This is a genomic window from Pseudomonas sp. KH_046_1, from assembly GCF_057839025.1.
In genome coordinates, this window is the sequence record NZ_CM174481.1 from 5,666,227 (window position 1) to 5,722,750 (window position 56,524).

The 56,524-nt window shown below is 58.0% G+C and carries 59 protein-coding genes and 4 tRNA genes (2 of these 63 running past the window's edge); 8 read left to right on the forward strand and 55 right to left on the reverse strand.

Translation table 11 applies throughout. From position 1 onward, the window contains the following. Window positions 1-495 carry the 5' portion of a sugar nucleotide-binding protein gene (locus AC3IT9_RS25980; RefSeq protein ID WP_489271334.1) on the reverse strand. 390 nt of this gene lie to the left of the window's left edge, so only the first 495 of its 885 coding nucleotides appear in the window; it begins with the start codon at window positions 493-495; its stop codon lies off the left edge, out of view. Window positions 496-820: 325 nt separating this feature from the next. Between AC3IT9_RS25980 and AC3IT9_RS25985 the strand changes: the two genes are divergently transcribed. Continuing rightward, entirely contained in the window at window positions 821-5,128 is a 4,308-nt protein-coding gene (locus AC3IT9_RS25985) for a DNA glycosylase AlkZ-like family protein (protein WP_489271335.1), read from the forward strand. 133 nt (window positions 5,129-5,261) lie between these two features. On the opposite strand, the gene AC3IT9_RS25990 is transcribed toward AC3IT9_RS25985, so the two are convergent. After that, window positions 5,262-7,391: a mechanosensitive ion channel family protein gene (locus AC3IT9_RS25990; protein ID WP_489271336.1), complete on the reverse strand. Its 2,130-nt coding sequence runs from the start codon at window positions 7,389-7,391 to the stop codon at window positions 5,262-5,264. A gap of 204 nt (window positions 7,392-7,595) precedes the next feature. Between AC3IT9_RS25990 and AC3IT9_RS25995 the strand changes: the two genes are divergently transcribed. From AC3IT9_RS25995 to AC3IT9_RS26010, 4 genes are all read left to right on the forward strand, one after another. Continuing rightward, a complete protein-coding gene (locus AC3IT9_RS25995) occupies window positions 7,596-8,807 on the forward strand; it encodes an MFS transporter (RefSeq protein ID WP_489271337.1) in 1,212 nt (403 codons plus the stop codon). Between the two features lie 266 nt (window positions 8,808-9,073). Continuing rightward, entirely contained in the window at window positions 9,074-9,838 is a 765-nt protein-coding gene (locus AC3IT9_RS26000; protein ID WP_489273540.1) for an endonuclease/exonuclease/phosphatase family protein, read from the forward strand. After that, a complete protein-coding gene (clsB, locus tag AC3IT9_RS26005; protein WP_223444978.1) occupies window positions 9,835-11,127 on the forward strand; it encodes a cardiolipin synthase ClsB in 1,293 nt (430 codons plus the stop codon). The genes AC3IT9_RS26000 and clsB overlap by 4 nt, the downstream gene beginning before the upstream one ends. Continuing rightward, window positions 11,114-12,100 carry a lysylphosphatidylglycerol synthase domain-containing protein gene (locus tag AC3IT9_RS26010; RefSeq protein ID WP_489271338.1) on the forward strand — a complete coding sequence of 329 codons (987 nt, stop codon included), beginning with the start codon at window positions 11,114-11,116 and terminating at the stop codon, window positions 12,098-12,100. The genes clsB and AC3IT9_RS26010 overlap by 14 nt, the downstream gene beginning before the upstream one ends. A 153-nt stretch (window positions 12,101-12,253) precedes the next feature. On the opposite strand, the gene AC3IT9_RS26015 is transcribed toward AC3IT9_RS26010, so the two are convergent. From AC3IT9_RS26015 to AC3IT9_RS26025, 3 genes are all read right to left on the reverse strand, one after another. After that, window positions 12,254-13,012, reverse strand: a complete 759-nt coding sequence (locus AC3IT9_RS26015; protein WP_223444989.1) for an alpha/beta hydrolase family protein — start codon at window positions 13,010-13,012, stop codon at window positions 12,254-12,256. Beyond that, complete coding sequence (locus AC3IT9_RS26020) at window positions 13,002-14,111, reverse strand: DUF3182 family protein (RefSeq protein ID WP_489271339.1); 1,110 nt, start codon at window positions 14,109-14,111, stop codon at window positions 13,002-13,004. The genes AC3IT9_RS26015 and AC3IT9_RS26020 overlap by 11 nt, the downstream gene beginning before the upstream one ends. 300 nt (window positions 14,112-14,411) lie before the next feature. Next, window positions 14,412-15,404, reverse strand: a complete 993-nt coding sequence (locus AC3IT9_RS26025; protein ID WP_489271340.1) for a GlxA family transcriptional regulator — start codon at window positions 15,402-15,404, stop codon at window positions 14,412-14,414. A 101-nt stretch (window positions 15,405-15,505) separates the two neighbouring features. Between AC3IT9_RS26025 and AC3IT9_RS26030 the strand changes: the two genes are divergently transcribed. Then, window positions 15,506-16,066 (forward strand): cysteine hydrolase family protein, encoded by a 561-nt coding sequence (locus AC3IT9_RS26030; RefSeq protein ID WP_150726874.1) that lies wholly within the window; start codon window positions 15,506-15,508, stop codon window positions 16,064-16,066. 220 nt (window positions 16,067-16,286) lie between these two features. Next, on the forward strand, window positions 16,287-16,787 hold the full coding sequence (locus AC3IT9_RS26035; protein WP_423504982.1) for a YkgB family protein: 501 nt from the start codon (window positions 16,287-16,289) through the stop codon (window positions 16,785-16,787). A gap of 30 nt (window positions 16,788-16,817) precedes the next feature. Here the strand turns inward: AC3IT9_RS26035 and AC3IT9_RS26040 are convergent, their stop codons facing one another. The 3 genes from AC3IT9_RS26040 to AC3IT9_RS26050 all read right to left on the reverse strand — a co-directional run bounded on the left by AC3IT9_RS26040 (window position 16,818) and on the right by AC3IT9_RS26050 (window position 19,778). After that, a complete protein-coding gene (locus tag AC3IT9_RS26040; protein WP_150755411.1) occupies window positions 16,818-17,690 on the reverse strand; it encodes an AraC family transcriptional regulator in 873 nt (290 codons plus the stop codon). 162 nt (window positions 17,691-17,852) lie between these two features. Further along, window positions 17,853-18,371 carry a single-stranded DNA-binding protein gene (locus AC3IT9_RS26045; RefSeq protein ID WP_007984430.1) on the reverse strand — a complete coding sequence of 173 codons (519 nt, stop codon included), beginning with the start codon at window positions 18,369-18,371 and terminating at the stop codon, window positions 17,853-17,855. Window positions 18,372-18,380: 9 nt separating this feature from the next. Further along, complete coding sequence (locus AC3IT9_RS26050; protein ID WP_489271341.1) at window positions 18,381-19,778, reverse strand: MFS transporter; 1,398 nt, start codon at window positions 19,776-19,778, stop codon at window positions 18,381-18,383. A gap of 191 nt (window positions 19,779-19,969) precedes the next feature. Here AC3IT9_RS26050 and uvrA point away from each other — a divergent pair, with 191 nt between their 5' ends. Then, window positions 19,970-22,804 carry an excinuclease ABC subunit UvrA gene (gene uvrA, locus AC3IT9_RS26055; RefSeq protein ID WP_150726870.1) on the forward strand — a complete coding sequence of 945 codons (2,835 nt, stop codon included), beginning with the start codon at window positions 19,970-19,972 and terminating at the stop codon, window positions 22,802-22,804. Window positions 22,805-22,869: 65 nt separating this feature from the next. Here uvrA and bfr read toward each other — a convergent pair whose 3' ends face one another. The 47 genes from bfr to AC3IT9_RS26290 form a co-directional block, all read right to left on the reverse strand. After that, window positions 22,870-23,334, reverse strand: coding sequence for a bacterioferritin (gene bfr / locus AC3IT9_RS26060; protein WP_150726869.1), 465 nt, complete (start codon window positions 23,332-23,334; stop codon window positions 22,870-22,872). A gap of 148 nt (window positions 23,335-23,482) precedes the next feature. Beyond that, the gene (locus AC3IT9_RS26065; RefSeq protein ID WP_489271342.1) at window positions 23,483-24,937 is read right to left on the reverse strand and encodes a catalase; all 1,455 of its coding nucleotides are present in this window, start codon (window positions 24,935-24,937) and stop codon (window positions 23,483-23,485) included. Between the two features lie 237 nt (window positions 24,938-25,174). Then, the gene (gene rplQ / locus AC3IT9_RS26070) at window positions 25,175-25,561 is read right to left on the reverse strand and encodes a 50S ribosomal protein L17 (RefSeq protein WP_046041617.1); all 387 of its coding nucleotides are present in this window, start codon (window positions 25,559-25,561) and stop codon (window positions 25,175-25,177) included. A gap of 42 nt (window positions 25,562-25,603) precedes the next feature. Next, window positions 25,604-26,605 carry a DNA-directed RNA polymerase subunit alpha gene (locus AC3IT9_RS26075; RefSeq protein WP_007970428.1) on the reverse strand — a complete coding sequence of 334 codons (1,002 nt, stop codon included), beginning with the start codon at window positions 26,603-26,605 and terminating at the stop codon, window positions 25,604-25,606. Window positions 26,606-26,627: 22 nt separating this feature from the next. Continuing rightward, complete coding sequence (rpsD, locus tag AC3IT9_RS26080; protein ID WP_003176404.1) at window positions 26,628-27,248, reverse strand: 30S ribosomal protein S4; 621 nt, start codon at window positions 27,246-27,248, stop codon at window positions 26,628-26,630. A gap of 18 nt (window positions 27,249-27,266) precedes the next feature. Further along, a complete protein-coding gene (gene rpsK / locus AC3IT9_RS26085) occupies window positions 27,267-27,656 on the reverse strand; it encodes a 30S ribosomal protein S11 (protein WP_002555466.1) in 390 nt (129 codons plus the stop codon). Window positions 27,657-27,686: 30 nt separating this feature from the next. Beyond that, window positions 27,687-28,043 (reverse strand): 30S ribosomal protein S13, encoded by a 357-nt coding sequence (gene rpsM, locus AC3IT9_RS26090; RefSeq protein ID WP_009045849.1) that lies wholly within the window; start codon window positions 28,041-28,043, stop codon window positions 27,687-27,689. A gap of 130 nt (window positions 28,044-28,173) precedes the next feature. Next, window positions 28,174-28,290, reverse strand: coding sequence for a 50S ribosomal protein L36 (rpmJ, locus tag AC3IT9_RS26095; protein ID WP_002555468.1), 117 nt, complete (start codon window positions 28,288-28,290; stop codon window positions 28,174-28,176). Between the two features lie 24 nt (window positions 28,291-28,314). Beyond that, window positions 28,315-29,643: a preprotein translocase subunit SecY gene (gene secY, locus AC3IT9_RS26100; RefSeq protein WP_042610655.1), complete on the reverse strand. Its 1,329-nt coding sequence runs from the start codon at window positions 29,641-29,643 to the stop codon at window positions 28,315-28,317. Beyond that, on the reverse strand, window positions 29,644-30,081 hold the full coding sequence (gene rplO / locus AC3IT9_RS26105; protein WP_003228720.1) for a 50S ribosomal protein L15: 438 nt from the start codon (window positions 30,079-30,081) through the stop codon (window positions 29,644-29,646). A gap of 3 nt (window positions 30,082-30,084) precedes the next feature. Beyond that, entirely contained in the window at window positions 30,085-30,261 is a 177-nt protein-coding gene (gene rpmD / locus AC3IT9_RS26110) for a 50S ribosomal protein L30 (RefSeq protein ID WP_003186033.1), read from the reverse strand. Window positions 30,262-30,263: 2 nt separating this feature from the next. After that, window positions 30,264-30,764: a 30S ribosomal protein S5 gene (gene rpsE, locus AC3IT9_RS26115; protein WP_003186035.1), complete on the reverse strand. Its 501-nt coding sequence runs from the start codon at window positions 30,762-30,764 to the stop codon at window positions 30,264-30,266. A 3-nt stretch (window positions 30,765-30,767) separates the two neighbouring features. Then, on the reverse strand, window positions 30,768-31,118 hold the full coding sequence (gene rplR, locus AC3IT9_RS26120; protein WP_003186037.1) for a 50S ribosomal protein L18: 351 nt from the start codon (window positions 31,116-31,118) through the stop codon (window positions 30,768-30,770). Window positions 31,119-31,128: 10 nt separating this feature from the next. Further along, complete coding sequence (rplF, locus tag AC3IT9_RS26125; RefSeq protein ID WP_003176412.1) at window positions 31,129-31,662, reverse strand: 50S ribosomal protein L6; 534 nt, start codon at window positions 31,660-31,662, stop codon at window positions 31,129-31,131. 12 nt (window positions 31,663-31,674) lie between these two features. Further along, entirely contained in the window at window positions 31,675-32,067 is a 393-nt protein-coding gene (gene rpsH / locus AC3IT9_RS26130; protein ID WP_003186040.1) for a 30S ribosomal protein S8, read from the reverse strand. Window positions 32,068-32,276: 209 nt separating this feature from the next. Further along, window positions 32,277-32,582: a 30S ribosomal protein S14 gene (rpsN, locus tag AC3IT9_RS26135; protein ID WP_003176414.1), complete on the reverse strand. Its 306-nt coding sequence runs from the start codon at window positions 32,580-32,582 to the stop codon at window positions 32,277-32,279. Between the two features lie 13 nt (window positions 32,583-32,595). After that, entirely contained in the window at window positions 32,596-33,135 is a 540-nt protein-coding gene (gene rplE, locus AC3IT9_RS26140) for a 50S ribosomal protein L5 (RefSeq protein WP_003210069.1), read from the reverse strand. 22 nt (window positions 33,136-33,157) lie between these two features. Continuing rightward, window positions 33,158-33,472 carry a 50S ribosomal protein L24 gene (gene rplX / locus AC3IT9_RS26145; protein WP_003176416.1) on the reverse strand — a complete coding sequence of 105 codons (315 nt, stop codon included), beginning with the start codon at window positions 33,470-33,472 and terminating at the stop codon, window positions 33,158-33,160. 11 nt (window positions 33,473-33,483) lie between these two features. Continuing rightward, window positions 33,484-33,852: a 50S ribosomal protein L14 gene (gene rplN, locus AC3IT9_RS26150; RefSeq protein WP_002555479.1), complete on the reverse strand. Its 369-nt coding sequence runs from the start codon at window positions 33,850-33,852 to the stop codon at window positions 33,484-33,486. A gap of 23 nt (window positions 33,853-33,875) precedes the next feature. Continuing rightward, a complete protein-coding gene (rpsQ, locus tag AC3IT9_RS26155) occupies window positions 33,876-34,142 on the reverse strand; it encodes a 30S ribosomal protein S17 (RefSeq protein WP_003176419.1) in 267 nt (88 codons plus the stop codon). 2 nt (window positions 34,143-34,144) lie between these two features. Then, window positions 34,145-34,336, reverse strand: coding sequence for a 50S ribosomal protein L29 (gene rpmC / locus AC3IT9_RS26160; RefSeq protein WP_002555481.1), 192 nt, complete (start codon window positions 34,334-34,336; stop codon window positions 34,145-34,147). After that, window positions 34,336-34,749 carry a 50S ribosomal protein L16 gene (gene rplP, locus AC3IT9_RS26165; protein ID WP_003228729.1) on the reverse strand — a complete coding sequence of 138 codons (414 nt, stop codon included), beginning with the start codon at window positions 34,747-34,749 and terminating at the stop codon, window positions 34,336-34,338. The genes rpmC and rplP overlap by 1 nt, the downstream gene beginning before the upstream one ends. A gap of 12 nt (window positions 34,750-34,761) precedes the next feature. After that, complete coding sequence (gene rpsC, locus AC3IT9_RS26170) at window positions 34,762-35,448, reverse strand: 30S ribosomal protein S3 (protein WP_008065719.1); 687 nt, start codon at window positions 35,446-35,448, stop codon at window positions 34,762-34,764. 13 nt (window positions 35,449-35,461) lie between these two features. Beyond that, window positions 35,462-35,794, reverse strand: coding sequence for a 50S ribosomal protein L22 (gene rplV / locus AC3IT9_RS26175; RefSeq protein ID WP_003103908.1), 333 nt, complete (start codon window positions 35,792-35,794; stop codon window positions 35,462-35,464). Between the two features lie 11 nt (window positions 35,795-35,805). Beyond that, on the reverse strand, window positions 35,806-36,081 hold the full coding sequence (rpsS, locus tag AC3IT9_RS26180) for a 30S ribosomal protein S19 (RefSeq protein ID WP_002555486.1): 276 nt from the start codon (window positions 36,079-36,081) through the stop codon (window positions 35,806-35,808). A gap of 16 nt (window positions 36,082-36,097) precedes the next feature. Further along, on the reverse strand, window positions 36,098-36,922 hold the full coding sequence (gene rplB, locus AC3IT9_RS26185) for a 50S ribosomal protein L2 (RefSeq protein WP_003176423.1): 825 nt from the start codon (window positions 36,920-36,922) through the stop codon (window positions 36,098-36,100). 14 nt (window positions 36,923-36,936) lie between these two features. Continuing rightward, window positions 36,937-37,236 carry a 50S ribosomal protein L23 gene (rplW, locus tag AC3IT9_RS26190; protein WP_002555488.1) on the reverse strand — a complete coding sequence of 100 codons (300 nt, stop codon included), beginning with the start codon at window positions 37,234-37,236 and terminating at the stop codon, window positions 36,937-36,939. Further along, window positions 37,233-37,835: a 50S ribosomal protein L4 gene (rplD, locus tag AC3IT9_RS26195; RefSeq protein ID WP_003228735.1), complete on the reverse strand. Its 603-nt coding sequence runs from the start codon at window positions 37,833-37,835 to the stop codon at window positions 37,233-37,235. The genes rplW and rplD overlap by 4 nt, the downstream gene beginning before the upstream one ends. 12 nt (window positions 37,836-37,847) lie before the next feature. Continuing rightward, window positions 37,848-38,483 carry a 50S ribosomal protein L3 gene (rplC, locus tag AC3IT9_RS26200; RefSeq protein ID WP_003186059.1) on the reverse strand — a complete coding sequence of 212 codons (636 nt, stop codon included), beginning with the start codon at window positions 38,481-38,483 and terminating at the stop codon, window positions 37,848-37,850. 80 nt (window positions 38,484-38,563) lie between these two features. Beyond that, on the reverse strand, window positions 38,564-38,875 hold the full coding sequence (gene rpsJ, locus AC3IT9_RS26205) for a 30S ribosomal protein S10 (protein ID WP_003186070.1): 312 nt from the start codon (window positions 38,873-38,875) through the stop codon (window positions 38,564-38,566). A gap of 158 nt (window positions 38,876-39,033) precedes the next feature. Beyond that, window positions 39,034-40,227 (reverse strand): elongation factor Tu, encoded by a 1,194-nt coding sequence (gene tuf / locus AC3IT9_RS26210; protein WP_008053875.1) that lies wholly within the window; start codon window positions 40,225-40,227, stop codon window positions 39,034-39,036. Between the two features lie 30 nt (window positions 40,228-40,257). Then, complete coding sequence (gene fusA / locus AC3IT9_RS26215) at window positions 40,258-42,363, reverse strand: elongation factor G (protein WP_007994652.1); 2,106 nt, start codon at window positions 42,361-42,363, stop codon at window positions 40,258-40,260. A 30-nt stretch (window positions 42,364-42,393) separates the two neighbouring features. Further along, a complete protein-coding gene (rpsG, locus tag AC3IT9_RS26220; RefSeq protein WP_007994653.1) occupies window positions 42,394-42,867 on the reverse strand; it encodes a 30S ribosomal protein S7 in 474 nt (157 codons plus the stop codon). 108 nt (window positions 42,868-42,975) lie between these two features. Beyond that, entirely contained in the window at window positions 42,976-43,347 is a 372-nt protein-coding gene (rpsL, locus tag AC3IT9_RS26225) for a 30S ribosomal protein S12 (protein ID WP_003186084.1), read from the reverse strand. 216 nt (window positions 43,348-43,563) lie between these two features. Further along, window positions 43,564-47,763, reverse strand: a complete 4,200-nt coding sequence (gene rpoC, locus AC3IT9_RS26230; RefSeq protein ID WP_150726866.1) for a DNA-directed RNA polymerase subunit beta' — start codon at window positions 47,761-47,763, stop codon at window positions 43,564-43,566. A gap of 64 nt (window positions 47,764-47,827) precedes the next feature. Further along, the gene (gene rpoB, locus AC3IT9_RS26235; protein WP_108218341.1) at window positions 47,828-51,901 is read right to left on the reverse strand and encodes a DNA-directed RNA polymerase subunit beta; all 4,074 of its coding nucleotides are present in this window, start codon (window positions 51,899-51,901) and stop codon (window positions 47,828-47,830) included. Window positions 51,902-52,121: 220 nt separating this feature from the next. After that, the gene (gene rplL / locus AC3IT9_RS26240; protein WP_108218340.1) at window positions 52,122-52,487 is read right to left on the reverse strand and encodes a 50S ribosomal protein L7/L12; all 366 of its coding nucleotides are present in this window, start codon (window positions 52,485-52,487) and stop codon (window positions 52,122-52,124) included. A gap of 75 nt (window positions 52,488-52,562) precedes the next feature. Further along, the gene (rplJ, locus tag AC3IT9_RS26245) at window positions 52,563-53,063 is read right to left on the reverse strand and encodes a 50S ribosomal protein L10 (RefSeq protein WP_007970413.1); all 501 of its coding nucleotides are present in this window, start codon (window positions 53,061-53,063) and stop codon (window positions 52,563-52,565) included. A 198-nt stretch (window positions 53,064-53,261) separates the two neighbouring features. Further along, a complete protein-coding gene (gene rplA, locus AC3IT9_RS26250) occupies window positions 53,262-53,957 on the reverse strand; it encodes a 50S ribosomal protein L1 (RefSeq protein ID WP_003186095.1) in 696 nt (231 codons plus the stop codon). Next, window positions 53,957-54,388, reverse strand: coding sequence for a 50S ribosomal protein L11 (gene rplK, locus AC3IT9_RS26255; RefSeq protein WP_007933726.1), 432 nt, complete (start codon window positions 54,386-54,388; stop codon window positions 53,957-53,959). Before rplK ends, rplA begins: the two co-directional genes overlap by 1 nt. 117 nt (window positions 54,389-54,505) lie before the next feature. After that, entirely contained in the window at window positions 54,506-55,039 is a 534-nt protein-coding gene (nusG, locus tag AC3IT9_RS26260) for a transcription termination/antitermination protein NusG (RefSeq protein WP_007984405.1), read from the reverse strand. A gap of 9 nt (window positions 55,040-55,048) precedes the next feature. Further along, on the reverse strand, window positions 55,049-55,417 hold the full coding sequence (gene secE / locus AC3IT9_RS26265) for a preprotein translocase subunit SecE (protein WP_007984402.1): 369 nt from the start codon (window positions 55,415-55,417) through the stop codon (window positions 55,049-55,051). Between the two features lie 45 nt (window positions 55,418-55,462). Then, window positions 55,463-55,538, reverse strand: a tRNA-Trp gene (locus AC3IT9_RS26270). 174 nt (window positions 55,539-55,712) lie between these two features. Continuing rightward, window positions 55,713-55,788: transfer RNA gene (locus AC3IT9_RS26275), tRNA-Thr, on the reverse strand. Window positions 55,789-55,814: 26 nt separating this feature from the next. Further along, window positions 55,815-55,888, reverse strand: a tRNA-Gly gene (locus AC3IT9_RS26280). A gap of 23 nt (window positions 55,889-55,911) precedes the next feature. After that, window positions 55,912-55,996 (reverse strand) — tRNA-Tyr (locus AC3IT9_RS26285). A 143-nt stretch (window positions 55,997-56,139) separates the two neighbouring features. Continuing rightward, a protein-coding gene (locus AC3IT9_RS26290) for a hypothetical protein (protein WP_150726864.1) crosses the window boundary here: on the reverse strand, window positions 56,140-56,524 show its 3' portion. Its footprint extends 56 nt past the window's final position; the window shows 385 of its 441 coding nt (coding positions 57-441); the start codon falls outside the window, past its right edge — the gene reads right to left on this strand; its stop codon occupies window positions 56,140-56,142.

A 56,524-nucleotide genomic window follows, 5' to 3' on the forward strand; every position in this document is an offset into this window, starting at 1 on the left:
GAGGAAGCGTCCAAGGGCGCCATCCGGGCTGTCGTCCAGCAGCCAGCCGAAACGCAGCAGCACGTGTTGCGGGCAGGTGGCGCGCACGCTTTGCTCGATCCGCCACAAGGCCTGACCCCGCAGGCCCAGGGGCACCGGTTCGTCTTTTTCGCTGTAGGCGGTGGCGCGGGAGCCGTCGAACACGCGATAGCTGGAAGGTTGCAGCAGGACTATGTTGTGGTGCTGGCACAGTTCCGCCAGACGCTCGATCGCGCGCTCCTGGCCGGCCAGGCGCGATTCGCTCACTGCCTCTGCCTGAAACCAGTCGAAGTAGTAGGCAAGGTTGATCAATGCATCGGGACGGGTGTCGTCGAGCAGTTGAGTCAGGCTCGCGGCATCCCAGCCGTTTTCGGGCGGGCGGGGGGCGAGGAAACCGATGTCTTCCTCCGCACCGAGGCGAATCAGCGCCTGCCCAAGGGCATTTCCGCCGCCCAGTAACATAAGGCGCATTCGCATAGAGTCAGCAGGCCCAGTCTGATTGAAACAATGGCGTTATCGACACCGCGCCCAGGCGATGTCGTTGGTAATTGCCGGAATCGTTGCATTTTGCGGGTTTAGTGCGCAACCGTCACCCGTAAAGTGTAGATGTCCTGGATTTGCGGTGCTGCCACTGGCCTCTTCGCGGGCAAGCCCGCTCCCACAGGGAATTTCTGTGAATATGTAATTTGTGAACGACACGGACACTGTGGGAGCGGGCTTGCCCGCGAAGGGGCCCTGTCAGCCAATAGAGATCCTTGAGTGGTACTTGCATCTTCGGCCCCCCACCCGCATAAATTGCTGCATGAACCTGCCCATCCCCGCAGACAGTGCCCTGAGCGGCTTTCACCCTGCCGTCAGCGCCTGGTTCAGTCACACGTTCCCGTCGGTCACCGCCGCCCAGGCCCGGGCGTGGCCGTTGATCCGCCAGCGCCGCTCGACTTTGGTCGCCGCGCCCACCGGTTCCGGCAAGACCCTCACCGCCTTTCTCGCCGTCATCGACGACCTGGTGCACCGTGGCCTGGAAAACCCCGAAGGCTTGCCCGACGCCACCCTGGTGGTCTACGTCTCGCCCCTCAAGGCGCTGTCCAACGACATCCAGATCAACCTGCAAAACCCGCTGGCCGGCATTACCGAGCAATTGCGCGTGATGGGGCTGCCCGAACTGCAGATCAGCACCGCCGTGCGCACCGGCGATACACCGCAAAAAGTCCGTTCGGCGATGCGCAAAACGGCGCCGCACATTCTGGTGACCACGCCGGAATCCCTGTATGTGCTGCTCGGCTCCGACTCTGGCCGGCAGATGCTCGGCACCGCACAAACGGTGATCGTCGACGAAATCCACGCCATGGCCGCCAGCAAGCGCGGCAGTCACCTGGCCCTGAGCCTTGAACGCCTACAGGCATTGTGTGCACAACCACTGCTGCGCATCGGTCTGTCTGCCACGCAAAAACCCATCGAGGCAGTCTCACGTTTTCTGGTGGGCCGCGATCGCCCGTGCGAGATCGTCGACATCGGCCACGCCCGTCCCCGCGACCTGGACATCGAAGTGCCGCCCGTGCCGCTATCGGCCGTGATGGCCAACGATGTCTGGGAACTGGTGTACGACCGTCTCGCCGCCCTCGCCCGGGAACACCGGACCACGCTGATTTTCGTCAACACCCGGCGCCTGGCCGAACGCCTGAGCCGGCACCTGAGCGAGCGCCTGGGCAAGGATGCCGTGGCGGCCCATCACGGCAGCCTGGCCAAGGAATTTCGCCTCGATGCCGAGCAGCGTCTCAAGCGCGGCGACCTGCAAGTGCTGATCGCCACGGCGTCGCTGGAACTGGGGATCGACATCGGCGACGTCGACCTGGTGTGCCAGATCGCCTCGCCGCGTTCGATTGCCGGGTTTCTGCAACGGGTCGGCCGTTCCGGGCACCAGGTCGGCGGCACGCCCAAGGGCCGTTTGTTCGCCACCACCCGCGACGACCTGATCGAATGCGCCGCGCTGCTCGACTGCGTGCGCCGGGGCGAACTCGATACCTTGTTGATACCGCAAGCGCCGCTGGACGTGCTGGCGCAGCAGATCATCGCCGAGGTCAGTTGTCAGGAGTGGCCGGAGCAAGCGCTGCTGGAAATGCTGCGCCGCGCCTCGCCCTACGCCGCACTCGACGACAAACACTATCAGGCGCTGCTGCACATGCTCGCAGAGGGTTACAACGGGCGTCAGGGTATCCGCAGCGCCTACCTGCATCGCGACGCCGTGAGCCGCACCCTGCGCGGCCGCCGGGGTGCGAAACTGACGGCGGTGACCAGTGGCGGGACCATTCCGGACAACGCCGACTACAGCGTGCTGCTGGAGCCTCAAGGGCTGAACATCGGCACCATCAACGAAGACTTCGCCGTGGAAAGCATTGCCGGGGATATCTTCCAGTTGGGCAACACGTCCTATCGGATCCTGCGGGTGGAAACCGGCAAGGTCCGGGTCGAGGATGCCCAGGGCCAACCGCCGACCATTCCGTTCTGGCTCGGTGAAGCACCGGGGCGCAGCGCCGAATTGTCCTCGGCGGTGGCGCGCTTGCAGGCACAACTCGACGACCTGCTGGGGGCTGCGCCAGGCAACTTGCAGCCAGCGCTCGACTGGCTGACCGGAACCCTGGGCCTGAACCTCGCCAGCGCCGAACAATTGGTGGACTACCTGGCCCGTGCGCGACAAACGCTGGGCGCCCTGCCATCCCAAGACACGCTGCTGATGGAACGTTTTTTCGACGAGTCCGGCGGCACGCAACTGGTCATTCACACGCCGTTTGGCAGCCGTATCAACCGCGCCTGGGGCCTGGCCCTGCGCAAGCGTTTCTGTCGCACCTTCAACTTCGAATTGCAGGCCGCCGCCAGCGAAGACGCCATCGTGCTGTCGCTGTCCACCAGCCACAGTTTTGAACTGGACGACGTCTGGCGCTACCTGCACAGCAACAGTGCCGAACACATCCTGATCCAGGCCGTGCTCGACGCGCCGCTGTTCGGCGTGCGCTGGCGCTGGAATGCCGGCGTGGCCCTGGCGTTGCCGCGCTACAGCGGCGGGCGTAAAGTCCCGCCGCAGATCCAGCGGATGAAAAGCGAAGACCTGATCGCCAGTGTGTTTCCCGATCAGATCGCCTGCGTGGAAAACCTCGCCGGCGAACGGGAGATTCCCGACCATCCGCTGGTAGAGCAGACCCTCGACGATTGCCTGCACGACGCCATGGACAGCCAAGGCTGGCTGGACTTGTTGCGGCGCATGGAGCGCGGCGACATTCGCCTGATCAGCCGCGACTTGCCGGCGCCCTCGCCGCTGGCGGCGGAGATTCTCAGCGGCCGCCCCTACACCTTTCTCGACGATGCGCCGCTGGAGGAACGTAGAACCCAGGCAGTGCTCAATCGGCGCTGGAGCGACCCGCAATCCACCGACGATCTCGGTGCCCTGGACGCCGAAGCGATTGCCGCCGTGCGCGAAGAAGCCTGGCCAGCGCCCTCCGCTGTCGATGAAATGCACGAGGCCTTGATGAGCCTGGCGTGTATCACCGATGCCGAGGCCGGCGCCAATCCGCAGTGGCTCGACTGGCTCACAACCTTGGCCGACAGCGGACACGCGAGCCGTTTGCAGATCAACGCCAGACAATCATTGTGGCTGGCGCTGGAGCGCTTGACCTGCCTGCGGGCGATTTATCCACAGGCCGAATTGACGCCATCGCTGCAAGCGCTGCCGGACTTCGACGAGGTCTGGGAAGCCGACGACGCCATCCTCGAACTGATCCGCGCGCGGCTCAGCGCCTTCGGTCCGCTGGCGCTCGATCGCATTGCCGAACCGCTCGGCTTGCCCGCTGCACAGGTCAACCAGGCCCTGGCCCAACTGGAACGCGAAGGCTACGTGTTGCGCGGTCGCTTCACTCCGGGCACCGCCCAGGAAGAATGGTGCGAGCGGCATTTGCTGGCGCGGATTCACCGCTATACGGTCAAGCGCCTGCGCCGGGAAATCGAACCGGTGGCGTTGCAGGATTTCATGCGATTCCTGTTCGACTGGCAGCATGTGTCGAGCGCAAGTCAGGGTCAGGGCGCGGCGGTTTTGCCGGCCGTTATTGCGCAATTCGAAGGCTACCCCGCCGCCGCTTCAGCCTGGGACAGCGACATCCTGCCGGGACGGATCAAGGACTACTCGGCGACCTGGCTGGATGAGTTGTGTCGCAGTGGCAGACTGGTGTGGACGCGCCTGACTGCGCACAACAAAAGCGCCAGCACCGCGCTGCGCAGTACGCCGATTGTGTTACTGCCGCGCAACCGGGTCGGCCTCTGGAGCGGCTTGACCGAACAGACGCCGGTCAGCGAACTGTCGCCGAAAACGCAAAAGGTCCACGCCGCCCTCAGCCAGCATGGCGCGCTGTTTTTCGACGAGCTGATCCATGAGGCCCACCTGCTGCGTTCGGAGCTGGAAATCGCCCTGCAGGAACTGGTGGGCGCAGGGCTGGTGAATGCCGACAGCTTCGCCGGATTGCGCGCACTGATCACCCCGGCCAGCAAGCGCCAGCCGCGCAACAGTCGGCGTGGACGCGGGGCATTCATCGGTGGCATGGACGACGCCGGGCGCTGGGCCCTATTGCGACGCGCGCCTGCCGCGCCGGTGGAGCAAAACCAGCGGATGCCTGCCGAAACCCTTGAACACATCGCCATGACCTTGCTGCGCCGCTACGGTGTGGTGTTCTGGCGCCTGCTGGAACGTGAGGCGGACTGGTTACCGAGCTGGCGTGAACTGCTGCGCACTTTCCATCGCCTGGAGGCACGCGGCGAGATTCGCGGCGGGCGGTTTGTCAGCGGACTGGCGGGCGAGCAATTCGCCCTGCCCGAGGCGATCCCCTTGTTGCGGGAGGTGCGGCGTCGGCCCCATGACGGCAGCCTGGTCGCAGTGTGCGGGGTCGATCCGCTGAACCTCGCTGGCACGCTATTGCCCGGTGCGAAAGTCCCGGCACTGGCGAGCAATCGGCTGGTGTATCGCGATGGTTTGCCGGTGGCTGCCGAGATTGCTGGCAAGCAGCAGTTCTGGTTGGAGCTGAATGAACAGGCGATGGCTGAAGTGCGCAGTAAGCTTATCCGGCATTAATGTCGTCTGGACCGGCCCCATCGCGAGCAAGCTCGCTCCCACAGGGGATTTTCTGTGAATACAAATTTTGGGCACAAAAGAGATCACTGTGGGAGCGAGCTTGCTCGCGATGGGGCCAGCACGGCCAAAAAAACTATTGAGACCGCGGCCGATCCGGCATCAGCACCGCCGAGTGATCCGGCTCATGCCCTGCCTCGGGTGGTGGTTCGACCGGATGCCTCGGCACCAATGCCTGCTGTGGATAAGTCTGCGCGAAGTTCACCCACGGGCAGTTATCCACAAGCTTTTTCAAACGCTGGTTGAAAGCCCGGCTCACCGCATATTGGCCACCGGACACCGTACGGAATTGCGCGGTCAGCACCACACCGTTGAGGTCCATCTTGTCGACGCCAAACACATCCAGCGGCCCTTGCAGGTTGTAGCGCAGGAAGGGATCGTTGCTGATGGAATGCCCGGCCTCGCGGATCAGTTCGATGGCCTTGTCGACATCGGTGTCGTAGGTGAATTGCACCGAGAAAAACGCATAGGCGAATTGCCGCGATTGGTTGGTCACGGCCTTGATCTGCCCGAACGGCACCGAGTGCACGAAGCCCTTGCCGTCGCGCAGGCGCAAGGTGCGGATGGTCAGGCCTTCGACGGTACCGGCATGCCCTGAATCGAGCACCACCCAGTCACCGATGGACAGGGTGTCTTCGATGATGATGAACAGCCCGGTGATCACGTCCTGCACCAGTTGCTGGGAGCCGAAACCGATTGCCAGGCCGATGACCCCGGCACCTGCCAGGAATGGCGCGACGTTGATCCCCAGGTTAGCCATAGTGGTGATCGCGCAAATCACCACAAGGATGATTTTGATCGCGTTGCGCAAAAGCGGCAGTATGGTTTTCACCCGCGTACTCGGCTGGCGCGCCGAGCGCTTGTTGGTCGGCGGTTTCAGGGCTTCCTGAATCGCCGTGTCGAGCACCACCCAGACCATCCAGGTCACCAGCAGGATCAAACCGATGTGGCCCAGGGAATCACTGATCGCCCGGCCCACGGCATTGCTCACCGCGAATTCGAACAGCGACACGCCCCAGACCCGTCCGAGGATATCGATGAACACGATGGCCATGGCGATGCGTAGCAAGGCATGGGACAGATTGAGAAAGCGCTCCTTGTAGGCGCTGCTGCGGCGCAGGTCCGCTTCGCTGCGGGCCTTGAACAAATGGTGCAGCGTGGTACTGAGAAACACCGTGGCAATCAGCAACACCGTGGTGAACAAGGCGCTGCGCAGCACTCTCTGGTTGTCCGCCCCGGCGCCGATCAGGTTGATGATCGAAACCAGTACCATCAACAGAATCGGCCAATACCAGAGCCCGGAAAATATCCGCAGGGTTTCACGCAGCGCCGGCTGCCTGAGGCGCTGGGCCAGCGGCAGGATGCGGATCACTTGGGCGACCGGGCGACGCATGCGGATCACCAGCAAGCCGAAGGACATCGACGCTGCCAAACCGGTGAACACGGCGATGCTGCTGGTGAGATTGTTGCCCAGTTGATGGGCGATCTGCGGGCTGGTCAGGGCGTCGCTCAATGCCACCAGAAAGCCGATAACGAACAAGGGCCGGGGACTCTTCTCGCGGATGATCTGCACCGCCCGCCGCTTGTGCCCGGTATTGAACACCACCACCAGCGACAGCACCAATGACGCGGCAAATATCCCCGCGCTGGCGGCATAAGCCAGACACAGCGCCAGCGCCCGTCCCGCCGATATCGGCAAAAACTGACTGGCATAAATCGTCAACGGCAGATTGATCAGCGCCGCAAGGGTGTAGGGCAGCACGTAGCCGAGCAACGCCTGGCCCCGCTCACGACTGAGCAGCAGACGATGCTCGCACAGGCGCCTGGCGGCCATCCGCCCAAGCAGCCACAGACAGGCAAACACCACCGCCCACACGCAGGTCAGCAGCAGGAAATCGCTGGCGACGCTCCAGGGCGAACGGGCCGATGGCTGATTGACCAACTGATCCACTTCATCGGCCGCGCGGTCGGCACGCAGGCGCCAGACGTCGACGAGGTTTTCGTTGAGATCGAGTTTGGTCTGGACCTCGTCGATGCTCGAACTGATGGCCCCCAATAACCCGCCTTGCACCAGCGGTTCGGGGTGGGCCGGCGGCGTCGCGGCAGTCGCGGTGGCGGGCAGCCCCGGTATCGCGGCGGCTTCCAGTTGCTCGCTGCCCACAAACAGCAACGCTCCCAGCAGAATCGCGGTCTTGAGCCTGATCAATGCACCCGCTCCTTTGGCTGTGTCGGTAAGGAACTGATCGAGAAATGCCGGGCAAGTTCGGATATAGCTCCCTCGCCACAGACTAACACCCGCGCTCGCGATCTTTGCGCCCAAGGCAAATATCAAATGTCCATCCCTGTATTTTTCTGAACGAGCCAAATCCCGACACTGCGCTCCATCGAATCAATCTCCGGAGTTGCAGCCATGCCCATTGCCCTGCTCGCGCTGACCCTCAGCGCCTTTGCCATCGGGACGACCGAGTTCGTCATCGTTGGCCTGTTACCCACCATTGGCGCCGACCTCGGCGTCAGTCTGCCGTCCGCTGGCCTGCTGGTCAGCCTGTATGCCCTTGGCGTTGCCGTCGGCGCCCCGGTGCTGACCGCCCTCACCGGCAAGGTTCCGCGCAAATTGCTGCTGTTGTCGCTGATGGTGCTGTTCACCCTCGGCAATCTGCTGGCGTGGCAAGCACCGAGCTACGAGTCGTTGATCCTCGCACGGATCGTCACCGGCCTGGCCCACGGGGTGTTTTTCTCGATCGGCTCGACTATCGCCACCAGTCTAGTGCCGAAGGAAAAAGCCGCCAGCGCGATTGCCATCATGTTCACCGGCCTGACCGTGGCGCTGGTCACTGGCGTGCCGCTCGGGACATTCATCGGCCAGCATTTCGGCTGGCGTGAAACCTTCCTTGCCGTTTCGGCCCTGGGCGTGATCGCCTTCATCGGCAGCCTGCTCTACGTGCCGAAAAATATCGCCCACAGCAAACCCGCCTCGTTGTTGCAGCAACTGCAGGTGCTCAAGCAACCGCGCCTGTTACTGGTGTATGCCATGACGGCCGTCGGCTACGGTGGCTCGTTCATTGCCTTCACCTTCCTCGCGCCGATTCTTCAGGACCTCTCCGGCTTCAGCTCCAGCACCGTCAGCCTGGTGTTGCTGGTCTACGGCATCTCCGTGGCCGTCGGCAACATCTGGGGCGGCAAACTGGCGGACAAACGCGGCCCGATCAGCGCCCTGAAAATCATCTTTGCCCTGCTCGCCGCCGTGTTGTTCGTGCTGACTTTCACCGCCGGTAATCCTTGGCTCGCGCTGGCCACCGTGCTGGTCTGGGGCGCCGTGGCATTCGGCAACGTGCCGGGGCTGCAGGTGTATGTGGTGCGTCAGGCTGAGCATCACACCCCGCAGGCGGTGGACGTGGCGTCCGGCCTGAACATCGCGGCGTTCAACCTCGGCATTGCTGGTGGCGCTTGGGGCGGGGGCCTGATCGTCGCCCACATGGGGTTGATTCACACCGCGTGGATCGGTGGTCTGGTGGTGTTGGTGGCGCTGGCATTGACCGCTTGGAGTGGACGTCTTGATCGCCTCGGCCCGGTCTATGCCGAACCGGCTGAGGGCTCTGCCCGCATTATCACGGGCCACTGATAAACCCTGTGGGAGCGGCGGTGCGGCGATCCGACTTGCTCGCGAAGGCGCCAGCACATCCAGCATCGATGTGACTGATACACCGCTTTCGCGAGCAAGCCCGCTCCCACAGTTGTTCGGTGGTGTTCTGCAGAAAATGTACCGTCCGCCACCCCATCGAAACTTTCGCCACCGCTCCAGGGTCATCCAAAGACAGGAGCCGTCAGGCGGGAGACGACATGACAGCGAATCACACCGATATTCCCGCACACTCAAACGCAACCGAAATGCGGGTACAGGGTTCGTCCGTCACTTGTCGTTTCACGGTGCTGACGGTCAACACCCATAAAGGTTTCACCGCGCTCAACCGGCGCTTCATCCTGCCTGAACTGCGTGAAGCGGTGCGCAGTGTGTCTGCCGATGTGGTGTTTTTGCAGGAAGTCCACGGCACCCACGAACAGCATCCCAGGCGCTACACCAACTGGCCGGCGATGCCGCAATACGAATTCCTCGCCGACAGCCTGTGGCCGCAGTTCGCCTATGGCCGCAATGCGGTGTATCCGGCGGGCGATCACGGTAATGCGCTGTTGTCGAAGTTCCAGATCATCCGCCACGACAACCTCGACGTGTCCATCAGCGGCCACGAGAACCGCGGAATTCTGCATTGCGTGTTGCGCTTGCCCGGTGATGGCCAGGAAGTGCATGCGATCTGCGTGCACCTGGGGCTGCGCGAAACCCACCGCACAGCGCAACTGAAGTTGCTCGCCCAACGCCTGGACGCCCTGCCGGGCGATACCCCAGTGATTGTCGCCGGGGACTTCAACGACTGGCGCCAGCGCGCCGATGCGTTGCTCAAGCCCTGCGGCCTGCGCGAAGTCTTCGCCGCGCACCATGGCAAACCGGCGCGCAGTTTCCCCGCGCGCTTGCCGGCTTTGCGCCTGGACCGCATCTACGTACGCAACCTCAAGGCCAGCCATCCGCAAGTGCTGACCTCCCGGCCCTGGTCACACCTTTCCGACCACGTCCCGCTGTCGGTGGAGATCGAGCTATGAGCAGCCACTCGATGGAAAAAACCACGCTGGAACACATCCCCGCTCCGCCCTCCCGCGAGCCGACTGCGGTCGATGTCGAATACGGCTGGCAAGGCAGCAATCGGGTCGAGTTGCTGGAAAACGGCGAGGCGTACTTTCCCCGGGTGTTTGAAGCCCTGCGCCGGGCGCAAAGTGAAATCCTGCTGGAAACCTTCATTCTGTTCGAGGACAAGGTCGGCAACGAGCTGCAACAGATCCTGATCGAAGCCGCTCAACGCGGCGTGCGTACTACCGTCAGCCTCGACGGCTTTGGCTGCGGCGAACTGAGTACCGGGTTCCTCACCGCCCTGACCGCCGCCGGCGTGCACCTGCAAATATTCGACCCGGCTCCGAAGCGCCTGGGCATCCGCACCAACTGGTTCCGGCGCCTGCACCGCAAGATTGTGGTGGTGGATGGCACCGTGGCGTTCGTCGGCGGGATCAACTTTTCCGCCGATCATCTGGCCGACTTCGGCCCCGAGGCCAAACAGGATTATTCCGTAGAAGTTCAGGGTCCGGCCGTTGCCGATATCCATCACTTTGCCCTGCTGCAATGCGGTCGCCCGGCGCACGCCAAATACTGGTGGCGCCGCCGTCGGCAGCGACGTTCGGAACTGGCCTTCAGCGATCACGATGGCCAGGTGCGGCTGGTGTACCGCGACAACGGGGAACACCAGACCGACATCGAGGAGGTTTACCGCCAGGTATTGCGCCAGGCGCAGCGCCGGGTGGTGATCGCCAACGCCTACTTCTTTCCCGGTTTCCGTTTGCTGCGCGAGATCCGTAACGCGGCCCGCCGAGGCGTGGATGTGCGGCTGATCCTGCAGGGCCAGCCAGACATGCGGGTGGCCAGGCTCGCGGCGCGCATGACCTATGACTACCTGCTCAAATCCGGGGTGAAGATCTACGAATATTGCGACCGCCCGCTGCACGGCAAGGTCGCGCTGGTGGATGAGGACTGGAGCACCGTTGGCTCGAGCAACCTCGACCCGTTGAGCCTGTCGATGAATCTGGAAGCCAACGTGCTGATCCGCGACCGAGGCTTCAATCGTCATCTGTTCGATCGCCTGGAAGACCTCAGCGACAACCATTGCAAGGTCATGTCTCCCGACATCGCGCCACGCGGACGTGTCTGGCACATGACCATAGGTTTTCTGGTGTTTCACTTCCTGCGGCATTTCCCGGCGTGGGCCGGTTGGTTGCCGGCGCATAAACCTCGCCTGAAACCCTTCCCCCCTCCGACCGGGAGCGCTGACCATGAACCGCGCTGAGCCCGACACGGCAACTCACGCCAAAAGCCCCGGCAAGTCGCACTGGAGCCGCTGGAAACGACCGCTGACGATGCTGTTTTTCCTGATGCTGATCGTGCTGTTCACGATGCTCGCCCAGCGCCTCGAATGGAGCGAAGTGTTCGATAACCTGGCAGATTTCAAGGTGCGCACACTGATCATTGCGTCGGGGCTGACCCTGGTGAGTTTTCTGGTGTACGCCTGCTTCGACCTGATCGGCCGCACCTACATCCGCCAGAACCTGACCTGGAAGCAGATCCTGCCCGTGGGCGTCATCAGCTACGCCTTCAACCTGAACCTGAGCGCCTGGGTCGGTGGCATCGCCATGCGATACCGGTTGTATTCGCGGCTAGGGGTCAGCAAGAGCAACATCGCGAAAATCCTCGGCCTGAGCCTGGCCACCAACTGGTTCGGCTACATAGTCATTGCCGGCGCCATGTTCAGCAGCGGGCTGGTGCGCATGCCACCGGGCTGGAAGCTCAGCAGTAGCGCGCTGCAAGGCGTGGGGATTTTGCTATTGCTGCTGAGCGCCGGATACCTGGTGGCGTGCCGGTTTGCCAAACGACGGGAGTGGGTGATTCGTGGTGTGGAGATTGACCTGCCGTCGCCGCGCATGGCGGTGCTGCAACTGGCTCTCGGTGCCCTGAACTGGTCGCTGATGGCAGCGGTGATCTTCACCTTGCTGCCGAACAAACTGGACTATCCACTGGTGCTGGGCGTGCTGTTGATCAGCGCCATCGCCGGGGTCATCACTCACATCCCGGCCGGGCTCGGCGTGCTGGAAGCCGTGTTCGTGGCGCTGCTGCAACACGAGGCTTCGCGGGGCAGCCTGGTGGCGGGACTGCTGGCCTATCGAGCGATTTATTTCATCCTGCCGTTGTTGATTGCCCTGGTGATGTATTTGCTGGTGGAGGCCAAGGCCAAGTCGTTGCGGATAGAGAAAAAACCCAAGTGATTTTGTGCTGGTTGTGAAGACGCCTTCGCGAGCAAGCCCGCCCCCACAGGGTCTGTTGGTGGATGCAGACTCTATGTACACCCTCGATCCATGTGGGAGCGGCGGTGCGGCGACCCGACTTGCCCGCGAAGGCGTCCGCAAGCACACCGCAAATCACTGGGATTGAATAATGCTCAACCGCTCCCCCACCACCATCTCGGTAATCCAGCCGACAAGGATCGAGGTGTAGGCCTGCTGCGAAACCGGGTCGCTCAGCGCGTGGTCGGCGCCATCGATGATGCGATGGGTCAGCGAGTGAGTCTGCTGGCACGCCGCGCGGTAACTCATGATTGTCGAATGGGGCACGTAGTCGTCGGTCTCCGACTGCACCAGCAGGACATCCCCGGTGAATTGCGAGCAGGCATGCAAGGCACGATTGCTGTCGGCACGCACCAGGGTGCTTCGGTAATCACGCAGATCCAGCTTGTCCAGGTCGCGTTTCGGCGCGTGCCATTGCTCGTCGCGATACAGCGCCGGCACCCGCAGCGCCAGCCAGCGCACCGGTCTGAGCGAGGTCAGGATCGAGGCCAGATACCCCCCGTAACTGGTGCCGACCACGGCAATCGCCGAGGTATCGAGGGCCGGGTGCGCGAGCAAGCGGTCATAGGCCGCCAGCAGGTCACGCAAATTGTCTTCCCGGGTCACCCGGGTCAATGGGATACCGGTGCCACCGGTGTGACCGCGCAGGTCGAAGGTCAGGCATACACAACCCAACCCGGCGATGCCTTTGGCGCGTTCCAGATCCCGCTCCTGGCTGCCGCCCCAACCGTGCACGAAGAGCACGCCGGGGACTTTCGATTTGGGGCTCAGAAAAGTCCCGCTCATCTGTTCGTCGTCGATGTCGATCTGAATGGATTCGCTTCTAGCCGTCATAGGATTTAACCGTCACGTACTTGAGGAGAAAGTCACTGGACTGCGCCGGCCCGCGGTACACCTCGATGGCGTCCGCCGGCAGCGGCTGATCGATGTAGGTTTCCACTGAAGACACACGAATCGCGCACATCCCCGGATCGTTGATGAAACTCTGCAAGGCCGCCACCTCGGCGCTGCTGGCACCGCCCATGCGCCAGGACTGTTCGAGCACACCGCTGCGTGGCCGGCCGTCGCTGCCGACGCCCTGGGCGATGTCGTAGTTGCGCCGCGAGGCATAGAAACCTGGGTAGGCTTCATCCGCCGCGTTGTCGAACACCTGTGCCTGATGGATCGCCAGGCGCACGTCTTCCGGCAGATCCAGTTTCAACAATTCGTCATAGCCGCCTGGCACCACCAGCAGGTTGGATCCGCCATACACCTGTTCACCCTGAGCGTCCTCGGTCAAGTATTGATCACCGCAGTAACTGAGTACCTTGCCGCCGATACGACTCTGGCCGACGCTGTGGGTGATCACCTGGTCCAGGTCCTGTTCGAGCACCACGCCTTCGGTGAACATCGCCTCAGCCTCGGGTTGGGCAAGCAGCTCATCGAACTCGTCGAGGCTCTTGATCACCTCCTGTCCACGTCCGGCACAGGCATGAATCGGCTTCAGGCGGATCGGCCCGGTGTACAACAGATGCTCCGCCGCCGGGCGCGCATCCCTCAGGGAGAACACGCTGAGACCGTCGAGCACCACGCCGCGCACCCGCTCGGAAAACAACGGCGCCCAGCCTGGCGGCGCATGGGCGTGGCGGTTGAGCAATCCGTGACTGATGGCTTTGGTGCAGATGAAGTCGTGGTCGACATAACCACCCCACAAATCCTCCGGCCCCTTGACCCCCAGTTGCCGGGCAGCCGCTGCGCCCACCAGGGTCTGGGTCGGCAACAGGTAGAGGTCCCGCCCGTCATGCAACTGCGGGTCGTAGCTGCCGCCGTACTTGAGCCCCAGTATCTGCGCCAGCCAGCGGGCCAGTGCACGGTTGGTTTCAACTTCGTGCTCTGGCGCATCGGCGAGCACCGAATGGGCGACCACCAGTTTCCTGCTGTTTGCTGGGGTCATGCATCCCCCTTCAATCGAGGCTTGATGAATGTAGCTGAAGGGGTGCAGAGATCAGGCCAAGGCCTGTTGTGGAAAAAGGGGTTTTAAATCAGCCCATTGCGTGGAAAGTGATGGCATGGGGCCTGTTTTATTCTGCACGACGCCCTTTGATATTCCGGTATTTTGCACGATTCCAGCCCACACAACCGACCCTGTGGGAGCGAGCTTGCTCGCGATAGCGGTGTTCCAGACACATCAATGTTGAATGTCATGCCCTCATCGCGAGCAAGCTCGCTCCCACAGGGAATCGAGGTGATGCGACTACCGTGCAACCGATCCAGGGCTCACCCCAAACCGCGTCCGATAATCACTCGGCGCCAGCCCGGTGATTTTCCTGAACGTCGCACGAAACGCCCCGGGGTCCTGATAACCCACGGTCCAGGCGATGTGGTCAATGGTGCCGTTGGTGAACTCAAGCATTTCCCGGGCCTTGCCGACTCGCAGATGCTGGCAGTATTCCGTGGGTTTGAGCCCAGTGGCGGCGCGAAAGCGTCGCAGGAAGGTGCGTTCTTCCAGCCCTGCCTTTTCGGCCATCGCCGCCAGCGACACATCGGTCGCCCCGGTGCTTTGCAACCAGTGTTGCACCTTGAGGATCGCCGCATCGCCGTGGCTGAGGATCGGCGCAAAATTGCTGCCGCACTCACTGGCGCTGTCGCTGTGTTCCACCACCAGAAAACGCGCGGTGTTGGTGGCGATGCTTGGCCCCAGCAGCCGGTTGACCAGGCGCAGACCCAGTTCCGACCAAGCCATCAGCCCGGCGGTGGTAATCAGGTCGCCGTCATCGACAATAGGCGTATCGGCCTTGAGCCGGATCGCCGGATAACGTTCGGCAAAGGCTTTGGCCGAGGTCCAGTGGGTGGTGGCGCTGCGACCGTCGAGCAGACCACTTTCGGCCAACAGGATAGAACCCACGCAAACCCCGCCCAGTGTCGCGCCGTTGGCATGTTGCTCACGCAACCAGCGGATCAATCCCTGTGGCGCCTGGCCCTCGGAAAAGCCGCCGATCGACGGCGGAATCAACACGGCCACCAGGGCGCGCTCCGGGCCGGGATGGCTGTCGAAGACCCGAACCGGCGGCTGATCACCTTCGACCTGCCAATGGCTGACCCGCAACAGCGGCAACTGCGCAGACTGATGCTCGGCGGCGATCCGGTTGGCCACCCCGAACAAGTCCGTCAGCCCATGCACCGCCGCCATCTGCGCGCCGGGATAGATCAGCACGCCCAGTTCAGCGATTGCCCTTTCTGCGTCCATTGTCAGTTTTCCCCCTTCTATTGTCGGTGCGGCCAATCCTCGGATCGCCTGCCAGAGCCAATACTTCATTCCACACCAACACACACTTCGAGGAATCAGTCATGGCCAAGCAAGCGCTCATCGTAGTCGATATCCAGAACGACTACTTCCCCCAAGGCAAGTGGCCGCTGGTCGGTGCCGACGCCGCCGCAGACAACGCCGTCCGCCTGATCAAGGCCTTCCGTGACGCGGGGGATTCGGTGGTGCATATCCGCCACGAATTCACATCCGAAGAGGCGCCGTTTTTCACTCCGAACTCTGAAGGCGCGAAGTTGCACCCGAAAGTGCTCAACCGTGCGGACGAACCGGTGGTGCTCAAGCACTTCGTCAACTCGTTCCGCGAAACCGAGCTGAAATCGATCCTCGACGAGCAAGGCATCAAGGAACTGGTGGTCGTGGGCAGCATGAGCCACATGTGCGTCGACGGCATCACCCGTGCGGCGGCGGATTTTGGCTATACGGTCACCGTCATCCACGATGCCTGCGCGACCCGTGACCTGGAGTTCAATGGCGTGACGGTCCCGGCGGCGCAGGTTCATGCAGCGTTCATGGCGGCCTTGGCGTTTGCCTATGCCAGCGTGGTGTCGACCAACGAGTTCCTGATAGGAAGCCAGAAGGTGTAAACCTTATTCAGGACGAGACAGCAAAAATGAAAAAGCCCATGGCCTCACATGCCATGGGCTTTTATTGCCAGTGAGTCTGGACGATCTGCATCGAACGCAATACCGCCAGAACCCTGGAAAGTCATGCCAAAGCCAACAATCACTCCACTCCCAACGCCTACGCGGGGGATGTTGCTTTCACCCATGCCACTTTCTGGATAACTCACTGGAAGCCTGAACAATGAACAGCATGAATATCAGCACTGACAGCCTGTCGAAAAAAACATCCCTCGGACTCACCACCATGGCGATCGGGACCTACGGCATTTACTTTGCCCTCGCCGTTATCTACTTCTGGTTCGGCGGAATGAAATTTACCCACTATGAAGCAGAGGGGCTGGTGCCACTGGTGAGCAACAGCCCCTTCCTGGGATGGGTCTATGACCTTTTCAGTGTCGATCTGTTTTCCAGTTTGCTCGGTGTCCTGGAGGTTTCCATCGGCGTACTGATTGCAGGCCGCCTGCTGTCACCAAAGCTTTCCTTGATCGGAGGTGCCTTATCGGCCGGGTTATTTTTCACCACCTTGAGCTTTATGTTCTCGACACCCGGCGTGATTGAGCCCGGCCTTGGCTTCCCGGCCATTTCGGTCGCGCCAGGCCAGTTCCTGCTCAAGGACATCGGCTTGCTTGCCGCCTCCCTGTTCGTGGCGGGCCATTCGCTGACCAGACTGGAAACCCCTTGAGCTGACAACCTCATCCGCCGATGGCCTGAATCAGCTCGATGCATTCAGGTCATCGCCATCCTCAGCAAGTACGCCGCCCTCAGCGGCCAAGGATTTCATCCAGTCCCGTGGACTGCAGCCGGTCTTGCGGCGAAACGCCCGGGCAAGCGCCGACGGACTTTCATAGCCCACCTCATCGGCGATCAACGTAATCGGCCGCCCCTCCCGCAGGCGCTTCTGCGCCAGACTGATGCGCCAGCTCAGAAGATAATCCAACGGTGTTTGTCCCAGGACCGCGCGGAAATGCACCGCATAAGCGGCGCGGGACATGTTCGACTCATTCGCCAGTTCGGCCACAGACCAGGCCCGCTGAGGTTGGTTATGCATCTGTATCAGCGAGCGCGACAGCCGCACATCGGCCAACCCGGCCATCATTCCAGTGCTCAACTGCTGGTGGTCGAGCAAATGCCGGAACAGCAGGATGATCAACAGTTCGAACAAACGATCAAGCACCGCCTCCCTGCCACAATGCCCGGCGCCAGCTTCACCGAACAGCCATCTCAGGGTGTCGGCCAGCAACGGCAGCTCATCCAGGGACAAAACCAGAAGATCGGGGAGCGAAGCAGATATCGGATTACTGGCGCCACCATCGAACAGCATCGACGCACATAACAGCTGGGCACCTTCAGGGTCACTGGCGATGAGCTGATGTCGGCTGGGGCGCGGCAGGAAAATCAGGCTGGGGCGAGTGAGCAACAACTCACTCCTTCCGGGGCCTTTCAAGGTGACAGAGCCGGCCTGCAACAGGTGAATATGACCGCGCTGGTCGGTGCCATCGTAGGACGCCACGCCGCAAAGCATGCCGCTGTAAAACAGGTTCGCGCGCACACCGAACTGTGACAACAACGTAGACAGGCGATCCATAGGGCAACTCTGCACAAGGTCTGGACCCATAGCAGAGTATCACTGCGCGCTGACGGCTGGACGGTCCTCGATCCCGGCGAGGAATGCCCTGGTAAAAATGCAAAAAGCCCGGCATCCATAGGGAGGCCGGGCTTTTTCAGGTTCTATTCTTTGGTGAAAGAATCAGAACGGGATATCGTCATCAAAGCTGTCGAAATCCGGAGCCGGCTGAGGAGCCGCCTGCTGTGGAGCCGGGCGCGACTGTTGCGGCGCCGACTGCTGTGGACGCGGAGCCTGCTGGCGTGGCGCAGATTGCTGGTAGTTGTTACCACCGCCCTGGCCCTGCTGGTCGCCCTGTGGACGGCCGCCCAGCAGTTGCATGGTGCCTTGCATGTCGACCACGATTTCGGTGGTGTAACGCTTGATACCGTCTTTTTCCCACTCACGGGTCTGCAGCTTGCCTTCGATGTAGACCTGCGAACCTTTACGCAGGTATTCGCCAGCGATTTCTGCAACCTTGCCGAACATCGACACACGGTGCCATTCGGTCTTTTCGACTTTCTGACCGGTTTGCTTGTCGGTCCACTGTTCGCTGGTCGCCAGACTCAGGTTGGTCACGGCGTTACCGTTAGGCAAGTAGCGAACTTCGGGATCCTGGCCGCAAGTGCCGACCAATATGACTTTGTTAACCCCACGGGCCATAACGTTCTCCTAGGCTACGCACGCTGCCCCGGCCGGGTTGTTCACCAGGCGCTCAAGGGTGGTGCGATCCAATAGTTCGGTGTCCAGTTTGATGTAAATCGCCGCCTCTTCTGCGACGATGACTGCATCTGTTACCCCTACGACCGCCTTCAGGCGCTCGACCAGACCCGCTTCGCGGATCGCCTCGGGCGACAACGGCAAGCGCAGGCTCGTGACGTAGGGAGGTTCGCGCATGGTAACAGCAAAGGCCAGCCAGAGGGCAGCCAGACCCGCGCATCCGAGGAACACAACCGACAGACCGCCATGCTGGAACAGCCAGCCGCCAAGAATGCCGCCCAATGCCGACCCGAGGAACTGGCTGGTGGAATAAACCCCCATCGCCGTGCCCTTGCCGCCGGCCGGTGAAACCTTGCTGATCAGCGATGGCAACGAAGCTTCCAGCAGATTGAATGCGGTGAAGAACACCACCGTACCGATCACCAGAGCCCGCAAGCTGTCGCCGAACTGCCAGAAGAATAGCTCAGTGAGCATCAGCGTCACGACGGCACCGAGTAAAACTCGTTTCATTTTGCGTTTCTTCTCGCCGTAGATAATGAACGGGATCATGGCGAAGAAAGAAATCAGCAGTGCGGTCAGGTATACCCACCAGTGCTGCTCCTTGGGCAGGCCGGCTTTTTCTACCAAGGCCAGCGGCAAGGCAACGAAGCTCGACATCAACATGGCGTGCAAAACAAAAATTCCCAGGTCCAGGCGCAGCAGGTCTGGGTGCTTGAGCGTCGGCATCAGCGCCTGACGCGCCACACCGGACTCACGATGCTGCAACGGCCCGTTGGACCGCGGCACCATGAACATCACGATCAAGATGCCGAACAACGCCATGCCGCCCGTGGCGAAAAACAACCCGGACAGGCCGAAAGCACGTGTCAGCAACGGTCCTACGACCATGGCGACAGCGAACGACAGACCAATCGTCATGCCGATCATGGCCATCGCCTTCGTCCGGTGCTGCTCACGGGTCAGGTCTGACAGCAAGGCCATGACCGCCGCGGAAATCGCCCCGGCGCCCTGCAGGATTCGCCCGGCGATCACGCCCCAGATCGAATCGGCATTGGCCGCCAGCACGCTGCCGAGGGCAAAGACAATCAGCCCCAGGTAAATCACCGGACGGCGACCGATGCGGTCAGAAATGAAACCGAATGGAATCTGGAACACTGCCTGGGTCAGGCCATAAGCGCCAATCGCCAGACCGATCAAGGCCGGTGTAGCCCCGGCCAGATCCATCCCATAAGTCGCCAGTACCGGCAACACCATGAACATGCCAAGCATACGGAAGGCGAACACCAGGGCCAGACCGCTTGCCGCGCGGGTCTCGCTGCCACTCATGCGCTCGCTGTGGGGATCGTGCATGGAAAAACCTCATGTGAACCGGCGGCGATTCTACCAGTCCCATCGATTGGCAGGGTATATCGCGACGCTTTGACGCGCATTGCTGACACACTCTTCATGCAAGACAGTAGCCCACTCGCTTGATAGTGTGCATCCATCCAGTATTTGGCCGTATACTCCTACGTTTTCGACGCCCGCCGAGCGAGGCCACCTTGGACAAGATCCTGATTCGTGGGGCTCGAACCCACAACCTGAAGAACATCGACCTGACCCTGCCACGGGACAAGCTGATCGTCATCACCGGCCTGTCCGGCTCCGGCAAGTCGTCCCTGGCTTTCGACACCCTGTACGCCGAAGGTCAGCGCCGCTACGTCGAATCGCTGTCGGCCTACGCCCGGCAGTTCCTGTCGATGATGGAAAAACCCGACGTCGACACCATCGAAGGCCTGTCGCCAGCGATCTCCATCGAACAGAAGTCGACCTCGCACAACCCGCGCTCGACGGTCGGCACCATTACTGAAATCTACGACTACCTGCGCCTGCTTTATGCACGCGTGGGCATTCCGCGCTGCCCGGATCACGATATCCCGCTGGAAGCGCAGACCGTCAGCCAGATGGTCGACCTGGTCCTCGCCGAACCGGAGGGCAGCAAGCTGATGCTGTTGGCGCCCGTCATCCGCGAGCGCAAAGGCGAGCACCTGTCGGTTTTCGAAGAGCTGCGCGCACAGGGCTTCGTCCGCGCCCGAATCAACGGCAAGCTCTATGAGCTGGACGAAGCGCCCAAGCTCGACAAGCAGAAAAAACACACCATCGATGTCGTGGTCGACCGCTTCAAGGTTCGCGCCGACCTGCAACAACGCTTGGCCGAATCTTTCGAGACCGCGCTGAAACTGGCGGACGGCATCGCCCTGGTGGCGCCGATGGACGACGAGCCGGGTGAAGAGATGATCTTCTCCGCGCGCTTCGCCTGCCCGATCTGCGGCCACGCGATCAGCGAACTGGAACCCAAGCTGTTCTCCTTCAACAACCCGGCCGGCGCTTGCCCGACCTGTGATGGTTTGGGGGTGAAGCAGTTCTTCGACATCAAGCGCCTGGTCAATGGCGAACTGACCCTGGCCGAAGGGGCGATTCGTGGCTGGGACCGGCGCAACGTCTATTACTTCCAGATGCTTGGCTCGCTGGCCTCGCACTACAAATTCAGCCTGGAAGTACCGTTCAACGAACTGCCGGCCGATCAGCAGAAATTCATCCTGCACGGCAGCGGCTCGCAAAACGTCGACTTCAAATACCTGAACGACCGTGGCGATATCGTCAAACGCTCGCACCCGTTCGAAGGCATCGTGCCGAACCTGGAACGCCGTTACCGCGAAACCGAATCGGCATCGGTGCGCGAAGAACTGGCCAAGTTCCTCAGCACCCAGTCGTGCCCGGACTGCCGCGGGACCCGCCTGCGGCGTGAGGCGCGGCATGTGTGGGTCGGCGAGAAAACCCTGCCGGCAGTGACCAACCTGCCGATCGGCGATGCGTCCGAGTATTTTGGCGGGCTCAAGCTCACCGGCCGGCGTGGCGAAATTGCCGACAAGATCCTCAAGGAAATCCGCGAGCGCCTGCAGTTCCTGGTGAACGTCGGCCTCGACTACCTGTCGCTGGATCGCAGCGCGGACACCTTGTCCGGTGGCGAGGCCCAGCGTATTCGTCTGGCCAGCCAGATTGGCGCCGGCCTGGTGGGCGTCCTGTACATCCTCGACGAACCCTCCATCGGCCTGCATCAGCGCGATAACGACCGGCTACTGGGCACCCTCAAACACCTGCGCGATATCGGTAACACGGTGATCGTGGTCGAGCACGACGAAGACGCGATCCGTCTGGCCGACTACGTGGTGGACATCGGCCCGGGCGCTGGCGTGCACGGCGGGCATATCGTCGCCGAAGGCACACCGGCCGAGGTCATGGCGCATCCGGACTCGCTGACGGGCAAATACCTGTCGGGCCGGGTGAAGATCGAAGTCCCGGCCAAGCGCACGCCGCGCAACAAGAAGCTGACGCTGGCGCTCAAGGGCGCGCGTGGCAACAACCTGCGCAATGTCGACCTGGAGATTCCGATCGGTCTGCTGACCTGTGTGACCGGTGTGTCCGGCTCGGGTAAATCAACGCTGATCAACAACACGCTGTTCCCGCTGAGCGCCACGGCGCTGAACGGCGCAACGACGCTTGAGGCGGCCGTCCACGACAGCATCAAGGGTCTGGAACACCTGGACAAGGTCGTCGACATCGACCAGAGCCCGATCGGTCGCACACCGCGCTCCAACCCGGCGACCTACACCGGTTTGTTCACGCCGATCCGCGAGTTGTTCGCCGGCGTACCGGAGTCCCGCTCCCGGGGCTACGGGCCGGGGCGCTTCTCCTTCAACGTCAAGGGCGGCCGCTGCGAAGCCTGCCAGGGCGACGGCCTGATCAAGGTCGAGATGCACTTCCTGCCGGACATCTACGTGCCCTGCGACGTGTGCAAGAGCAAGCGTTACAACCGCGAAACCCTGGAGATCAAGTACAAGGGCAAGAGCATCCACGAGACCCTCGAGATGACCATCGAGGAAGCACGGGTGTTCTTCGATGCCGTACCGGCCCTGGCGCGCAAGCTGCAAACGTTGATGGACGTCGGCCTGTCGTACATCAAGCTGGGGCAATCGGCGACCACGCTGTCCGGCGGTGAAGCCCAGCGGGTGAAACTGTCCCGCGAGCTGTCCAAGCGTGATACCGGCAAGACCCTGTACATCCTCGATGAACCCACCACCGGGCTGCACTTCGCGGATATCCAGCAACTGCTGGACGTGTTGCATCGCCTGCGCGACCACGGCAACACGGTGGTAGTGATCGAACACAACCTGGACGTGATCAAGACCGCTGACTGGCTGGTGGACCTGGGTCCGGAGGGTGGTTCCAAGGGCGGGCAGATCATTGCCGTCGGCACACCGGAGGAAGTGTCAGAGATGAAGCAATCCCATACCGGTTACTACCTCAAGCCGCTGCTGGAACGCGATCGGGCTTAACCGGGCCCCATGAAAAAGCCCCTGTCACTTCATCAGTGACAGAGGCTTTTTTGTATTCGCAGCAATCAGGTGTGGGATTGCAGGTAGTTCTCAAGCCCGATCAACTTGATCAGACCCAACTGCTTCTCGAGCCAGTAGGTGTGATCTTCTTCGGTGTCGTGTAATTGAACCCGCAGCATTTCGCGGCTGACATAGTCCTTGTGCTGCTCGCAGAGCTTGATGCCCTTGCACAGCGCAGCCCGCACCTTGTATTCCAGGCGCAAATCCGCTTCGAGCATCTCGGTCACCGTGGTGCCGACATCGAGATCGTCCGCACGCATGCGCGGCGTGCCTTCGAGCATCAGAATCCGGCGCATCAGGGCATCAGCGTGCCCTGCTTCCTCTTCCATCTCGTGGTTGATTCGTTCGTAGAGCTTGGTGAAACCCCAGTCCTCATACATCCGCGAGTGGACGAAATATTGATCACGCGCGGCCAGTTCGCCGGTCAGCAACGTGTTGAGGTAATCGATCACATCTGGGTGGCCTTGCATCGCCCTACATCTCCCTGCTTGAAAGTTGTAGTTTGAACCAACATGCCCTTATCGTCACTCGCAAGACGCAATAAAAGCGAAGATATTCTGAGAAAACAGGTTGAAATAACGCAAAAACCGCCCAAACAAGGGCGGTTCTGCTTCTCATTTAGACTTCGTTAAGCTGTACGTTGAGCAGCTTTGCGATTGCTTCTCCATACGCCGGGTCAGCCTTATAGAAGTGCTGCAACTGACGGTCAACCACATCACTCGACACACCCGCCATCGCACCGGCGATGTTGCCGACCAGCAGCGATTTCTGCTCTTCAGTCATCAAGCGGAACAACGCGCCGGCATGACTGTAGTAATCAGTATCTTCACGGTGGTCGTAACGATCAGCGGCGCCACTGAGGGCCAACGCCGGCTCTGCGTAACGAGGCGCCTGCTTCGGCGACTCGACGTAGCTGTTCGGCTCGTAGTTCGGCGTCGAGCCGCCATTGCTGCCAAAAGCCATCGAACCATCGCGCTGGTAACTGTTGACCGGACTGCGCGCAGCGTTGACGGGCAGCTGCTGGTGATTGGTGCCGACACGGTAGCGATGAGCGTCCGCGTAGGCGAAGACCCGACCTTGCAGCATACGATCCGGCGACAGACCGACGCCTGGAACCATATTGCTGGGACCGAACGCCGCTTGCTCGACTTCCGCGAAGTAGTTCTGCGGATTGCGATTGAGCTCCAACTCTCCGACTTCAATCAGTGGAAACTCTTTCTGCGACCAGGTTTTGGTGACATCAAACGGGTTCTCGTAGTGCGCCGCCGCCTGAGCCTCGCTCATGATCTGAATGCACACGCGCCATTTCGGGAAATCCCCCTGCTCGATGGCATTGAACAAGTCGCGCTGGGCGTAATCCGGATCAGTACCCGCCAGGCGCGCCGCCTCGGCAGGAGCAAGGTTCTTGATCCCTTGTTTGGTCTTGTAGTGCCACTTCACCCAGTGACGCTCACCTTGAGCGTTGATGAGGCTGTAAGTGTGGCTGCCGAAGCCGTGCATGTGGCGGTATCCATCAGGGATACCCCGGTCGGAGAACAGGATGGTGACCTGGTGCAGCGCCTCGGGCGAGTGCGACCAGAAGTCCCACATCATCTGGGCACTCTTCAGATTGCTTTGCGGCAAACGCTTCTGGGTGTGGATAAAGTCCGGAAACTTCAGTGGATCGCGAATGAAGAACACGGGGGTGTTGTTACCAACGATGTCCCAGTTGCCTTCCTCGGTGTAGAACTTCAAAGCAAAGCCGCGCGGATCACGCTCGGTATCGGCCGAACCACGCTCGCCACCCACAGTGGAAAACCGCAGGAAAGTCGGGGTTTGCTTGCCAACTGCCTCAAACAGCTTCGCGCTGGTGTATTGAGTGATATCGCGCGTCACGGTGAACGTACCGTAGGCACCCGAGCCTTTGGCGTGCACACGGCGCTCAGGGATGTTTTCACGGTTGAAGTGGGCAAGCTTCTCGATCAGGTGAAAGTCGTCGAGCAGCAGCGGGCCACGAGGGCCGGCGGAACGGGAATTCTGGTTATCGGCAACAGGAGCGCCACTGGCGGTGGTAAGCGTTTTGTTTTGGCTCATGCGATCTTCCTTCCTCTGTCGGTCTTGAACTGCCGGCTATCGGCTGAGAAGGAGTATTGATCATCAATATGACAGCTACAAATTCATTAACTTGCAGACATCGATAGAGAAAAACTAATGATCATCCCCATCACATAATGCCGATGCGGACGAAGGAGACGCTTGTACAAACGGCGCGTTTCTTACAGGCACAAAAAACCGGGCACTAGGCCCGGTTCTTTGTTTCAGACTGACGTCTTACTCGGCAGATACAGCTTCGCCGGCAGTAGCACGATCAACCAACTCGACGTACGCCATAGGCGCGTTGTCGCCAGCGCGGAAACCGCACTTGAGGATGCGCAGGTAGCCACCCTCACGGGTAGCGTAACGCTTGCCCAGGTCGTTGAAGAGCTTACCAACGATAGCTTTCGAACGAGTACGGTCGAAAGCCAGACGGCGGTTAGCAACGCTATCTATCTTGGCCAAAGTGATCAGCGGCTCGGCAACGCGGCGCAGTTCTTTAGCTTTTGGCAGAGTAGTTTTGATCAGCTCGTGCTCGAACAGCGACACCGCCATGTTTTGGAACATGGCCTTGCGGTGCGAGCTGGTGCGGCTCAGGTGACGACCACTTTTACGATGACGCATGGTTCATTCCTTACCAAACACTACGTTCGGTGATTACGACGATCAGGCAGTCGCCTTGTCGTCCTTCTTAAGACTTGCAGGCGGCCAGTTGTCGAGGCGCATGCCGAGGGACAGACCGCGGGAGGCCAGAACGTCCTTGATTTCAGTCAAGGATTTCTTGCCCAGGTTCGGAGTCTTCAACAGCTCTACTTCGGTACGCTGAATCAGGTCGCCGATGTAGTAGATGTTTTCCGCCTTAAGGCAGTTAGCCGAACGTACAGTCAGTTCCAGATCGTCAACCGGGCGAAGCAGGATCGGATCGATCTCGTCTTCCTGCTCGACAACCACTGGCTCACTGTCACCCTTGAGGTCGACGAACGCAGCCAACTGCTGTTGCAGAATGGTTGCAGCGCGGCGAATTGCCTCTTCAGGATCCAGAGTACCGTTGGTTTCCAGATCAATAACCAGCTTGTCCAGGTTAGTACGCTGCTCGACACGGGCGTTTTCCACCACGTATGCGATACGGCGAACCGGGCTGAACGAAGAGTCAAGCTGCAAGCGACCGATGCTGCGGCTTTCGTCTTCATCGCTCTGACGCGAATCTGCCGGTTCATAACCACGACCACGAGCTACTACGAGCTTCATGTTCAGGGCGCCGTTAGACGCCAGGTTAGCGATTACGTGATCGGGATTAACGATCTCGACATCATGATCCAGCTGAATATCGGCAGCGGTAACCACCCCCGAACCCTTCTTCGACAAGGTCAGCGTAACTTCGTCACGACCGTGCAGCTTGATAGCCAGACCTTTAAGGTTCAACAGGATTTCAATTACGTCTTCCTGTACACCTTCGATGGCGCTGTACTCGTGGAGCACACCGTCAATCTCGGCCTCGACTACTGCACAGCCGGGCATTGAGGACAACAGGATGCGGCGCAGCGCGTTGCCCAGGGTATGGCCAAAGCCACGCTCGAGAGGCTCGAGAGTGATCTTGGCGCGGGTTGGACTGACAACCTGCACATCAATGTGGCGGGGTGTCAGGAACTCATTTACCGAAATCTGCATGGATGCACCTATTTTCTAGCCCTTACTTGGAGTAGAGCTCGACAATCAGGCTTTCGTTGATGTCGGCGGACAGATCACTGCGAGCTGGAACGTTCTTGAAAACGCCCGACTTCTTCTCAGTGTCTACTTCTACCCATTCTACGCGGCCACGTTGGGCACACAGATCGAGAGCTTGGACAATGCGAAGTTGATTTTTTGCTTTCTCGCGAACAGCGACCACGTCACCAGCACGAACCTGGTAGGACGGAACGTTAACGGTCTGACCGTTTACGCTGATCGACTTGTGCGATACCAGCTGACGGGATTCGGCACGAGTCGAACCAAAGCCCATACGGTATACAACGTTGTCCAGACGGCATTCGAGCAGTTGCAGCAGGTTTTCACCGGTTGCACCTTTCTTGCCAGCAGCTTCTTTGTAGTAGCCGCTGAATTGACGCTCGAGAACGCCGTAGATACGACGGACCTTCTGCTTTTCACGCAGTTGGGTGCCGTAGTCGGACTGGCGACCGCGGCGTTGGCCGTGGATACCAGGTGCTGCTTCAATGTTGCACTTCGATTCGATCGCGCGCACGCCGCTCTTCAGGAAGAGATCGGTGCCTTCGCGACGAGCGAGTTTGCATTTTGGACCAATGTAACGAGCCATTCTTTACAATCTCCTGGATTACACGCGGCGCTTCTTCGGCGGACGGCACCCGTTGTGCGGGATTGGCGTCACGTCGGTGATGCTGGCGATCTTGTAGCCACAGCCGTTCAAAGCGCGGACTGCGGATTCACGACCTGGACCTGGACCTTTGACGTTGACGTCGAGGTTTTTCAGGCCGTATTCCAGCGCAGCTTGACCAGCACGTTCAGCAGCTACTTGAGCAGCAAACGGGGTGGACTTGCGGGAACCGCGGAAACCCGAACCACCGGAGGTAGCCCAGGAAAGAGCGTTACCTTGACGGTCGGTGATGGTCACGATGGTGTTGTTAAAAGATGCATGGATGTGGGCGATGCCATCAACCACTGTCTTTTTAACTTTTTTACGAGGACGAGCAGCAGGTTTTGCCATGATTAAATTCCTGTCGATTCGCTGGGGCGATTACTTGCGGATCGGCTTACGCGGACCTTTACGGGTACGCGCGTTGGTCTTGGTACGCTGACCGCGCACTGGAAGACCGCGACGATGACGCAGACCGCGATAGCAACCGAGGTCCATCAAGCGCTTGATTTTCATGTTGATTTCGCGACGCAGGTCACCTTCAGTGGTGAACTTCGCCACTTCGCCACGCAGCTGTTCAATTTGCTCGTCGCTCAGATCTTTGATCTTTGCTGCTGGGTTTACCCCAGTCTCTGCACAAATTTTCTGTGCAGTAGTGCGACCAACACCATAGATGTAGGTCAGCGAGATAACAGTATGCTTGTTATCTGGAATGTTAACGCCTGCAATACGGGCCATTCAGTGGGACTCCAATTGACAGCTACCTACGCCCCGGAAGCCAAGAAATAGGGCGCGAGATAATATCGCTGTAATAACAAATAATCAACCCGGCAGCGCACTAGCTGCCGGGCTTGAAGCACAATCACACTCAGCCTTGGCGCTGTTTGTGACGCGGTTCCGCGCTGCAAATTACTCGAACAACACCTTCGCGGCGAATAATCTTGCAGTTACGGCACAGCTTTTTCACCGATGCACGAACTTTCATCACCAACTCCTCGAACCTTATGGGTCAGCGCAGCATGCCGCTGCCGTAACCCTTCAGGTTGGCTTTCTTCATCAGGGATTCGTACTGGTGCGAAACGAGGTGCGATTGTACTTGGGACATGAAGTCCATCACAACCACGACGACGATCAGCAACGAGGTCCCGCCAAGGTAGAACGGTACGTTGGCTGCAACCACCAGGAACTGGGGCAACAGGCAGACGGCCGTCATGTAAAGAGCACCGAACATGGTCAAGCGAGTCAGAACGCCATCAATGTAGCGCGCAGACTGCTCACCTGGACGGATGCCCGGAATAAAGGCACCGGACTTCTTCAGGTTTTCCGCTACGTCTTTCGGATTGAACATCAACGCCGTATAGAAGAAGCAGAAGAAAATAATCCCTGCACTAAACAGCAGAATATTCAACGGCTGACCAGGAGCGATCGACTGCGAGATGTCCTGCAACCAGCCCATACCTTCAGACTGACCGAACCAGGCACCCAACGAAGCCGGGAACAGCAAAATGCTGCTCGCGAAAATAGCCGGAATAACACCGGCCATGTTCACCTTCAGCGGCAAGTGGCTGGTCTGCGCAGCGAAGACCTTGCGGCCCTGCTGACGCTTGGCGTAGTGAACAGCAATACGACGCTGACCACGCTCAATGAACACCACGAAACCGATAATCGCTACTGCCAGCAAACCGATGGCAACCAGGGCGAAGATGTTGATATCACCCTGACGTGCAGACTCGAAAGACTGCCCGATCGCTCTCGGAAGACCGGCGACGATACCCGAAAAAATCAACATCGAGATACCGTTGCCAACACCACGCTCAGTAATCTGCTCACCCAGCCACATCATGAACATCGCACCAGCCACAAATGTGGTTACCGCGACGAAATGGAAGCCAAAGTCACCAGTGAACGCAACGCCCTGCCCCGCCAGACCAATGGACATGCCAATGGCCTGGACGAGAGCGAGGACGACAGTGCCGTAGCGGGTGTACTGGCTGATCTTGCGACGGCCAGCTTCACCTTCCTTCTTCAACTGCTCCAGCTGCGGGCTGACGGCGGTCATCAGCTGCATGATGATCGATGCCGAAATGTACGGCATGATCCCCAGTGCAAAGATGCTCATCCGTTCCAGCGCGCCGCCGGAAAACATGTTGAACAAGCTAAGAATGGTCCCCTCATTCTGTCGAAACAGGTCCGCGAGTCGGTCCGGGTTGATACCTGGAACCGGGATGTGTGCGCCTATTCGGTAGACGATAATCGCCAGGAACAGAAAACGCAGACGAGCCCAGAGTTCAGACATACCGCCTTTGCCGAGCGCAGAGAGAGCACCTTGCTTAGCCATTTATTCCTCGAACTTGCCGCCAGCTGCTTCGATAGCCGCACGCGCACCTTTGGTGGCGCCGATTCCCTTGCCGATAGTGACAGCGCGAGTCACTTCACCGGACAGCATGATTTTCACACGCTGTACGTTGACGTTGATCACGTTGGCATCTTTCAGGGACTGCACGGTGACGATGTCGCCTTCCACTTTAGCCAGCTCGGACAGACGCACTTCTGCGCGGTCCATGGCCTTCAGGGAAACGAAACCGAACTTCGGCAGGCGACGATGCAGCGGCTGTTGACCGCCTTCAAAGCCTGGAGCAATGGTGCCACCGGAGCGGGAGGTCTGACCTTTGTGACCACGGCCACCAGTCTTACCCAAACCGCTACCGATACCACGGCCCGGACGATGCTTTTCGCGACGGGAACCCGGCGCTGGACTCAGATCATTGAGTTTCATCGATTAACCCTCGACACGCAGCATGTAGTAAGCCTTGTTGATCATCCCGCGATTCTCGGGAGTATCCAGGACTTCTACAGTGTGACCGATGCGACGCAGACCCAGACCCTTAACGCACAGTTTGTGGTTAGGGATACGGCCGGTCATGCTTTTGATCAGCGTTACTTTTACGGTAGCCATGATCAGAAGATCTCCTTGACGCTTTTGCCACGCTTGGCGGCAATGGATTCAGGAGACTGCATTGCTTTCAAACCCTTGAAAGTGGCGTGAACCACGTTTACCGGGTTAGTCGAGCCGTAGCACTTGGCCAGAACGTTCTGAACGCCAGCAACTTCGAGGACAGCACGCATAGCGCCGCCAGCGATGATACCGGTACCTTCAGAAGCAGGCTGCATGTACACCTTCGAAGCGCCGTGAGCGGACTTCATTGCGTACTGCAGAGTGGTGCCGTTCAGATCAACCTGGATCATGTTGCGGCGAGCAGCTTCCATTGCCTTCTGGATCGCAGCAGGCACTTCACGCGACTTGCCACGGCCGAAGCCAACACGGCCCTTACCATCACCAACCACGGTCAACGCGGTGAAAGTGAAGATACGGCCGCCTTTAACGGTTTTGGCTACGCGGTTAACTTGAACCAGCTTCTCGATGTAGCCTTCGTCGCGCTTTTGGTCGTTATTTGACATAACTTAGAACTCCAGCCCAGCTTCACGAGCAGCATCAGCCAGCGCTTTAACGCGGCCGTGGTACTTGAAGCCAGAGCGGTCGAAAGCCACTTGCGAGACGCCAGCGGCCTTAGCACGCGTAGCGACCAGCTGGCCAACCTTAGTGGCCGCGTCGATGTTGCCGGTGGCACCATCACGCAGTTCTTTATCCAAAGTCGAGGCGCTTGCCAGGACTTTGTTGCCGTCGGCCGAAATGACCTGGGCGTAGATGTGCTGCGAAGAGCGGAACACGCAGAGACGCACGACTTCGAGTTCGTGCATTTTCAGGCGTGCTTTGCGAGCGCGACGCAGTCGAGTAACTTTTTTGTCGGTCATTTGCTATGCCCTACTTCTTCTTGGCTTCTTTACGACGGACGACTTCGTCCGCGTAGCGCACACCTTTGCCTTTGTACGGCTCTGGTGGACGGAAGTCGCGGATCTCGGCGGCCACTTGACCTACCAGCTGCTTGTCGATGCCCTTGATCAGGATATCGGTCTGGCTAGGAGTCTCAGCGGTGATGCCTTCCGGCAGTTCGTAATCCACTGGGTGCGAGAAGCCAAGAGCCAGGTTCAGCACTGTGCCTTTTGCTTGCGCTTTGTAACCAACACCGACCAGCTGGAGCTTGCGCTCGAAGCCTTGGCTTACGCCTTGGACCATGTTGTTTACCAACGCACGAGTGGTACCAGCCATTGCGCGAGTTTGTTGATCGCCATTGCGAGCAGCGAAACGCAGCTCACCAGCTTCTTCAACGATCTCAACGGACGAATGGATGTTCAGTTCGAGAGTGCCCTTGGCACCCTTCACCGAAAGCTGTTGGCCTGCGAATTTTACTTCGACACCGGCTGGCAGCTTAACGGGGTTCTTAGCGACGCGAGACATGCTTATCCCCCCTTAGAACACAGTGCAAAGAACTTCGCCGCCGACACCGGCAGCGCGCGCAGCACGATCAGTCATCACACCCTTGTTGGTGGAGACGATAGACACACCGAGACCGCCACGAACTTTTGGCAGATCATCGACGGACTTGTACTGACGCAGGCCTGGACGGCTAACGCGCTTCACTTCTTCGATAACCGGACGGCCTTCGAAGTACTTCAGCTCGATGGACAGCAGTGGTTTGATTTCGCTGCTGATCTGATAACCCGCAATGTAACCTTCGTCCTTCAGGACTTTGGCAACAGCTACCTTCAACGTGGAAGATGGCATGCTTACGACGGACTTTTCAGCCATCTGGGCATTACGGATACGAGTTAGCATGTCCGCTAACGGGTCCTGCATACTCATGGGCTAGACGCTCCTAATACAAAAAAATTAGCCTTGCGGCTATTACGTGTCGCCGAGAATCTCCGAGCATGAAAAACACGGGCTCAGGCGAGCCGGGTATTCTAGACACACCCCAGAAATGAATCAAGCCCCAAAAGGGGCTTGATCCAGATTCAAGGCCACCGGTGGTCAGGATCTTGCGATCCTGGACACCGAGACTTTGACAGTACTTACCAGCTGGCTTTAACCAGACCCGGTACGTCACCACGCATGGCAGCTTCACGCAGCTTGTTACGGCCGAGGCCGAACTTGCGGTAAACGCCGTGTGGACGACCGGTCAGGCGGCAGCGGTTACGCATGCGCGAAGCGCTTGCGTCACGTGGCTGCTTCTGCAGAGCCACTGTAGCTTCCCAACGCGCTTCTGGACTTGCGTTCAGATCAACGATGATAGCTTTCAGTGCTGCACGCTTCTTGGCGTACTTGGCAACCGTGAGCTGACGCTTCAGCTCGCGGTTTTTCATGCTCATCTTGGCCATGGTCCTACTCCAATCAGTTGCGGAACGGGAATTTGAACGCACGCAGCAGAGCGCGGCCTTCATCATCGTTCTTGGCAGTGGTGGTCAGGGTGATGTCCAGACCGCGGAGAGCATCGATCTTGTCGTAGTCGATTTCCGGGAAGATGATCTGCTCTTTTACGCCCATGCTGTAGTTACCACGACCATCGAAGGACTTGGCATTCAGGCCGCGGAAGTCGCGAACCCGAGGCAGGGAGATCGACAGCAGACGATCCAGGAATTCGTACATACGCTCACGGCGCAGAGTCACTTTGACGCCGATCGGCCAACCTTCACGGACTTTAAAGCCTGCGATGGATTTGCGAGCGTAGGTCACAACGACTTTCTGGCCGGTGATCTTTTCCAGGTCAGCAACAGCGTGCTCGATGACTTTTTTGTCGCCGATCGCTTCGCCCAGACCCATGTTCAGGGTGATTTTGGTAACGCGCGGAACTTCCATCACGTTCGAAAGCTTAAGTTCTTCCTTAAGTTTCGGAGCAATTTCCTTCCGGTAAATCTCTTTTAGTCGTGCCATGGTCTCATCTACCTAGCAGTGTTCAAGCATCAACCGCTTTTTGGGTCGACTTGAAGACACGAATTTTCTTGCCGTCTTCTACTTTGAAACCAACGCGGTCAGCCTTGTTGGTTTCGCCGTTGAAAATGGCGACGTTAGAAGCATCCAGTGGAGCTTCTTTTTCGACGATACCGCCCTGCACGCCCGACATAGGGTTAGGCTTGGTATGACGCTTGACCAGGTTCAGACCACCAATAACCAAACGGTTGTTAGCGAGAACCTTAAGCACCTTACCGCGCTTACCTTTGTCTTTGCCGGCGATCACGATGATCTCGTCGTCACGACGAATCTTTTGCATGTCGGATCTCCTTACAGCACTTCTGGGGCGAGCGAGACGATCTTCATGAACTTCTCAGTACGAAGTTCACGGGTCACTGGCCCAAAGATACGGGTGCCGATCGGCTCTTGCTTGTTGTTCAGAAGAACAGCAGCGTTGCCATCAAAGCGGATAATGGAGCCATCAGCACGACGTACGCCGTGACGAGTGCGGACTACAACAGCAGTCATCACTTGGCCTTTTTTCACTTTACCGCGAGGAATTGCTTCCTTGACGGTAACTTTGATGATGTCACCGATACCAGCGTAACGACGATGGGAGCCACCCAGCACCTTGATGCACATAACGCGGCGAGCGCCGCTGTTATCGGCCACATCGAGCATGGATTGAGTCTGAATCATATAATTTCTCCGACCCCTAGTCCTTAGACTTCCACAGCGCGTTCGAGAACATCAACCAGCGCCCAAGACTTGGTCTTGGCCAAAGGACGAGTTTCACGAATAGTGACTTTGTCGCCGATGTGGCACTGATTGGTTTCGTCGTGCGCGTGCAGCTTAGTCGAACGCTTAACGTATTTACCGTAGATCGGGTGCTTAACGCGACGCTCGATCAGAACGGTGATGGTTTTGTCCATCTTGTCGCTGACAACACGGCCAGTCAGCGTACGGACAGTTTTTTCGGCTTCAGCCATGATTACTTACCTGCCTGCTGGTTGAGCACAGTCTTCACGCGAGCGATGTCACGCTTAACTTGCGAGAGCAGATGAGACTGCCCCAACTGGCCAGTTGCTTTCTGCATACGCAGATTGAACTGGTCGCGCAGCAAGCCGAGCAGTTGCTCGTTCAGCTGCTGTGCGGATTTTTCACGAAGTTCATTCGCTTTCATCACATCACCGTCCGTTTAACAAAGGAGGTGGCGAGCGGCAGCTTTGCAGCAGCCAGGGCGAAAGCCTCACGCGCCAGCTCTTCAGAAACACCCTCGATTTCATACAGGACTTTGCCTGGCTGAATCTGGGCAACCCAGTATTCGACGTTACCCTTACCTTTACCCATCCGAACTTCGAGTGGCTTCTTGGAAATAGGCTTGTCCGGGAATACACGGATCCAGATCTTGCCGCCACGTTTTACGTGACGGGTCAGAGCACGACGCGCTGACTCGATCTGACGAGCGGTGAGACGACCACGAGCAACAGACTTCAGCGCGAACTCGCCGAAGCTGACTTTGCTACCGCGCAATGCCAGGCCACGGTTGTGACCAGTCATTTGCTTGCGGAACTTCGTACGCTTTGGTTGCAACATTTGGCGTACCCCTTACTTAGCAGCTTTTTTACGAGGCGCTGGTGCTTGTGGTTTCAGTTCTTCTTGGCGACCACCAATTACTTCGCCTTTGAAGATCCAAACCTTTACACCGATCACACCGTAAGTGGTGTGAGCTTCGTAGTTGGCATAGTCGATGTCGGCACGCAGGGTGTGCAATGGCACACGACCTTCGCGATACCATTCAGTACGTGCGATTTCAGCACCGCCGAGACGACCGCTCACTTGGATTTTGATGCCTTTGGCACCAATGCGCATGGCGTTCTGTACGGCGCGCTTCATAGCGCGACGGAACATTACACGACGCTCCAGCTGCTGAGCTACGCTCTGCGCAACCAGCATACCGTCGAGCTCCGGCTTGCGGATCTCTTCGATATTGATGTGCACAGGCACACCCATTTGCTTGGTCAGGTCCTGACGCAGTTTCTCAACATCTTCACCTTTCTTCCCGATAACGATACCTGGACGAGCGGTGTGGATGGTGATACGTGCAGTTTGGGCCGGACGATGGATATCGATACGGCTTACGGACGCGCTTTTTAGTTTGTCTTGGAGATACTCACGCACCTTCAGATCTGCGAGCAAATAGTCCGCATAAGTCCGACCGTCTGCGTACCAGACGGAGGTGTGCTCCTTGACGATTCCCAGGCGAATGCCAATGGGATGTACTTTCTGACCCATCTCTTCGACTCCGTTACTTGTCAGCAACCTTGACAGTGATATGGCAAGACCGCTTGACGATGCGATCAGCACGGCCTTTGGCACGTGGCATGATGCGCTTCAGCGAACGCCCTTCGTTGACGAAAACGGTGCTGACCTTCAGGTCATCAACGTCTGCGCCTTCGTTATGCTCGGCGTTGGCTACGGCCGACTCCAGCACTTTCTTCATGATCTCGGCGGCTTTCTTACTGCTGAAAGCCAACAGGTTGAGCGCTTCGCCCACCTTCTTCCCGCGGATCTGGTCGGCGACCAAGCGGGCTTTCTGGGCGGAGATTCGAGCGCCCGACAACTTAGCGGCTACTTCCATTTCCTAACCCCTTAACGCTTGGCTTTCTTGTCTGCCACGTGCCCGCGATAAGTGCGGGTACCGGCGAACTCGCCCAGTTTGTGGCCGACCATGTCTTCGTTCACGAGAACTGGGACGTGCTGACGACCGTTGTGTACTGCGATGGTCAAACCGACCATTTGTGGCAGGATCATCGAACGACGCGACCAGGTTTTCACCGGTTTGCGATCGTTCTTTTCCGCCGCCACTTCGATCTTCTTCAGTAGGTGAAGATCGATAAAAGGACCTTTTTTCAGAGAACGTGGCACTGTCGTATCCCTCTATTTACTTGCGACGACGGACGATCATTTTGTCGGTACGCTTATTACCACGAGTCTTCGCGCCCTTAGTCGGGAAGCCCCATGGCGATACCGGATGACGACCACCAGAGGTACGACCTTCACCACCACCATGTGGGTGGTCAACCGGGTTCATGGCAACACCACGAACGGTTGGGCGAACGCCACGCCAGCGTTTGGCACCAGCTTTACCCAGCGAACGCAGGCTGTGCTCGGAGTTCGAGACTTCGCCCAGGGTCGCACGGCATTCAGCCAGGACTTTACGCATTTCACCGGAACGCAGACGCAGGGTAACGTACACGCCTTCACGAGCGATCAGCTGAGCCGAAGCACCAGCGGAACGAGCGATCTGAGCGCCTTTACCTGGCTTCAATTCGATGCCGTGTACGGTGCTACCAACTGGAATGTTGCGCAGTTGCAGAGCGTTGCCCGGCTTGATCGGTGCCAGGGCACCTGCGATCAGCTGGTCGCCAGCGCTCACGCCTTTAGGGGCGATGATGTAGCGACGCTCGCCATCTGCGTACAGCAGCAGAGCGATGTGAGCAGTACGGTTTGGATCGTATTCGATACGCTCGACAGTGGCAGAGATGCCATCTTTGTCGTTGCGACGGAAGTCGACCAGACGATAATGCTGCTTATGACCACCACCGATGTGACGAGTGGTAATACGGCCATTGTTGTTACGACCACCAGTCTTCGATTTCTTCTCGAGCAGCGGTGCGTGAGGAGCGCCTTTATGCAGCTCCTGGTTGACCACCTTGACCACAAAACGGCGGCCAGGGGAAGTCGGTTTGCACTTAACGATTGCCATGATGCACCCCTTCCTTACTCAGCACTGCTGCTGAAATCGAGATCTTGGCCTGGCTGAAGGGAGATAACTGCCTTCTTCCAGTCATTACGCTTGCCCAGACCGCGAGCAGTGCGCTTGCTCTTACCCAGAACATTCAGGGTAGTAACACGCTCTACTTTCACGCTGAACAGGCTTTCGACGGCCTTCTTGATTTCCAGCTTGGTTGCGTCGGTAGCAACCTTGAAAACGAACTGGCCTTTCTTGTCTGCCAGAACCGTAGCCTTCTCGGAAACGTGCGGGCCAAGCAGAACTTTAAATACGCGTTCCTGGTTCATCCCAGCAGCTCCTCGAATTTCTTCACGGCCGACACGGTGATCAACACCTTGTCGTATGCGATCAGACTAACTGGATCGGAACCTTGCACGTCACGTACATCTACGTGTGGCAGGTTACGAGCAGCCAGGTACAGGTTCTGATCAACAGCGTCGGACACGATCAGAACGTCGGTCAGGCTCATGTTGTTCAGTTTGCCCAGCAGGTCTTTGGTTTTCGGCGTTTCAACGGCGAAATCCTGAACCACGACCAGACGATCAGTACGCACCAGCTCAGCAAGGATGGAACGCATTGCTGCGCGATACATCTTCTTGTTCAGCTTCTGGGAGTGATCCTGAGGACGAGCTGCGAAAGTGGTACCGCCGCCACGCCAGATTGGGCTACGGATAGTACCGGCACGAGCACGGCCAGTACCTTTCTGACGCCATGGGCGCTTACCGCCACCACGAACGTCGGAACGGGTCTTTTGCTGCTTGGAGCCCTGACGGCCGCCGGCCATGTAGGCCACGACTGCTTGGTGAACCAGCGTCTCGTTGAATTCGCCGCCAAATGTCAGTTCGGAAACTTCGATCGCTTGAGCGTCATTTACATTTAATTGCATGTCAGCTTCCCCTTAACCGCGAGCCTTGGCTGCTGGACGTACAACCAAGTTGCCGCCAGTAGCGCCAGGAACAGCGCCCTTGACCAACAACAGATTGCGTTCAGCGTCCACGCGCACTACTTCGAGGGACTGCACGGTCACGCGCTCAGCGCCCATATGACCGGACATTTTTTTGCCCTTGAATACACGACCAGGAGTCTGGCACTGGCCGATAGAGCCTGGAACGCGGTGGGATACGGAGTTACCGTGGGTGTTATCTTGCCCGCGGAAATTCCAACGCTTGATCGTACCCTGGAAGCCTTTACCCTTGGACTGACCGGTTACATCAACCAGTTGACCAGCGGCGAAGATTTCAGCGTTGATCAGATCGCCGGCCTGGTACTCGCCTTCTTCAAGGCGGAATTCCATTACGGTACGACCGGCGGCAACGTTCGCTTTAGCGAAGTGGCCAGCCTGAGCTGCTGTTACACGCGAAGCACGACGCTCGCCGACAGTGACTTGCACTGCACGATAGCCATCGGTCTCTTCAGTTTTGAACTGGGTGACGCGATTCGGTTCGATCTCAATGACCGTGACCGGAATGGAGACACCTTCTTCGGTGAAAATACGGGTCATACCGCATTTACGACCGACTACACCAATAGTCATGTTGTAAACCTCATGAGTGTACGGGGCTTTCACCCGCTATGGCCGCCCATTTCAGAGCGTTACACGACTAAGACCGAGTCTTAGCCGAGGCTGATCTGCACTTCCACACCGGCCGCAAGATCAAGCTTCATAAGAGCATCAACGGTTTTATCCGTTGGCTGGACGATGTCCAGAACGCGCTTATGAGTACGGATCTCGTACTGGTCACGCGCGTCTTTGTTGACGTGCGGGGAGACCAGAACGGTGAACCGCTCTTTACGGGTAGGCAGTGGAATTGGACCACGCACTTGAGCACCAGTACGTTTCGCGGTTTCCACGATTTCCTGGGTTGATTGGTCGATCAGGCGATGGTCGAAAGCCTTCAACCTGATACGGATTTGCTGATTTTGCATTGGATTTCAGACTCCGGCTGCTATTCCCACCGAGCGCAATACGCCCGTTAAAAGGAGGCGCAATTCTATAGACGCCCCAGATGGGTGTCAACCCAATAAAAAAGCCCCCGCTGAGCGGGGGCTTTTTCAAAGCATCGAAACTATCTCAAAAGAGATGCTTACTCGATGATTTTGGCTACGACGCCAGCGCCGACGGTACGACCGCCTTCACGGATAGCGAAACGCAAGCCGTCTTCCATTGCGATGGTCTTGATCAGGGTAACTTCCATCTGGATGTTATCACCTGGCATTACCATTTCAACGCCTTCTGGCAGCTGGCAGTTACCAGTCACGTCAGTAGTACGGAAGTAGAACTGTGGACGGTAGCCTTTGAAGAACGGAGTGTGACGACCGCCTTCTTCCTTGCTCAGAACGTAAACTTCTGCGGTGAACTTGGTGTGCGGCTTAACCGAACCTGGCTTAACCAGAACCTGGCCACGCTCAACGTCGTCACGCTTGGTACCACGCAGCAGAACGCCGCAGTTCTCGCCAGCACGACCTTCGTCGAGCAGCTTGCGGAACATTTCAACACCGGTGCAGGTGGTAGTGGTGGTGTCACGCAGACCAACGATTTCCAGTGCATCTTGAACGCGAACGATACCGCGCTCGATACGACCAGTCACAACAGTACCACGACCCGAGATCGAGAATACGTCTTCGATTGGCATCAGGAATGGCTTGTCGATAGCACGCTCTGGTTCTGGGATGTAGCTGTCCAGAGTTTCAACCAGTTTACGAACGGCAGTGGTGCCCATTTCGTTGTCGTCTTTGCCTTCCAGCGCCATACGAGCCGAACCGATGATGATTGGAGTGTCATCGCCCGGGAAGTCGTAGGTGGACAGCAGGTCGCGAACTTCCATTTCGACCAGTTCCAGCAGCTCAGCGTCGTCTACCAGGTCAGCCTTGTTCAGGAAAACCACGATGTACGGAACGCCTACCTGACGGGACAGCAGGATGTGCTCACGGGTTTGTGGCATCGGACCATCAGCGGCCGAGCAAACCAGGATCGCGCCGTCCATCTGGGCAGCACCGGTGATCATGTTCTTCACATAGTCAGCGTGACCTGGGCAGTCAACGTGAGCGTAGTGACGGATCTTCGAGTTGTACTCGACGTGCGCGGTGTTGATGGTGATACCACGAGCTTTTTCTTCTGGAGCGCTGTCGATTTTATCGAAATCAACGATTGCGGAACCGAAAACTTCGGAGCAAACGCGAGTCAGAGCTGCGGTCAGAGTGGTTTTACCGTGGTCAACGTGACCAATGGTGCCAACGTTGACGTGCGGTAGGGAACGATCAAATTTTTCTTTAGCCACGACAATTAACTCCTTGCCTAAAGGACTGAATCAGCCTTGTTTTTTGGTTACAGTTTCGACGATGTGCGACGGAGCTGTATTGTATTTTTTGAATTCCATAGAGTAGCTTGCGCGACCCTGGGACATCGAACGAACGTCGGTCGCATAACCGAACATCTCGCCCAACGGAACTTCAGCACGGATCACCTTACCGGAGACCGTGTCTTCCATACCCAGAATCATGCCGCGACGACGGTTAAGGTCGCCCATCACGTCACCCATATAGTCTTCAGGCGTAACAACCTCTACCGCCATGATCGGCTCGAGCAACTCACCACCGCCCTTCTGGGCCAGTTGCTTGGTCGCCATGGAAGCAGCCACCTTAAACGCCATCTCGTTCGAGTCGACGTCGTGGTAAGAACCATCAAACACGGTAGCCTTCAGGCCGATCAGCGGATAGCCGGCAACTACGCCGTTCTTCATCTGCTCTTCGATACCCTTCTGGATAGCCGGGATGTATTCCTTAGGAACCACACCACCCACTACTTCGTTCACGAATTGCAGACCTTCCTGACCTTCGTCAGCAGGAGCAAAACGGATCCAGCAGTGGCCGAACTGGCCACGACCGCCGGACTGACGAACGAACTTGCCTTCGATTTCGCAATTCTTCGTGATGCGCTCACGATACGAAACCTGAGGCTTACCGATGTTGGCTTCGACGTTGAACTCACGGCGCATCCGGTCAACCAGGATGTCCAGGTGCAACTCGCCCATGCCAGAGATGATCGTTTGACCAGTCTCTTCATCAGTCTTGACGCGGAAAGACGGGTCTTCCTGAGCAAGTTTGCCCAGAGCGATACCCATTTTTTCCTGGTCATCCTTGGTCTTAGGCTCAACGGCAACCGAAATAACCGGCTCCGGGAAGTCCATGCGAACCAGGATGATTGGCTTGTCAGCGTTGCACAAGGTTTCACCAGTGGTGACGTCCTTCATGCCGATCAGGGCCGCGATGTCACCAGCGCGTACTTCCTTGATCTCTTCACGGGCGTTTGCGTGCATCTGCACCATACGGCCCACGCGCTCTTTCTTGCCTTTGACCGAGTTGATCACGCCGTCGCCGGAGGCCAACACGCCCGAGTAAACACGGACGAAAGTCAAGGTACCCACGAATGGGTCGGTAGCGATCTTGAACGCCAGAGCCGAGAACGGCTCGTTGTCGTCTGCATGACGCTCCATTTGCTTTTCCTCGTCATCCGGGTCAGTACCCTTGATGGCAGGAATGTCGGTTGGAGCCGGCAGGTAGTCGATAACGGCGTCGAGAACCAGGGGAACACCCTTGTTCTTGAAGGAAGAACCGCAAACAGCCAGAACGATCTCACCAGCGATAGTACGCTGACGCAGAGCACCCTTGATTTCCTCGATGGTGAGCTCTTCACCTTCAAGGTACTTGTTCATCAGCTCTTCGCTGGCTTCGGCCGCAGCCTCAACCATGTTGTTGCGCCACTCTTCAGCCAGTTCCTGCAGTTCAGCAGGGATGGCTTCACGACGAGGAGTCATACCCTTGTCGGCATCGTTCCAGTAAACCGCTTCCATGGTCATCAGATCGATCTGACCCTGGAAGTTGTCTTCGGAACCGATAGCCAACTGGATAGGCACCGGAGTGTGACCCAGACGCTGTTTGATCTGAGCGATCACGCGCAGGAAGTTCGCACCGGCACGGTCCATCTTGTTCACGTAAACGATACGTGGAACACCGTACTTGTTGGCTTGACGCCATACGGTTTCGGACTGAGGCTCAACGCCGGAAGTACCGCAGAACACAACGACCGCGCCGTCGAGTACACGCAGGGAACGTTCTACTTCAATAGTGAAGTCTACGTGGCCCGGGGTATCGATGACGTTGAAACGGTACTGGTCTTTGTGCTGCTTGGCGGAACCCTGCCAGAAGGCGGTAATGGCAGCAGAAGTAATGGTAATACCACGCTCCTGCTCCTGCACCATCCAGTCTGTGGTCGCGGCGCCGTCATGCACCTCGCCCATTTTGTGACTTTTGCCAGTGTAAAAAAGGACGCGCTCAGTGGTGGTGGTTTTACCAGCATCCACGTGTGCAACGATACCAATGTTACGGTAGCGATTAATCGGTGTTGTACGAGCCATAAAGCCCTCGCAAAATTAGTGACGCTAAAATTAGAAGCGGTAGTGCGAGAAAGCCTTGTTGGCTTCAGCCATACGGTGAACGTCTTCACGCTTCTTAACTGCAGCACCTTTACCTTCGGCAGCGTCCAACAGTTCGCCAGCCAAACGCAGAGCCATAGACTTCTCGCCGCGCTTGCGGGCGTAGTCTACCAACCAGCGCATTGCCAGAGCGTTACGACGGGAAGGACGAACTTCGACCGGAACCTGGTAAGTAGCACCACCAACGCGGCGCGACTTCACTTCGACCAGCGGAGCGATGGCGTCGAGTGCTTTTTCGAAGAGTTCCAGGGGATCGGTGCCGGCCTTACGAGCCTTCACGGTATCCAGGGCACCATAAACGATACGCTCGGCAACGGCTTTCTTGCCGCTTTCCATTACGTGGTTCATGAATTTGGCGAGGATTTGGCTTCCGTATTTCGGATCGTCCAGAATCTCACGCTTGGCTGCTACGCGACGTCTTGGCATTGATAAGCCCTCAAACGGTCTTCAGGTTAGCCCGGGACAGCTCCTGTGGATGCGTGCCCGACCTTACTCTTATCGACTCAATAAAATGAAAAACTGCAAAACGGCCGATTACTTCGGACGCTTGGTACCGTACTTCGAACGACCCTGGTTACGACCTTTAACACCGGAAGTATCCAACGAACCGCGAACAGTGTGGTAACGAACACCTGGCAAGTCTTTTACACGACCGCCGCGGATCAGTACCACGCTGTGCTCTTGCAGGTTGTGGCCTTCACCGCCGATGTACGAGGAAACCTCGAAACCGTTGGTCAGACGCACACGGCATACTTTACGCAGTGCCGAGTTAGGTTTTTTCGGCGTGGTGGTGTACACACGGGTGCACACGCCACGGCGTTGCGGGCAGTTCTGCAGCGCAGGCACGTCGGATTTCTCGACGATACGCTTACGCGGCTGACGTACCAGCTGGTTGATAGTTGCCATCTACTAGCTCCACTGTTGTCTTGCGACGCTATTGTCTTGCAAGAAAAGCAAAATGGCAGGAACGAGTTCCCGCCAAATTTAGGGGTACAAGAGTCTAAAGAGGATCTTGTCCCCAGTCAAGGCAAGGCCCCGCCCTCCCCACTCATCCAATCTCGACAAATTGTCGCGATTCGATGAACGGAGTGACCAGGGCCTCACACTCATTTACCGCAGAACTCAGTTACCGCTCGAGTTCAGCGCTTCGGTCAGTGCAGCTTCCACTTCACTGGCGCTTACGCGCAACGGCTTGTCTGCATCACGGCGGCGCTTACGCTCGCTGTGATAAGCCAGGCCGGTACCAGCCGGGATCAGACGACCCACGACCACGTTTTCTTTCAGGCCGCGCAGGTAATCGCGCTTGCCGGTTACCGCCGCTTCGGTCAGTACGCGAGTGGTTTCCTGGAAGGAAGCCGCCGAGATGAACGATTCGGTGGACAACGACGCCTTGGTGATACCCAGCAGAACGCGAGTGAACTTGGAGACAAACTTGTCTTCGCCGCTCAGACGCTCGTTCTCTACCAGTACGTGAGTCAATTCCATCTGGTCGCCCTTGATGAAACTGGAATCGCCGGATTCAGCGATCTCAACTTTACGCAGCATCTGACGCAGGATGGTCTCGATGTGCTTGTCGTTGATCTTCACGCCTTGCAGACGGTAAACGTCCTGGATCTCGTTAACGATGTACTTGGCCAGCGCACTCACACCCAGCAGACGCAGGATGTCGTGTGGATCGCTCGGACCGTCGGAGATAACTTCGCCGCGGTTTACCTGTTCGCCTTCGAAGACGTTCAGGTGACGCCACTTCGGAATCAGCTCTTCGTACGGATCGGTACCGTCGTTCGGGGTGATGACCAGACGGCGCTTGCCCTTGGTCTCTTTACCGAATGCGATGGTGCCGCTGACTTCAGCCAGAATCGACGCTTCTTTCGGACGACGAGCTTCGAACAAGTCGGCAACACGCGGCAGACCACCGGTGATGTCGCGAGTTTTCGAAGTCTCTTGCGGGATACGAGCGATAACATCACCGATCGCGATCTTCGCACCATCCGCTACACCGACCAGGGCGTTGGCTGGCAGGAAGTACTGAGCGATAACGTCAGTGCCTGGCAGCAACAGATCCTTGCCGTTGTCGTCGACCATCTTCACAGCAGGACGGATGTCCTTACCGGCAGCTGGACGATCTTTGGCGTCGAGTACTTCAATGTTGGTCATACCGGTCAATTCGTCAGTCTGACGCTTGATCGTGATGCCTTCTTCCATGCCCACGTAGGTCACGGTACCTTTCATTTCGGTAACGATTGGGTGAGTGTGCGGATCCCACTTGGCCACGATAGCGCCAGCTTCGACCTTGTCACCTTCTTTAACCGAAATCACGGCACCGTACGGCAGCTTGTAACGCTCACGCTCACGACCGAAGTCATCAGCGATGGCCAGCTCACCGGAACGGGACACGGCAACCAGGCAACCATCCACTCGTTCAACGTGCTTCAGGTTGTGCAGACGGACAGTACCGCCATTCTTCACCTGAACGCTGTCGGCTGCGGAGGTCCGGCTTGCCGCACCACCGATGTGGAACGTACGCATCGTCAGCTGGGTACCCGGCTCACCGATGGACTGGGCAGCGATAACGCCGACCGCTTCACCGATGTTCACCTGGTGACCACGAGCCAGATCGCGACCGTAGCACTTGGCGCAAATACCGAAGCGGGTTTCGCAGCTGATCGGCGAACGCACGATCACTTCGTCGATGCTGTTCAGCTCGATGAACTCGACCCACTTCTCGTCTACCAGGGTGCCGGCAGGAACGATGACGTCCTCGGTACCTGGCTTGAATACGTCACGGGCGATAACACGACCCAATACGCGCTCACCCAACGGCTCTACAACGTCGCCGCCTTCAATGTGCGGAGTCATCAGCAGACCGTGTTCGGTCCCGCAGTCAACTTCGGTCACAACCAGATCCTGCGCAACGTCTACCAGACGACGCGTCAAGTAACCGGAGTTAGCAGTTTTCAAGGCGGTATCCGCCAGACCCTTACGAGCACCGTGAGTCGAGATGAAGTACTGGAGTACGCTCAAACCTTCACGGAAGTTCGCAGTAATCGGCGTTTCGATGATGGAGCCGTCCGGCTTGGCCATCAGACCACGCATACCGGCCAGCTGACGGATCTGCGCAGCAGAACCTCGAGCACCGGAGTCGGCCATCATGTACATCGAGTTGAACGATTCTTGCTCAACTTCGTTGCCGTGACGGTCGATAACCTTCTCTTTCGAGAGGTTCGACATCATTGCCTTGGAGACTTCGTCGTTAGCTTTCGACCAAAGGTCGATTACCTTGTTGTACTTCTCGCCCTGAGTTACCAGGCCCGAGGCGTACTGACTTTCGATCTCTTTCACTTCATCGGTTGCAGCCGCGATGATGCGGGCTTTTTCATCCGGGATAACGAAGTCGTTAACACCGATGGAAACGCCGGAAATGGTCGAATAAGCAAAACCGGTGTACATCAACTGGTCAGCGAAGATCACGGTCTCTTTCAAACCAACCACGCGATAGCACTGGTTGATCAGCTTGGAGATCGCCTTCTTCTTCATCGGCAGGTTGACGACGTCGTACGACAGACCTTTTGGCACAACCTGGAACAACAGAGCACGGCCGACAGTGGTGTCGACGATACGGGTGTTGCTCACGCTGCCGCCATCACGGTCGTTGACGGTTTCGTTGATCCGCACCTTGACCTTGGCGTGCAGTGCGGCTTCGCCGGCACGGAACACACGGTCAACTTCCTGCAGATCCGCGAACACACGACCTTCGCCCTTGGCGTTGATCGCTTCACGAGTCATGTAGTACAGACCCAATACAACGTCCTGCGACGGAACGATGATTGGCTCACCGTTGGCTGGCGACAGAATGTTGTTGGTCGACATCATCAACGCACGCGCTTCGAGCTGGGCTTCCAGCGTCAGCGGTACGTGCACGGCCATTTGGTCGCCGTCGAAGTCGGCGTTGTACGCGGCGCAGACCAGAGGGTGCAGCTGGATAGCCTTACCTTCGATCAGTACCGGTTCAAACGCCTGGATACCCAGACGGTGAAGGGTCGGCGCACGGTTGAGAAGTACCGGGTGTTCGCGAATCACTTCAGCGAGAACGTCCCAAACCTCTGGCAGCTCGCGCTCGACCATCTTCTTGGCAGCTTTGATGGTGGTAGCGAGACCACGCATTTCAAGCTTGCCGAAAATGAACGGCTTGAACAGCTCGAGAGCCATTTTCTTCGGCAGACCGCACTGGTGCAGACGCAGGGTCGGACCTACGGTAATTACCGAACGGCCGGAGTAGTCAACACGCTTACCGAGCAAGTTCTGACGGAAACGACCCTGCTTACCCTTGATCATGTCAGCCAGGGATTTCAGAGGACGCTTGTTGGAACCGGTGATAGCGCGGCCACGACGACCGTTGTCGAGCAGTGCGTCGACGGCTTCCTGCAACATACGCTTTTCGTTGCGCACGATGATGTCCGGTGCGGACAGATCCAGCAGGCGCTTCAAACGGTTGTTACGGTTGATCACTCGACGATACAGATCGTTGAGGTCGGAAGTCGCGAAGCGACCGCCATCCAGCGGGACCAGTGGACGCAGATCTGGCGGCAGAACCGGCAGAACGGTCAGCACCATCCACTCTGGCAGGTTGCCGGAACCCTGGAAGGCTTCCATCAACTTCAGACGCTTGGACAGCTTCTTGATCTTGGTTTCGGAGTTGGTTTGCGGAATCTCTTCACGCAGGCGGCCAATCTCGTGCTCCAGGTCGATAGCGTGCAGCAGTTCACGGACAGCTTCGGCACCCATGCGGGCATCGAAATCGTCGCCGAACTCTTCCAGCGCTTCGAAGTACTGCTCGTCGTTGAGCAGCTGACCTTTTTCAAGGGTGGTCATGCCTGGATCGATAACGACGTAGCTCTCGAAGTAGAGAACGCGCTCGATATCACGCAGGGTCATGTCCATCAGCAAGCCGATACGGGACGGCAGCGATTTCAGGAACCAGATGTGGGCAACTGGCGAGGCCAGTTCGATGTGCGCCATGCGCTCACGACGAACTTTTGCCAGCGCGACTTCAACGCCGCACTTCTCGCAGATCACACCACGGTGCTTCAAGCGCTTGTACTTACCGCACAGGCACTCGTAATCCTTTACCGGGCCAAAGATCTTGGCGCAGAACAGGCCGTCACGCTCAGGTTTGAACGTACGGTAGTTGATGGTTTCCGGCTTTTTAACTTCACCGAACGACCACGAACGGATCATCTCAGGCGATGCCAATCCGATACGGATGGCGTCGAACTCTTCGACTTGACCCTGGTTTTTCAGCAAATTCAGTAGGTCTTTCAAGGCCTTTCCTCCTGGCGGAGCAGAGAGCGGGCAATCCTGCCCCGCTCTCGATTCGCGTCACGTGTTATTCGGTTTCCAGATCGATATCGATGCCGAGGGAACGAATTTCCTTGATCAACACGTTGAAGGACTCGGGCATGCCCGGCTCCATACGGTGATCGCCATCCACGATGTTTTTGTACATCTTGGTACGGCCGTTCACATCGTCCGACTTCACTGTGAGCATTTCTTGCAGAGTGTAAGCGGCACCGTATGCTTCCAGTGCCCAGACCTCCATCTCCCCGAAACGCTGACCACCGAACTGCGCCTTACCACCCAGCGGCTGCTGGGTAACCAGGCTGTACGAACCGGTAGAACGAGCGTGCATCTTGTCGTCTACCAAGTGGTTCAGCTTCAGCATGTACATGTAGCCAACGGTAACCGGGCGCTCGAACTTGTTGCCGGTACGGCCGTCGGTCAGCTGCATCTGGCCGCTTTCTGGCAGGTCCGCCAGTTTCAGCATGGCCTTGATTTCGCTTTCCTTGGCACCGTCGAACACTGGAGTGGCCATTGGAACGCCGCCACGCAGGTTTTGAGCCAGGTCCAGGATTTCCTGATCCGAGAAGTCATCGAGGCTTTCCTGACGACCGCCGATCTCGTTATAGATCTCGTGCAGGAACTTGCGCAGCTCGGCAACTTTGCGCTGCTCTTCAATCATGCGATTGATCTTCTCGCCCAGACCCTTGGCCGCGAGGCCCAGGTGGGTTTCAAGGATCTGACCGACGTTCATACGCGAAGGTACGCCCAACGGGTTGAGGACGACGTCGACCGGGGTGCCATTGGCATCGTGCGGCATGTCTTCAACCGGCATGATCACGGAGACCACACCCTTGTTACCGTGACGACCGGCCATCTTGTCGCCCGGCTGGATGCGACGACGGATTGCCAGGTAGACCTTGACGATTTTCAGCACGCCTGGAGCCAGGTCATCGCCCTGCTGCAGTTTGCGCTTCTTGTCTTCGAACTTGTCGTCCAGCAGACGGCGACGATCAACGATGTAGGCCTGAGCCTTCTCGAGCTGCTCGTTCAGAGCATCTTCAGCCATGCGCAGCTTGAACCACTGGCCGTGCTCAAGACCGTCGAGAACTTCGTCGGTGATGTCCTGGCCTTTCTTCAGACCGGCGCCGCCTTCGGCTTTGTGGCCGACCAGAGCGGAACGCAGACGTTCGAAAGTAGCACCTTCAACGATACGGAACTCTTCGTTCAGGTCCTTGCGGATCTCGTCCAGCTGGGACTTCTCGATCGACAGGGCACGAGCATCACGCTCAACGCCGTCGCGAGTGAAGACCTGTACGTCGATGACAGTACCTTTGGTACCGGTAGGTACACGCAGGGAAGTGTCTTTAACGTCGCTGGCTTTTTCACCGAAGATCGCACGCAGCAGTTTTTCTTCCGGAGTCAGCTGGGTCTCGCCTTTCGGAGTGACCTTACCAACCAGGATGTCGCCTGCGCCAACTTCAGCACCTACGTAAACGATACCGGCTTCGTCCAGCTTGTTCAGAGCCGCTTCACCCACGTTCGGGATGTCGGCAGTGATTTCCTCTGGGCCAAGCTTGGTGTCACGGGCCACACAGGTCAGCTCCTGGATGTGGATCGTGGTGAAACGGTCTTCCTGAACAACACGCTCGGACAGACAGATGGAGTCTTCGAAGTTGAAGCCGTTCCATGCCATGAACGCGATGCGCATGTTCTGACCCAGAGCCAGTTCACCCATGTCGGTGGACGGGCCGTCGGCCATGATGTCGCTACGCTGAACCCGATCACCCTTACGCACCAGCGGACGCTGGTTGATGCAGGTGTTCTGGTTGGAGCGGGTGTACTTGGTCAGGTTGTAGATGTCGACACCGGCTTCACCGGTTTCAACTTCGTCATCGGCAACACGAACCACGATACGGCTGGCGTCGACGGAGTCGATAACGCCGCCACGACGAGCCACGACGCAAACGCCGGAGTCACGGGCTACGTTACGTTCCATGCCGGTACCTACCAGCGGCTTGTCGGCGCGCAGGGTTGGTACGGCTTGACGCTGCATGTTCGAACCCATCAACGCACGGTTGGCGTCGTCGTGCTCGAGGAACGGAATCAGCGACGCAGCAACCGAAACTACCTGCTTCGGCGATACGTCCATCAAGGTGACGTCTTCCGGCGCCTTGACGGTGAATTCGTTCAAGTGACGAACAGCTACCAGCTCGTCGATCAGGACTTTCTTGTCGTTCATCGTGGCCGAGGCCTGAGCGATCACGTGATCGGCTTCTTCGATGGCGGACAGGAACACGATCTCGTCGGTGACCAGAGCGTCTTTCACCACACGGTACGGGCTTTCCAGGAAGCCGTACTGGTTGGTGCGCGCATAAGCGGCCAGGGAGTTGATCAGACCGATGTTCGGACCTTCCGGCGTTTCAATCGGGCATACACGACCGTAGTGAGTCGGGTGTACGTCACGTACTTCAAAGCCGGCGCGCTCACGAGTCAGACCGCCAGGGCCGAGTGCAGAAACACGACGCTTGTGGGTGATCTCGGACAGCGGGTTGTTCTGGTCCATGAACTGGGACAGCTGGCTGGAACCGAAGAACTCTTTCACCGCCGCAGCCACTGGCTTGGCGTTGATCAGGTCTTGCGGCATCAGGCCTTCGCTTTCAGCCATCGACAGACGCTCTTTGACCGCACGCTCAACACGTACCAGGCCAACGCGGAACTGGTTCTCGGCCATTTCGCCTACGCAGCGAACACGACGGTTACCCAGGTGGTCGATGTCATCGACGATGCCTTTACCGTTACGGATGTCGACCAGGGTCTTCAGTACCGCGACGATGTCTTCCTTGCACAGCACGCCCGAACCTTCGATCTCGGTACGACCGATACGACGGTTGAACTTCATCCGGCCGACCGCAGACAGGTCATAGCGCTCAGGACTGAAGAACAGGTTGTTGAACAGGGTCTCGGCAGCGTCCTTGGTTGGCGGCTCGCCTGGACGCATCATGCGATAGATCTCGACCAGCGCTTCCAATTGGTTGCTGGTGGAGTCGATCTTCAGGGTGTCGGAGACGAACGGACCGCAGTCGATATCGTTGGTGTACAGAGTTTCGATGCGAACAACCTGAGCCTTGGCGATTTTGGCCAGGATCTCGGTGTTCAGCTCGGTGTTGCACTCTGCCAGGATTTCGCCGGTTGCCGGATGCACGATGACCTTGGCGGTTGTGCGACCCAGGACGTAGTCCAGAGGCACATCCAGCTCTTTGATCCCGGCTTTTTCCAGCTGGTTGATGTGGCGAGCGGTGATACGACGACCCTGCTCGACAATAACCTTGCCTTTGTCATCCAGAATATCGAGGACAGCGATTTCACCGCGCAGGCGCTGAGGCACCAGCTCCAGGCTCAGGGTCTCGCCCTTCACGTGGAATACGTTGGTGGTATAGAACGCGTCCAGCACTTCTTCAGTGGTATAGCCCAGCGCGCGCAGCAGTACCGATGCAGGCAGCTTGCGACGACGGTCGATACGCACGAATACGCAGTCTTTCGGGTCGAACTCGAAGTCCAGCCACGAACCGCGGTAAGGAATGATGCGCGCGGAGTACAGCAGTTTACCGGAGCTGTGCGTCTTGCCACGGTCGTGGTCGAAGAACACGCCCGGGGAACGGTGCAGCTGGGAAACGATTACACGCTCGGTACCATTGATTACGAAGGTACCGTTTTCAGTCATCAGGGGGATTTCACCCATGTAGACTTCTTGCTCTTTGATGTCCTTGATCGCTTTGTTCGACGACTCTTTGTCGAAAATGATCAGGCGCACTTTTACCCGCAAAGGTACGGCGTAAGTTACACCGCGCAATACGCATTCTTTGACATCAAATGCCGGTTCGCCCAGGCGATAACCGACGTACTCCAGCGCAGCATTGCCGGAGTAGCTGATGATCGGGAAAACGGATTTGAAGGCCGCATGCAGGCCCACGTCGCGGAACTGATCTTTAGTCGCTCCCGCTTGCAAGAATTCACGATACGAATCCAGCTGGATGGCCAGGAGGTACGGCACATCCATGACGTCCGGCAACTTGCTAAAGTCCTTGCGGATACGTTTTTTCTCAGTATATGAGTAAGCCATCAGCGTTCCCCAGCTTGGTCACCTGCTTGTTTGGCCCCTCCCGACGGGAGCAGCCAGAAAATCGTGCAAACCCCATGGTTTGCGCCACCGCATCGGGTGGTTACAGCACGTTATCGGCACCGACCCAGTCGGCTGCCAATAACGGAAAAAGGCCGGTGGCAAGAGCCACCAGCCATCAGCCTGTCGCTTAACGCTCGGGCTGGAGACGCAAAGTCGATGCTTACTTCAGCTCGACTTTAGCGCCTGCTTCTTCCAGAGTTGCTTTGGCCTTGTCGCCTGCATCTTTGGTCACTGCTTCCAGAACCATGGCAGGAGCGCCGTCAACTACAGCCTTGGCTTCTTTCAGGCCCAGACCGGTCAGTTCACGTACTGCCTTGATCACGTTAACTTTCTTCTCGCCAGCTTCCAGCAGCATGACGTTGAATTCAGTTTGCTCTTCAACAACAGCGGCAGCAGCGGCAGGACCTGCCGATGCAGCAGCAGCGGTAACACCGAATTTTTCTTCGAAAGCTTTGATCAGCTCAACAACTTCCATTACGGACATGTTGCCAACTGCTTCAAGGATATCGTTCTGAGAGATAGACATGAATCTAATTCCTGATATTGGGGACGGCCTACGCGACCATCGAAAAAAACAAAAAACGCGAGAAGTTGACGAGCCTTAGGCTGCAGCAGCTTCTTTCTGGTCGCGAATTGCCGCCAGAGTACGAGCCAACTTGCTGGTAGCGCCTTGAATCACGCTCATCAGCTGAGAAATTGCTTCGTCACGGGTCGGCAGAGTTGCCAGTACGTCGATTTGGTTAGCTGCGAGGAACTTGCCCTCGAACGCAGCTGCCTTGATCTCGAACTTGTCCTGACCCTTTGCGAATTCTTTGAAGATCCGGGCAGCAGCGCCTGGATGTTCTTTGGAGAACGCAATCAGGGTAGGGCCAGTGAACACGTCGTTGAGGACACTGAATTCAGTGTCAGCAACAGCGCGCTTGAGCAGGGTGTTACGTACAACACGTACGTAAACGCCAGCTTCACGAGCCTCTTTACGGAGTCCGGTCATCGCGCCTACTGTTACGCCACGGGCATCAGCCACGACAGCGGACAGAGCGACTTTGGCAGCCTCGTTGACTTCAGCGACGATGGCCTTCTTGTCTTCGAGTTTAATTGCCACGGGTTTAACTCCTGCTTGTTACCGTTTCATCTGGTCGAAACCGGATGTCGTTTTGGTGTCTGATTCGGTAAGGAACCGGGAGCACCATCTGCGTAGGCTTGAGGTTTAAGACTTGCGTCGCCTACGGTCTTGGATAGCCCCCGCCAGGCAGGGACCCCAATTTTTCAATTGGCGCAATCGCTTGCGCCAATCTGTGTCTTACGCGTCGAGCGAGCTTTGGTCGATGACCAGACCTGGGCCCATAGTGGTGCTCAGGGTAACGCGCTTGACGTAAATGCCTTTCGAGGAAGCTGGCTTGATACGCTTCAGATCAGCGATCAGGGCTTCAACGTTTTCCTTCAGCTTGACGGCATCGAAGCCGATCTTGCCAACGGAAGTGTGGATGATGCCGTTTTTGTCGGTGCGATAACGAACCTGACCAGCCTTGGCGTTTTTAACCGCGGTAGCTACGTCTGGAGTTACGGTGCCGACTTTAGGGTTAGGCATCAGGCCACGTGGACCGAGGATCTGACCCAACTGACCTACAACGCGCATTGCATCCGGGGATGCGATCACTACGTCATAGTTCAGGTCGCCGCCTTTCATTTCGGCAGCCAGGTCGTCCATGCCTACGCGGTCAGCGCCGGCAGCCAGAGCGGCTTCAGCAGCTGGACCCTGGGTGAACACAGCAACGCGAACGGTCTTGCCAGTGCCGTGTGGCAGCACAGTAGCGCTACGAACGACCTGGTCGGATTTACGCGGGTCAACACCCAGGTTTACAGCTACGTCGAACGACTCGCTGAACTTGACAGTCGACAGCTCGGCCAGCAGGGCAGCGGCGTCTACAAAGTTGTAGGCCTTGCCTGCTTCGATTTTGCCGGCGATAGCCTTTTGACGCTTGGTCAGCTTAGCCATTACACACCCTCCACGTTAAGGCCCATGCTACGAGCAGAACCGGCGATAGTACGCACGGCTGCTTCCATATCAGCTGCAGTCAGATCCGCGTTTTTGGTTTTCGCGATTTCTTCCAGCTGAGCACGGGTCACGGTGCCAACCTTAACGGTGTTCGGACGAGCGGAACCGCTGGTCAGACCGGCCGCCTTCTTCAGCAGAACCGAAGCAGGGGTGGATTTGGTTTCGAAAGTGAAGCTACGGTCGCTATAGACAGTGATGATCACTGGAGTCGGCAGACCTGGCTCAAGACCCTGAGTACGGGCATTGAAAGCCTTGCAGAATTCCATGATGTTCACGCCGTGCTGACCCAGAGCAGGACCAACAGGTGGGCTTGGGTTAGCCTGAGCGGCTTTCACTTGCAGCTTGATGTAAGCGGTAATCTTCTTGGCCATGAGGCACTCCAATTACGGGTTCGAACGCCTCGAAAGGCTCCCCGGTTACTTGCGCGTTTATCCCAGTGACGACAAAACCCCACAGCCTACGGCTGCGGGGTTGGGATTTTTGTTCAACTAGACCTTTTCGACCTGGCTGAACTCGAGCTCCACCGGAGTAGAGCGACCGAAAATGAGCACTGCGACCTGGATCCGGCTCTTTTCGTAGTTAACTTCTTCAACAACACCGGTGAAGTCCGCAAACGGACCATCGTTGACACGCACCGACTCGCCCGGCTCGAACAACGTCTTCGGCTTCGGCTTGTCGCTGCCATCGGCAACGCGGCGCAGAATCGCTTCTGCTTCTTTATCGGTGATTGGCGCAGGCTTATCGGCAGTACCGCCAATGAAACCCATCACCCGAGGAGTGTCCTTGACCAAGTGCCAAGTCCCCTCGTTCATATCCATCTGCACCAGCACATAGCCAGGGAAGAACTTGCGTTCGCTTTTGCGCTTCTGGCCATTGCGCATTTCAACCACTTCTTCAGTGGGAACCAGAATCTCGCCGAAGCCATCTTCCATACCGGCCAGCTTTACGCGCTCGATCAGCGAGCGCATTACATGCTTCTCGTAACCGGAGTAAGCATGCACAACATACCAACGCTTAGCCACGGGACACCCTTAGCCGACGATCAAGGAAACAAGCCAACCGAGCAGGGAATCAAGCCCCCACAACAGCAACGCCATAACCAGGACAACAGCCACAACGATCAACGTGGTCTGCGTGGTTTCTTGGCGAGTTGGCCAAACGACTTTACGAATTTCGGTGCGCGCTTCCTTAACCAGTACAAAGAAAGACTTGCCCTTGACCGTCTGCAGGCCTACAAAGGCAGCTACGGCAGCAATAGCAAGCAATGCGAGTACGCGGTACAGGATCGGCGAAGCAGAAAAGTACTGATTGCCAACAACGCCAACAACCACCAGAGCGACTACTACAAGCCACTTGAGGAGGTCGAAACGAGAGCCTTGAGCTTCAGCTTTAGGAGTCATCTATGAAGATCCTGTGAAAAGAAAGCCAGACACACCGAGTGAATCTGGCAGGTCAGGAGGGAATCGAACCCCCAACCTACGGTTTTGGAGACCGTCGCTCTGCCAATTGAGCTACTGACCTAAAACAAAATCAGGCCGACCATTATGCCGACCCGAAAAAGACTTTACAACACTTACCAGGCGATCCTGGTTGCAACACCGGCATTCACGACACCGGCAACCCTCAGAAACACAATCAGGCGCAACCACTACCACCTAAAACAAAGGCAGATATTTTCATATCTGCCTTGTTATATGGAGCTCTTGAGCGGATTTGAACCGCTGACCTCACCCTTACCAAGGGTGTGCTCTACCAACTGAGCTACAAGAGCGTAACACTGTGCAAAACCTGTAAACTTGGAGCGGGTAGCGGGAATCGAACCCGCATCATCAGCTTGGAAGGCTGAGGTTCTACCACTAAACTATACCCGCGAGGCTTACAGCTCTCGCTAAAATGGTGGAGGGGGAAGGATTCGAACCTTCGAAGTCGTAGACGTCAGATTTACAGTCTGATCCCTTTGGCCGCTCGGGAACCCCTCCTAAGCGAGCCGGCATTCTACATCATGCCAGCCTTCTGTCAAGCATTTTTCTCATTAAAAACCTGAGCTTAGCTGCGTTGACCTCGCTTCACACCGCTAACCGTTTCCGGTGTTCGCTGTGGAGCGGGCGCCATTCTATGCAAACTATTCGGCGGGTGCAACCCCCTCGCACGGCATTATTTTATGTTTTAACTCATTGAATTCTTTAGAAAGGTTTATCAGCTGCAAATCGTCCAGCCAACGCCGGCTTTCCGGTGCAATACGCACCCAATACCCTGCCCCTTCGGTCGCAGCTTTCGGCAGGGACTGATACTTGACCTCCATCCCGCTCAAGCGTCGCTCAACCGCCTGCGCGGCCTCCTGGCGCGTATAGCCGCCCAGATAAAGGCAGCCATTGTCTGTCGAGACAGCTTTACCCTTATCCTTGGATACGTCACTTGCTTCGCTCAACAAGCGGATATCTTGTTGAGACCCGCGATACAGACTCAAAGGCGTGACATCCTTCGCGCGCAGAGGAGCCTCTTGTTGA

Bases quoted from the DNA above. Each gene is read 5' to 3' on its own strand.
- rpmJ (WP_002555468.1), bottom strand. From the start codon at position 28,290: ATGAAAGTTCGTGCATCGGTGAAAAAGCTGTGCCGTAACTGCAAGATT.
- AC3IT9_RS26015 (WP_223444989.1), bottom strand. From the start codon at position 13,012: ATGACGGCTAGAAGCGAATCCATTCAGATCGACATCGACGACGAACAG.
- rplR (WP_003186037.1), bottom strand. From the start codon at position 31,118: ATGACCGACAAAAAAGTTACTCGACTGCGTCGCGCTCGCAAAGCACGC.
- rplW (WP_002555488.1), bottom strand. From the start codon at position 37,236: ATGAACCAGGAACGCGTATTTAAAGTTCTGCTTGGCCCGCACGTTTCC.
- rpsD (WP_003176404.1), bottom strand. From the start codon at position 27,248: ATGGCTCGTTACATTGGTCCAAAATGCAAACTCGCTCGTCGCGAAGGC.
- rpsL (WP_003186084.1), bottom strand. From the start codon at position 43,347: ATGGCAACTATCAACCAGCTGGTACGTCAGCCGCGTAAGCGTATCGTC.
- rplO (WP_003228720.1), bottom strand. From the start codon at position 30,081: ATGAAACTCAATGATCTGAGTCCAGCGCCGGGTTCCCGTCGCGAAAAG.
- rpsJ (WP_003186070.1), bottom strand. From the start codon at position 38,875: ATGCAAAATCAGCAAATCCGTATCAGGTTGAAGGCTTTCGACCATCGC.
- rplL (WP_108218340.1), bottom strand. From the start codon at position 52,487: ATGTCTATCTCTCAGAACGATATCCTTGAAGCAGTTGGCAACATGTCC.
- rplK (WP_007933726.1), bottom strand. From the start codon at position 54,388: ATGGCCAAGAAGATTACCGCTTACATCAAGCTGCAAGTGAAAGCCGCT.
- rplP (WP_003228729.1), bottom strand. From the start codon at position 34,749: ATGTTGCAACCAAAGCGTACGAAGTTCCGCAAGCAAATGACTGGTCAC.
- rpoB (WP_108218341.1), bottom strand. From the start codon at position 51,901: ATGGCTTACTCATATACTGAGAAAAAACGTATCCGCAAGGACTTTAGC.
- clsB (WP_223444978.1), top strand. From the start codon at position 9,835: ATGAGCAGCCACTCGATGGAAAAAACCACGCTGGAACACATCCCCGCT.
- AC3IT9_RS26030 (WP_150726874.1), top strand. From the start codon at position 15,506: ATGGCCAAGCAAGCGCTCATCGTAGTCGATATCCAGAACGACTACTTC.
- rplV (WP_003103908.1), bottom strand. From the start codon at position 35,794: ATGGAAGTAGCCGCTAAGTTGTCGGGCGCTCGAATCTCCGCCCAGAAA.
- rpsQ (WP_003176419.1), bottom strand. From the start codon at position 34,142: ATGGCTGAAGCCGAAAAAACTGTCCGTACGCTGACTGGCCGTGTTGTC.
- rpsK (WP_002555466.1), bottom strand. From the start codon at position 27,656: ATGGCAAAACCTGCTGCTCGTCCTCGTAAAAAAGTTAAAAAGACAGTG.
- secE (WP_007984402.1), bottom strand. From the start codon at position 55,417: ATGACTCCTAAAGCTGAAGCTCAAGGCTCTCGTTTCGACCTCCTCAAG.
- rpsH (WP_003186040.1), bottom strand. From the start codon at position 32,067: ATGAGTATGCAGGACCCGTTAGCGGACATGCTAACTCGTATCCGTAAT.
- rpsE (WP_003186035.1), bottom strand. From the start codon at position 30,764: ATGTCAAATAACGACCAAAAGCGCGACGAAGGCTACATCGAGAAGCTG.
- rplA (WP_003186095.1), bottom strand. From the start codon at position 53,957: ATGGCTAAGCTGACCAAGCGTCAAAAGGCTATCGCCGGCAAAATCGAA.
- rplF (WP_003176412.1), bottom strand. From the start codon at position 31,662: ATGTCTCGCGTCGCTAAGAACCCCGTTAAGCTGCCAGCCGGTGTCGAA.
- rplD (WP_003228735.1), bottom strand. From the start codon at position 37,835: ATGCAATTAAATGTAAATGACGCTCAAGCGATCGAAGTTTCCGAACTG.
- rpmD (WP_003186033.1), bottom strand. From the start codon at position 30,261: ATGGCTACCGTAAAAGTAACGCTGATCAAAAGCATGACCGGCCGTATC.
- AC3IT9_RS26065 (WP_489271342.1), bottom strand. From the start codon at position 24,937: ATGAGCCAAAACAAAACGCTTACCACCGCCAGTGGCGCTCCTGTTGCC.
- rpmC (WP_002555481.1), bottom strand. From the start codon at position 34,336: ATGAAAGCGAATGAACTTCGTGAAAAATCCGCACAGCAGCTGAACGAG.
- AC3IT9_RS25995 (WP_489271337.1), top strand. From the start codon at position 7,596: ATGCCCATTGCCCTGCTCGCGCTGACCCTCAGCGCCTTTGCCATCGGG.
- AC3IT9_RS26010 (WP_489271338.1), top strand. From the start codon at position 11,114: ATGAACCGCGCTGAGCCCGACACGGCAACTCACGCCAAAAGCCCCGGC.
- rplB (WP_003176423.1), bottom strand. From the start codon at position 36,922: ATGGCAATCGTTAAGTGCAAACCGACTTCCCCTGGCCGCCGTTTTGTG.
- AC3IT9_RS26050 (WP_489271341.1), bottom strand. From the start codon at position 19,778: ATGCACGATCCCCACAGCGAGCGCATGAGTGGCAGCGAGACCCGCGCG.
- AC3IT9_RS26020 (WP_489271339.1), bottom strand. From the start codon at position 14,111: ATGACCCCAGCAAACAGCAGGAAACTGGTGGTCGCCCATTCGGTGCTC.
- rplX (WP_003176416.1), bottom strand. From the start codon at position 33,472: ATGCAAAAGATTCGTCGTGACGACGAGATCATCGTGATCGCCGGCAAA.
- AC3IT9_RS26040 (WP_150755411.1), bottom strand. From the start codon at position 17,690: ATGGATCGCCTGTCTACGTTGTTGTCACAGTTCGGTGTGCGCGCGAAC.
- rplQ (WP_046041617.1), bottom strand. From the start codon at position 25,561: ATGCGTCATCGTAAAAGTGGTCGTCACCTGAGCCGCACCAGCTCGCAC.
- AC3IT9_RS26045 (WP_007984430.1), bottom strand. From the start codon at position 18,371: ATGGCCCGTGGGGTTAACAAAGTCATATTGGTCGGCACTTGCGGCCAG.
- secY (WP_042610655.1), bottom strand. From the start codon at position 29,643: ATGGCTAAGCAAGGTGCTCTCTCTGCGCTCGGCAAAGGCGGTATGTCT.
- AC3IT9_RS26075 (WP_007970428.1), bottom strand. From the start codon at position 26,605: ATGCAGATTTCGGTAAATGAGTTCCTGACACCCCGCCACATTGATGTG.
- rplC (WP_003186059.1), bottom strand. From the start codon at position 38,483: ATGACTATTGGTGTAGTCGGTCGTAAATGCGGTATGACCCGTATTTTC.
- fusA (WP_007994652.1), bottom strand. From the start codon at position 42,363: ATGGCTCGTACAACACCGATTAATCGCTACCGTAACATTGGTATCGTT.
- rpsN (WP_003176414.1), bottom strand. From the start codon at position 32,582: ATGGCCAAGATGAGCATGAAAAACCGCGAGCTGAAGCGTCAGCTCACG.
- rplN (WP_002555479.1), bottom strand. From the start codon at position 33,852: ATGATTCAGACTCAATCCATGCTCGATGTGGCCGATAACAGCGGCGCT.
- AC3IT9_RS25985 (WP_489271335.1), top strand. From the start codon at position 821: ATGAACCTGCCCATCCCCGCAGACAGTGCCCTGAGCGGCTTTCACCCT.
- rpsG (WP_007994653.1), bottom strand. From the start codon at position 42,867: ATGCCAAGACGTCGCGTAGCAGCCAAGCGTGAGATTCTGGACGATCCG.
- AC3IT9_RS26025 (WP_489271340.1), bottom strand. From the start codon at position 15,404: ATGGACGCAGAAAGGGCAATCGCTGAACTGGGCGTGCTGATCTATCCC.
- rplE (WP_003210069.1), bottom strand. From the start codon at position 33,135: ATGGCACGACTAAAAGAGATTTACCGGAAGGAAATTGCTCCGAAACTT.
- rpsC (WP_008065719.1), bottom strand. From the start codon at position 35,448: ATGGGTCAGAAAGTACATCCCATTGGCATTCGCCTGGGAATCGTCAAG.
- rpsM (WP_009045849.1), bottom strand. From the start codon at position 28,043: ATGGCCCGTATTGCAGGCGTTAACATTCCAGATAACAAGCATACTGTT.
- AC3IT9_RS26000 (WP_489273540.1), top strand. From the start codon at position 9,074: ATGCGGGTACAGGGTTCGTCCGTCACTTGTCGTTTCACGGTGCTGACG.
- bfr (WP_150726869.1), bottom strand. From the start codon at position 23,334: ATGCAAGGCCACCCAGATGTGATCGATTACCTCAACACGTTGCTGACC.
- AC3IT9_RS26035 (WP_423504982.1), top strand. From the start codon at position 16,287: ATGAACAGCATGAATATCAGCACTGACAGCCTGTCGAAAAAAACATCC.